This is a genomic window from Saccharopolyspora galaxeae (assembly GCF_016526145.1).
In the GTDB taxonomy this organism is placed as follows: Bacteria; Actinomycetota; Actinomycetes; order Mycobacteriales; family Pseudonocardiaceae; genus Saccharopolyspora_C; species Saccharopolyspora_C galaxeae.
The window spans coordinates 1-57,671 of sequence record NZ_JADDUE010000018.1; the positions used below are offsets into that span (position 1 = coordinate 1).

Here is a 57,671-nt window from a genome sequence, read left to right on the forward strand (position 1 = left end):
GAAACCCAACGCCGCAACGCCTTCGACCCCTGGCTACACACCTACAACCACCACCGCGCCCACACCTCCCTCAACGGCCACACACCAGCCCAACGCATTCACAACCTCACAGGGCAATACACCTAGGGCTCCCCAGGAATCCGAGTTCCTGCGTCAAGCAGCTGATGCTCCTCAGCGAACGCAGGTTCCGAGAACGCGCGGTGATGTCGGCCGAGTCCCAACCGCAGCACAACGCTCTGATCGGAAGGCTTGATCAAGGAGGATCGAGTGCGCGACCAACCCGCATGGCAGCAGCGATCGGACGCTTTCAGGGCCGCAACGACACCCGGTGGCCGGGCGCTGAACCGCCGCGGTTTCCTCGTCGGCACCGGAGCCCTGCTCGGCCTGGGCCTCACCCCGGCACCGGCTCGCGCCGCGGCGACACCGCATTGGCGACCGGCGGTGCACTTCACCCCGGCGCGCAACTGGATGAACGACCCGAACGGCCTGGTGCACCACGACGGCGAGTACCATCTCTTCTTCCAGCACAACCCGGAAAGCACGGCGCACGCGAACCTGAGCTGGGGGCACGCGGTCAGCACCGACCTGGTCCGCTGGCAGGAGCTGGACGTCGCGCTGCGGCCGGACGAGCTCGGCGAGGTCTACTCGGGCAGCGCCGTGGTCGACCACCACGACACCAGCGGGTTCTTCGACGGCGGCGCGGGACTGGTCGCCATCTACACCAGCGCGGGCGAAACCCAGCAGCAGAGCATCGCGCACAGCGCCGACCGCGGGCGCACCTGGACCAAGTACGAAGGCAACCCGGTCATCCCGAACCCGGGCGTCGAAGACTTCCGCGACCCGAAGGTCTTCTGGCACGGGCGGTCCGCGCAGTGGATCCTGCTGCTCGCGGCCGGGGACCGCATCGTGTTCTACGGCTCGCCGAACCTCCGGGAATGGCACCGGCTCAGCGAGTTCGGCGCCGCAGAAGGCGCGCACGGCGGCGTGTGGGAGTGCCCGGACCTGTTCGAGCTGCCGGTGGACGGTGACCCGGCGGACACGCGGTGGGTGCTGATCGTCAGCATCAACCCCGGCGGTCCCGCCGGCGGTTCGGCCACGCAGTACTTCCTCGGCGACTTCGACGGGACCACCTTTTCCGCGCAGGGCCCGGCCGACGGGATCCGCTGGGCCGAGCGGGGAGCCGACTTCTACGCTCCGCAGTCCTTTTCGGACGTTCCAGCCGCGGATGGCAGGCGGCTGCTGATCGGCTGGCTGAGCAACTGGGACTACGCCGAGCAGGTGCCCACGGATCCCTGGCGCGGAGCGATGACCGCGCCGCGGCAGGTCGGCCTCACCGCGACCGCTTCCGGGGTGCTGCTGACCCAGCAGCCGGTCGCCGAGCTGGAGTCCCGGCGTGCGGGGGTGCGGCGATGGCGAGGCGTCGTCGGCGAATCGGCGCCGGAGTTCACCGGAACCGCGCTCGACGTCGTCGCCGAGTTCCGGCTCGGGACGGCGAGCGCGTTCGGGTTCGACGTGTTCTCCGGCGGTGGACGGCGCACCCGAGTGGGCTACGACGCGGATGCGGGCGAGCTCTTCGTCGATCGCACGCAGTCCGGATCGGCACCGGTCGGCCCCACGTTCCCGGCACGGCACGGCACGCCGCTGGACCCGGCGGGCGAGGTGCTGCGGATCCGGTTGCTCGCGGACCGCTGCTGCGTAGAGGTGTTCGGGGACCGGGGGCAGGCGGTGCTCACCGACCTGGTGCTGCCGGATGCGGGTGCGGACCGCCTGTGCTTGTTCTCCGCTGGAGGCCGGGTCGAGGTCATCTCGCTGGAAGTGCACGAACTCGCTTGACGAGATGGTTTCGCCGCCCGGCGCCCGCCGAACCGGGAACTGCGCCGCGAACCCGGTATTGACTGAACCCGTGACAGAGTGTTGGCTCTCCGGCTGTTCGTGCCGGCCCAGGACAAAGGTGTCTCCATGCGACTGACGCGCTTCGGGGGAGTGTTCGGCGGCACCGTGCTGGCGATCGCGACCACGGTGGCCCCCACTCCGATGCAAGCCGTTCCGGCCCAGCCGCCCGCCGATTGCGCCGCCGGGCCGGGATGGGAGCTGTCCACCGGCGAGTTCGACAACACCTACACCCGGCACGCCTTCGTCGGCAACGGCTACCTCGGGCAGCGGGTGCCGCCCGCCGGGATGGGCTACATGGCCACCGGCGAGGAGACCGGGTATCCGCTGAAGACGCCGCGGCTCGACGGTGCTTTCGTCGCCGGGCTCTACGGGCTCGCGCCGACGGACCAGACGCCGAAGGACCGGCACTCGATCGCGGCGATCCCAACCTGGTCGACGCTCGGCGTCGGCGTCGGCGACCAGGAATACGGCGCATACACGCCGCCGGAGCAGATCTCGCACTACCGGCAGACCCTCAACGTCCGATGTGGACTGTTGCGCACCGAGCTGACCTGGACCGCCCCGGACGGCCGGGCCACCGACCTGGTCTACGAGGTGGTGGCCGACCGCGCGCACGAGCGCGTGGGCGCGGTGCGGGTCCGGATGACCCCGCACTGGGACGGCCAGGCGCGGGTCACCGACGCGATCGACGGCGCAGGCGCGCGCCGGATGCAGCCGACCGGTGGTGACGCGAACGGCGACACGGTCCGGGTCGGGTTCTCCACCGACGGTGTCGGCGCCAAGGGGACCGTGGCATCGACGCTGCGGCCGGGCTCGGGCGTGGACGTCACCGAGCACCGGCGCAGCGTCGACGGGCTGACCGCCGAGCACACCGTGGATTTCCCCGTCGAACAGGGCGAAACCTACGAGCTCGGCAAGTTCGTCGGCGTCGACACCTCGCCGCAGCACGCCACTTCGGCCGTGTCGGCCTCGCACGACGCCGCCCGCCGCGGCTGGCAGGACCTGTTCAGCGAGCACGTCCAGCGGTGGCTGCGGCTGTGGGACAGCGACATCCGCGTCCCGGGGCGCCCGGACCTGCAGAACTCGTTGCGCTCGACGCAGTACGCGCTGCTGTCGAGCGTGCGCGAAGGGCAGGACACCAGCATCCCGCCCGCCGGGCTCAGCAGCGACAACTACGCGGGCCTGATCTTCTGGGACACCGAGCTGTGGATGTACCCGAGCCTGCTGCTGCAACACCCGGAACTGGCCAAATCGGTGGTCGAGTACCGCGAGAAGACGCTGCCCGCCGCGCGCGCCAACGCGGCCGCTCTCGGCCAGCGCGGCGCCTTCTACCCGTGGACCAGCGCGGACACCGGTGATCTGGAGAAGGACTGCCACAGCTGGGATCCGCCGCACTGCCGGACGCAGAACCACCTGCAAAGCGACGTGGCGCTGGCGGCGTGGCAGTACTACCTGGCCACCGGTGACCGGCAGTGGCTGCGCGAGCACGGGTGGCCGGTGCTGCAGAGCATCGCGGAGTACTGGACCGGCCGGGTCACCCCGAACCCGGACGGCAGCTACTCGATCAACAACGTCGCCGGGCCCGACGAATACAGCAACGGCGTCAACGACGGGGTTTTCACCAACGCCGGAGCGGCCACCGCGCTGCGCCAGGCGGCGGAAGCCGCTCGCGTGCTGGGCGGGCAGGCACCCCCGCAGTGGACCGAGATCGCCGACAAGCTGCGCATCCCGTTCGACCCGCAGCAGCAGGTGTTCCAGCAGTACGACGGCTACCAGGGGGGCAAGATCAAGCAGGCCGACACGGTGCTGCTGCAATACCCGCTGGAATGGCCGATGTCGCCGGAGGCGGCGGCGAACACGCTGGACTACTACGCGCCGCGCACCGATCCGGACGGCCCGGCGATGACCGACGCGGTGCACGCGATCGACGCCGCCGCGGCAGGCGAACCCGGCTGCGCCACCAACACCTACCTGAACCGCTCGATCCGGCCGTTCGTGCGGGAACCGTTCGCGCAGTTCTCCGAGGCGCGCGGGGATCAGGCGGGGGAGGGCGCCGGTGCGCCCGCGCTGAACTTCCTGACCGGAGGCGGCGGGTATTCGCAGGTGTTCACCTTCGGGCTGACCGGCCTGCGCTGGCGCGCGGACGGCGTCGCGCTCGACCCGATGCTGCCGCCGCAGCTGCCGCGAGGCGTCGAGCTGACCGAATTGCATTGGCAGGGCAGGACTTTCGACGTCCGCGTCGGCCCGGAGACGAGCACCGTCGAACTCCGCGGGGGAGAGCCGTTCACGGTGCACGCGCCCGACGGTGCGCACGTCGTGAGCGAGGCGGCGCCGCTGAGCCTCAAGACCCGCCGCCCGGACCGTGCTCCGACCGACGACCTCGCGCGCTGCAAGACCGCGACCGCCACGTCCGAGGACGCGGGCAAGTACGCCGAAGCCGCGGTCGACGGCAGCCCCGCCACGACATGGGAACTGGACGCCACCGGCCCGGGATCGCTGACCGTCGATCTCGGCGCACCGCAGCGGATCTCCCGCATCACGCCACAGTGGACGGACACGAAGCCGGTGTCGTCGCGCCTGCTGACCTCTGTGGACGGTGTGCACTTCCGGGAAGCCGCGCCGGAAATGCCGGAAGGCCGCACGGCGCGGTTCGTCCGCGTCGAGCTCACCAACCCGGAAGGCGAGGGCAACGCGGGCCTGCGGGAGGTGACGGTGCAGCCGTGACCCGGAGATTCCGTCCACGAAGGACCTTCACTCCCGCGGCGGTCCCGTGGTGTCCCGCACGACCAGGCGCGTCGGCACCACCACGTCCTGCCCGGACGGTTCCTCTCCCTCGGTGGTCGCGAGTTCGACCGCGGTCCGGGCCAGCCGGGCCGCGTCCTGGCTCACCGAAGTGAGCCGGACCGTCGCCAGCGCGGCGGTCCGGGTGTCGTCGTAGCCGACAACGGAAACCTCGCCGGGCACCGCGATTCCCCGCGAACGCAGGGTCAGCAGCAGGCCGAGCGCGATCATGTCGTTGTGCGCGAGCACCGCCGTGGGCGGGCCGCCCTGCGCGAGCAGGTGATCCGCGATCCCGATCCCGGATTCCTCGGTGGGTGCACCGCCGATGACCCGGGGCTCGAGTCCGCGCGTTCGCATCGCCTCGGCGTACGCCGCGCGGCGGACCGCGCTCATGGCGCAGTCCCCGCCGTCGGCGTAGGCGATGTCGCGATGGCCCAGCGAGACGAGGTGCTCGACGGCGTCGGTGATGCCCTGCTGATCGTCGGCGCGCACCGAATCCGCCTGGCCCGCCCGCAGTTGCGAGCCGATGGTGACCACTGATGCCCGAGTGGTCAGCTCGGCCAGCTGCCGCTCGGACAACGCCGGGCTGATCAGCAGCAGCGTGCGGGCCCGGTCCCGCAACAGGCTCTCGGCGGCGTCGGTCTCCGAGCGGGTCGCGGTCGCCGCGCTGAGCACGAGGTCGTGCTCGCAGCCGTCCGCGGCGCGATAGAGGTTGTCCACCACGTCGGTGTGGAAGGGCTGGTCCAGTGCGAAGGTCACGCCCAGCACCCGCGGCTGCTGCCTGCGCAGCAGGCTGGCTTGCCGGTCGGCGCGGAAGCCGAGCCGTCGCGCGGCTTCCAGGATGCGTTCCCTGGTCGGCTCCGAGACGCCGGAAGCGCCGCGCAGCGCGACCGAGGCCGAGGAGACCGAGGTCCCGGCGGCGCGGGCGACGTCCACGATCGTCGCCCGGCCGGAGTTGGTGGGCACTTGGCTGACCTCCTGTGCGCGGGGCCCGAGACCCGCTGAGTATGTATTGACATAAGGACCATAGCTGCCTAGTGTCTGCCGTCGCAGGTTACCGAAACGTTTCGGTAGAACTCTTCCCGCTCCCGCACCTCCCCGACTCCGGTCGCCCCTCCGGGCCCGGCCTCGGGCGACGAGAGGACTCCACCCGATGTCCGAGCAACCGCTGTCGGTCGCCGTGATCGGCGCCGGCATGGCCGGGCGCAGCCACGCGGCCGGTTATCGGCAGGTCAACACGGTTTTCGGCGCGGGGCTGCCGCCGGTGCGGCTGGCCGCGATCGCCGACGCCGACCCCGATCTCGCCGCCGACGCTCCCGCCGCTACGGCTACGAGCGGGCGGTCTCCGGCTGGGAGACGATCGCCGCGGACCCGTCGATCGACGCGGTCAGCATCGTCGTCGGCAACGACCTGCACCGGCCGATCGCCGAAGAGCTGATCCGCGCGGGCAAGCACGTGCTGTGCGAGAAGCCGCTGGCCGGTTCGATCGCCGACGCGGAGGCGATGGTGGCCGCCGAACGAGCCGGCGACGTGGTGACCTCGGTCGGCTACACCTACCGCCGCTCACCGGCGCTCGCCGCGATCCGCGGGCACGTGCGCGACGGCGAACTGGGCGAGCTGAGCCTGTTCAACGGCCGCTACTGGGCCGACTACGCCGCCGACCCGCGCGGTCCGCTGAGCTGGCGGTTCAACGGCGGCCCCGGCAGCGGCGCGCTCGGCGACCTCGGGGCGCACCTCATCGACGTCGCCGAGCACATCTGCGGCCCGATCTCGTCGGTCACCGGCGGGCTGCTGTCCACGCAGATCCCGCAGCGGCCGGTTCCGCTCGGCCCGGTGGTCGGGCACGAACCGGCTCCGGTCGGTGCCGAGCTGGGAGAGGTCGGCAACGAGGACACCGCGGCGTTCACCGCGCGGTTCGGCTCCGGGATCACCGGCTCGTTCTCCGTTTCGCGCACCGCGTTCGGAATGCCCAACGGGCTGGCCGTCGATGCCTGCGGGGTGTCCGGGCGGGCGTCGTTCGACTGGCACCGCCCGGCGGAGTACACCTTCGACGACGCGCAGCCCGAAGCGCGCACCCGCGGTGCCCGGCAGGTCATCGCCGGGCCACAGCTGCCCTACTTCGCGGGCGGCTACCCGATGCAGGCGCCGGGCAACGGCGGCGGCAACGCGGAGATGTTCGTGTACCAGTGCCGCGCGTTCCTCGATCAGATCGCGGGCATCGCCGACCCGCTGCCCGCGTGCGCCACCTTCGCCGACGCCCTGCACACCATGAACGTGATCCGCGCCGTCGTGCGCTCCGCCGAGGACGGCGGCGCCGCGGTCGAGGTCGCCTGAACCGGAGGTACCGCGATGCCGCTGAAACTCGGCGCTTACACCGCCTGTCTGCACGACCGCCCGCTCGGAGACGTCCTCGACGTGCTCGCGGCCAACGGGTTGAGCTCGGTCGAGGTCAACACCGGTGGTTTCCTGCCAGCGCCGCACTGCCCGGTGGACCTGCTGCTGTCCTCGGAGGCCGCCAGGCGGGACTACCTGGCGGGCTTCGCCGCGCGAGGCATGGAGCTGACCGGGCTCAACTGCAACGGAAACCCGCTCAACCCGCTACCCGGCGTCGGCCCGAAGCACGCGAACGACCTGCGCCGCACCATCGAACTCGCCGGGCTGCTCGGGGTGCGCAACGTGGTGACCATGTCCGGCACTCCCGGCTCCGACCCGGCGGCGAAATACCCGTCGTGGGTGGTGAACCCGTGGGACGGCGTCTACCTGGACGTGCTGGACTACCAGTGGGGCGTGGCCGCCGAGTTCTGGACGGAGATCGACGGGCTGGCGCGGGCCCGCGACGTGCGGGTCGCGGTCGAGATGCACCCGCACAACCTGGTGTTCTCCCCGGTGACGCTGACCAGGCTGGTCGAGCTGACCGGTGCGACCAACGTCGGTGCCGAGATGGACCCTTCGCACCTGATGTGGCAGGGCATGGACGTCGCGGCCTGCATCCGCCACCTCGGGCCGCTGGTGTTCCACGCTGCGGCCAAGGACGCCGAGATCTGCCCGGGAGCCGATGTGCGCGGCGTGCTGGACACGTCGTTCTCCCGGGTGCCGGCCGATGCGCCCGGCAAGGTCCCGACCGGTATCGGGCACTGGGCCAACGCTTGGCCGCAGGACCCGGCCTGGAAGTTCGTCGCAGTGGGCGTCGGACACGACGTCGCGTACTGGAGCGGATTCCTGACCGCTCTGTCCGAAGTGGACTCCGACATGGCCGTCAACATCGAGCACGAGGACGCCGACTACTCCCAGCTCGACGGGCTCGGGATGGCCGCGGAGACGCTGCACGCCGCGGTGGCGAAGACGTGAGGCCCGGTCCTTGCTCGTTGCCTGAAAGCTCTGCTGGGCGGCGGCTCCGCCGCGCTGGGCTCGGCTTCCGATTTGGTCCATTGTGGATAAAGGTCGCTCGCGGCGAACATCCGATCATTCGCTGTGATGTTCGGCGAAATACGCTGGGCTGATGGACACGACCTGGGACCCTGCGGCGACCGGTGTGCTGCGCTTGCCGTCCGGGCGGCTGGTGCGCGGCCGCGGGCTGCGAGACGGGTTGCCCGCCGGACCGAAACCCGACTTCGCGCTGCACCTGCGCGGGCGCAGGCCGCCGGAGACGGAGTGGGAGAGCCGCTGGCTGCGCTGGCCGGACTTCTGGTTGCCGACCGACCGCGCCGGTTTCGAAGCGGCGCTGCGGGAGGCGCTGCAGCGTTCGGCGACCGAGCGGGTCGAGATCGCCTGCGGCGGCGGGTTCGGCCGCACCGGTACGGCGCTGGCCTGCCTGGTGGCGATGGACGGGCCGTCCGAGCACGATCCGATCTCCTACGTGCGCGAGAACTACTCGAAGCGCGCCGTGGAGACGCCTTGGCAGAAGCGGTTCGTCGGCCGCTTCTCGTGAGCCGGGGCGCGTGCGGTCAGCCTGCTTCCGGCGCGGGCCGGCTCGGCCGGCGGCTGCTGCGGTAAGCCGCGACGGCTTCGGCGGTCGCGGGCTCGCGGAAGACCTCGGCGAACACGTCGACGCTGGTGTCGACGCTGCGCTGCAAGCCGTCGTTGAGCCAGGTCTCGAACAGCGATTTCTGCGCGGCGATCACCTCGGGCGTGTGCGCGGTGACCGATGCCAGCAGTTCCAGCGCCACCGTCCGCAACCGTCCCGGTTCCACCATGCGGTTGGCGAGGTCGTGGCCCGCGAAGGTGCCCAGCGGGTAGAGCTCGCCGGTCAGAACGAGTTCTTTGGCCTTGGACAGGCCGATGTACTGGTGCAGCAGCGCGGCCTCGACCACCGACGGGATGCCGAGCTTGACCTCGGGCAACCCGACGCGCACCCCGTGGTGGGCGACCCGCAGATCGCAGGCCAGCGCCAGCTCGAACGCCGCGCCCACGCAGTGGCCGTTGAGCACCGCGACGGTCGGCACCGCGCAGTGCCGGACTTCGGCGAGGCAGTCGCGCACCCGCGAGATCACCGCTCGCCCGTCGTCCGGGCCTGCTTCGGCGAAGGTGTCCAGGTGCATCCCGCCGGAGAACACGTGCCCGCTGCCGGTGAACGCGATCGCCCGCGCCCGGCCGTGCACGCCGCGGACGGCTTCGGCGACCTGCTCCAGATCGTCCAGGTGCAGGGCGTTGCCGTTTTCCGGGCGGTCGAAGGTGATCCAGCGGACGTCGGCTTCGTCCGCAACACGGGGCTGTCCCACGGTGCCTCCACAACGTGCCGGGTGAAGCGTCCAGTTCTGCGCCTTGGTGCCCGCCGCGGTCAAGTGCCGGGGCCGTCGAGGACGCCGCAGCCCTCGACGATGCCGCAGCGCTCCACGACGCCGCAGCTCTCGACGATGCCGAGGCCACGAAGACACCGCGCCCCTCGAAGACACGGTGCGCGATCGGGTAGGAAGGTGCCGGCAAGGATCCGCGCGAAAGGTTCAGCAGTGGCAGACGCGTTCTACGTGCCCAGTGGCGACGGCTTCAGCTCGACCGACAGCACGGCCGGGCCGTGGGCGCCGGACGCGCAGCACTTCGGACCACCGGCGGCGCTGCTGACCAGGGAACTGGAAGGCTGCGGCGACGACGGTGGGGCGCTGGCGCGCATCACCGTCGAGATCCTCGGCCCGGTCCCGATCGCTGAACTGCGGACCGGCGCGCAGGTGGACCGGCCCGGCAAGTCGGTGCAACTGCTGTCCGCCGAGCTGCGCACCGCCGACCGGGCGGTGGCGAGGGCTTCGGCGTGGCGGTTGGCGAGCACCGACACCTCGGCGCAGGCCAGCGGAGCGGCACCGGCTTTGGCGCCGCCGCAGGACGGCGTGCCGTTCGGGCGTCCGGAGGGCTGGTCGCCCGGCTACATCGACGCGGTCGAATGGTGCGCCCTGTCCGGTTCGTTCCAAGAGCCCGGCCCGGCGACCGTCTGGGCCAGGCAACGGATTCCGCTCGTGTCCGGGGAAGAGCCGACGCCGCTGCAACGGCTGATGACGATCGCCGACTCCGCCAGCGGCGTGTCCACCTGGCTCGACCCCACCCGATTCCTGTTCATCAACACCGAACTCACCGTGCACGTCCAGCGCGAACCGGTCGGCGAGTGGATCGGCCTGGACGCGCGCACCGTTCTGGGGCCGAACGGCACGGGCACGGCCGTCTCGGTGATCCACGACGAGCAGGGCCAGGTGGCCAACAGCAGCCAAACCCTGCTGGTCCGGCCGCGCTAGCGCGCGTTCACGGTTCCGCTGCGAACCGCGCCTTGATGGCCGGGCGATCGGCGCCCGCCGCGAGCAGGACGGTCAGCAGCAGCCGCGCTTTGACCCCGTCGAAGGCGACGCCGCTGATCAATCCGCGGCCGAGCAGGTCCTGCTCGGAACCGGGGAATCCGTAGGTCGCCTCGTAGAGCTCACCGCCACCGGTCCGGCCGGCGAACACGACCGGGATCCGCTCGTTCAGCTCCGCGAGCGAGTCCACGGCGAAGCTCGGCACGTGCCCACCGCCGAACACTTCGAGCACCATCCCGTCGTGCCCGGCGGCGTGCTGCGGCAACAGCGGGCCGGACCCCAGCCCGAACTTGACGATCCCCACCGACGGCACCCGCTCGCCCAGGACCTGCAGCGGCGGCGGGTGGTGGCGCGGCGCCAGCGGGATCCGCACCTTGCCTTCGTGCACCCGGCCGACGGGCCCGGCGTTCGGCGAGTCGAACGCGGTGACGCTGGAGCTGTGGGATTTCCGCACGTAGCGCGCCAAGTGGATCTCGTCGGCCAACACGACCAGCGGCCCGAGCCCCTCGGCTTGCGGCGCGGCGGCCACGCGGACCGCGGCCAGCAGGTTGGCCGGGCCGTCCGCTCCCGGCAGGGAAGGGTTGCGCATCGCCCCGGTGAGCACGACCGGCGGGCCGCCCGCGCCGAGCAGCAGGTCGAGCAGGTAGGACGTCTCTTCCAGCGTGTCGGTGCCCTGCGTGATCACGAACCCGTCGGCGGGCCGGGTGCGGATCACCTCGGCGAGCTCGGTCACGTCGCGGACCGTCAGGTCGCCGGACGGGGACGTGCGCAACGACTCCGCTTCGATCCGGGCGGATTCGCCGATGCCGGGCACGGCCGCGAGGAGTTCCTCCGGGCCGAGCCGGGGGACGGCTGCGCTCCGGCCGGACTCCGGCACCGACGCGATGGTTCCACCCAGCGCCAGCACGAGAACGCGCGGTTTCGGCATCGATCGCCACCTCGTCGCTTCAGGGCAGTTCGCGGTCGAAAGGATAGCGTTGGTTCGTGTCGAACGGGAAGCGCTCGCGGAAATCCTCGGCGATGTTCGCGAACGTGTCGAATGCCACGCCTTCGTGGCCGAGGATGTGCTCGATGAGCCGTTCCAGCATGAGCAGCACTTGCGGGCGTCCGGAAACGTCCGGGTGAATCGTGATGGGGAAAATCGCGTACTCGTATTCGCGGTGCACCCAGTCGAACTGGTCCCGCCAGATCTGCTCGACATCCCGCGGGTTGACGAATCCGTGGCTGTTCGGGCTGCCCTTGATGAACAGCATGGGCGGCAGGTCGTCGACGAACCAGTTGAAATTGATCTCCACCAGGTCGATCTCCCGGCCGCGCTGCAACGGTCGCATCCAGGACGAGGCGGGCAGGTTCAGATCGATCTTGGTCCAGCTGTCCCCGGTCCGGGCGTAGAACGGCTGGAAGTCGTGCAGCGCTTGGCTGTGGTCGTAGCGGAACCCGTTCTTCAGCAGCAGGTCCGCGGTGACCGGCGAGAGCTCGCACCACGGCGCGATGTAGCCGCGCGGCTTGGCTCCGGTGAACCGCTCGATCAGCTCGATCGAGCGGTTCAGCACGTCCTCCTCCTGCTGCGGGCTCAGCTTGATCGGATTTTCGTGCGAGTAGCCGTGCGCGCCGATCTCGTGGCCTGCCGCGACGATCTGCTCGATCCGGTGCGGGAAGGTCTCGATGGAATGCCCGGGCGCGAACCAGGTGGTGGTCAGGCCGTATTCGCGGAAAAGCTGCAGCAACCGCGGGACGCCGACTTCACCGGCGAACATGCCGCGCTGGATGTCCGCGGGCGAATCCTCGCCACCGTAGGATCCGAGCCATCCGGAAACGGCGTCGATGTCGGTCCCGATGCAGACCTTGATTTCCTTCGCCATTGTTTCTCCTAGCGGTGTGCCGCTGCGGGCGAGTCGTGGCGCGGGTCGTCGAGAAATCCCGTTCGGTCGTTGCGCGTGACGAAAGTCAGGCTAAGCCGTGCGGCGGCACCGCGCATGGAGCGTTCCCGCGGCTCGCGCCGCGTCGGACCGGCCGGTTCAAGTGGGTACTGTCGGTCCGGCAGGGGCCGCTGCCCGAGCGCAGTCCGGCTTCGTCGGGGAGTGGAGAGGTGTCATGAGCAACATCGAGGCAGCGCCCGCAGAGCTCGAGTGCGGCTCGGCAGCGGACGATCGGGTGCGCGGCCAGCTGATCGAACCGCGCGAGGTGCCGCTGGGCGGCCCGCGCGGAATGCAGGTTCGGCGCACGTTGCCGCGGCGCGCGCGGTCGTTGATCGGTGCTTGGTGCTTCGTGGACCACTACGGTCCCGAAGACGTCGCGGCGACCGGTGGGATGCGCGTCGCGGGGCATCCGCACACCGGGCTGCAGACGGTGTCGTGGCTGTTCAGCGGCGAGATCGAGCATCGCGACACCACCGGTGCGCACGCGCGCGTGCGACCCGGCGAGGTCAACCTGATGACCGCCGGTGCGGGGATCGCCCACTCCGAGTACTCCACTGCGGACACGACCGTGCTGCACGGTGTTCAGCTGTGGGTGGCGTTGCCGGAGCGAAGTCGTTTCACCGCACCGGGTTTCGAGCACTTCGCACCGCCGGTGGTCGAGCACGAAGGCGCTCGTGCACTGGTGTTCATCGGTTCGCTGCTGGGGTGCACCGCACCGGTGCGCACGCACACCCCGTTGCTGGGCGCGGAGATCACGTTGCCCGCGGAGCGGGAAGTGCGGATCGAAGTGGATCCGGCGTTCGAGCACGGCGTGCTCGTGGACACCGGCGCGGTGGCCGCGTCCGGAGTCGAGGCGACCGCGGGCGGGCTCGTGTACCAGCCGCCCGGAGCGGGCGAGCTGTCGCTGCGGTCCGCGGACGGCGCGCGGGTCTTGCTGCTCGGCGGACCGCCGCTGGGCGAGCAGATCGTGATGTGGTGGAACTTCGTCGGGCGCTCGCACGAGGAGATCGTCGAGTTCCGCGAGCAGTGGCAGGCCGAACGCGACGGTGCGGGAACGGGCCGGTTCGGGCCGTTCCCGCAGCAATGGGCCCAGACGCTGCCCGCACCGGCGTTGCCGAACGCCAGGCTCCGCCGGCGCGGATAGGTCCTCGGCGGCGGAGCCCGGGCCGCGCCCGAGTCGCGGCCCGGGCGCGCCGGCTATTGGGAACTCACCGCGCCCCGGGATCGTGCAGCGGGTTCACGACGTGGCCGTGCACCGCCGCGTGCGGCCGCTCCGGGCGGTCCCGGTAGGAGTCCAGCAGCAGCCGGTTGCGGTTCAGGCACAGCCGCTCGATCTCCGGGGTCAGCAGGTCGAACATCGCGAACCGGTCGGCGAGTTCAGGGGCCTTCGCCTGGTAGTTCAGCACCTCGTCACGCACCATCTCCCAGAACCGCTGCTGGGCGAGCCCGAGGTGATCCTCCACCAGCGGGGCGAGGTAGCGGAAATGCCCGACGAACAGTCCACTTTGGATGAACTGGCACAGGAACTGCGGCTGCTCGCGCAGCAGCACTTCGGAGACCTTATCGGGAATGCCCGCCAGTTCGGGCAGCGGCGCGTCGGCGACGTTGACGTCGTCGACGAAGTCCTTCACGGCCAGCCTGCTGGGCACGTCGGCTTCGTCGAACACGACGATCACGTTCTCCCCGTGCGGGGAGAACACCAGCCCGTATCGGTACAGGAAGTGCAGCAGCGGCGGCAGCAGCGCGCTGAACAGCCGCTGCAGCCAGGTTTCCGCGTCCAATCCGGACCGGTCGACGAGCTCGCGCACGAACGCGCGGCCGTCGTCGTCGACGTGCAGCAGCGAAGCGAGCGTGCGGGCGCGTTCGGACTCGTCGAGCTTGCCGCTGATCGGTTGGCGCCAGATCGCGCCGAGCAGTTCCCGGTATTGGTAGGGGACGTCCGGGATCTCCTCCAGCACCGGGTGCCGCACGGTGACCGAGGCGACCTCGCCGAGCAGCACCACGCGGGCTTCGTCCCGCAGGTACGGGTCGTTGTCCGCGAGCCCGAGCACCCACGCGGTCAGCGCTGGCGCGGCGACGGTGCGCTCGGTCGGCAGCCCGCGCCAGACCAAAGTGTTCAGAATGGACACCGGCAGCTTCACGTGGTGGCGCTGCGGGTCGTCGACGTTGGTGAAGGTGCGGATGGACTGCTGCGGGCGGTAGTGGTCCGGTCCTTCGCCGAGCGCCACGATTCGGCCCGCCGCGATGTCCGCGGCGAAGGTGGGCAGCACGATCTCGTCCCACTGCCAGGGATGCACCGGCAGCCAGCTGTAATCGGCCGGGTCGAGGCCGCGTTCGCCGAGCTGGTCGCGGAATCGCTGCCGCGTCGGCTCGTCGAGCTCGTCCTCGATCAACCGCTCGCTGGGCAGCCAGTCGACTCCGCGGTACGCGGCCAGCGAGGTGTGCACCGCGATCCACGGCAGCCGCATCGCCGATCGCGCCTCCGGCGCGTAGCGGGACGTGTCCGAGGCGGAAAAGCCGACGCGGCCCTTGTTCGGCACGATCCACGGGTGCCCGGTCTGGTGCCCCTCCAAGTCCACATAGGACAGATCGGCGAGTTCGGCTGAACTGCGGCCCGATCCGAGCAACCGGGTGTCCGCGGCCAGCGTCGCGCTGAGCTCCCGCGCGAGATGCCCGGCGGTGTCGCCGGTGATGCCCAGCGTCGAGCGCGCGTCGAGCAGGAACCGCAGCGGGTCCGAAGCGGGCTGCTCGCCGTCCGCGGTGCGGCGCACGATCGAGTCCGGGCGCACCGTCCAGTGCCCGAACGCTCCGCGGCGGGCGGAAAAGCCGTAGGAGATGCCGTCCGGCAGGTCGAGCCGGTACCGGCCCGGTTCCACCTCCTCCGGTTGCAGCAGCAGCTCGTAGGAGAGCTCGGCCAGCGACTTGGCCAGCATGTCGCGCCCGGCGCGGTTCCAGCGGCCGGCGTCGAGTTCAGCGGGTACGGACAAGAACATCAGATACCTCCGGAGACAGCGGTCGGTCGGGCACGGCGGTGCGCAGCAGCGGGATGGCGGCCACGGCCAGCACGGCGAACAAGGCGGCACCCATCGCCAGTGGCGCTGCCAGGTTCGCGTCGGCCCCGGACGCGGCGATCATCGGCGCCACCAGCAGTCCCGCGTGCTGCGCGGCGGCCACCAGGCCGTAGCCGGTGCCGGATCCGCGGGCGGCGCCCAGCACCCGCAAGTCGAGTCCGACCTGGGCGAGCCCGAGGCCGACTCCGAACACCACCCGGCCGAGCGCGAGCAACAACGGTTCGGTCGCGACCGCCTGCACCGCCAGGCCGACCGCGGCCAGCGCCACCGGCCCGGTCAAACCGGGGGCCGTGCGCGCTCGGATCGCCGCGATCACGGCAGCAGCGTGCGCGAGCGCGAACAGCAGGGCACCGCCCACTTCGGACGCTCCCCGCGCCGCGGCGAATTCGGTGAAGAAGGGGCGCACCACCGCACCGGCCAGTGCGAACAACAACACCGCGACCGCCAGCGGTGGCAGCGCGAGCCGCGGCGCCCGGTACGCGGGTGTTGCGGTGTCCGGCGCCTGCGGAACGCCGGTTCGGCGGAACGCCGTGATGCAGGCGAGCAGCAGTGCCACTTCGGCGACCGCGAGAGCGGGCAGCGCCCGCATCGGGTCGGGAACGGTCACGATCGTCGTGCCGAGCGCGGCGGCCAGCACGATCGCGCCTTGCAGCACCGCGACGTATTGGCGCACCCCCGGCAGCAGTCCGTCCGGGTGCGTCCCCGCGGTGCTCGGGTGCGCCACGAGCACCACCGACTTCACCGCGACCAGCGCCACACCGATCGCGGTGAACGCCGCGAACGTCGGTGCGAGCGCGAGCGCGATGGTCAGCAGCACCGCCGCGGACTGTCCGAACAGGACCAGCGAGTGCAGCCGCCAGCGCCGGGTGGCCAAGCCCCACAGCGGCAGCGCCAGCACGGCGGCGACCCGGGTGAAGGTGATGAACCAACCGGTGGCGGCGAAGTCCTGCACCCCGAACGCCGCCCGGAACAACGCCGGGTAGAACGGGGCCAGTGCCGTCTCGGTCACCATGTGCATTCCGGCCGCTGCCAGCAGAACCGTGCGCGAATGCATCAGGTGACGCCGAAGGTCGTGAACGAGTTGCGCTCCGGCAGCCGGTAGACCTTCCGCCCGGATGCGGAGTTGACGATCGACGCCGCCCGGTGCGCACCCAGCCCGAGGTCCGGGGCGCCGACGCCGTGGCTGTGCATCTCGGCGTTCTGCACGTATAGCCCACCGGTGACCTCTGCGGACAGCGCCACCCGGTAGTCGTCGTCCACTTTGTACCGACCCTTGCCGTCCCAGTCCACCAAGTCGCTCATGGTGTCCAGAAAGGACGGTCGCCGTGCGGTGTAGCCGGTGGCGAGCACGACCTTGTCGGTGCGGACATCGAACTCGCGGTCCTGCTCGGTGTGATGGCAACGCAGCTCGACCCGTCCCGCGGCGCGCTGGGCGCCGGTGACGGCCACGTTCGGCATCAGCGTCGAGTCCGGCTCGCGGCCGCCCACGCAACGTTCGTAGAGCACGTCGTGGATCGCACCGAGCGTCCCGGCACTGCCCGCCTTGTAGAGCTGCCACTGCGACGGCACCACCTGGTCCCGGGTTTCCTGCGGCAGCGTGCGGAAGTAGCCGGTGTAGTCCGGGGTGAAGTGCTCCAGCCCGAGCTTCGAGTACTCCATCGGCGCGAACGCGGGGGAGCGCGTCAGCCACCGCGTCCGCCGCCCGGTCCCTTCGCGCTCGCTGAGCAGGTCCAGCGCGACCTCCGCGCCGGACTGCCCGGAACCGATCACGGTCACGTCCCCGGCCGCGCGCAACGACTCCCGGCGGTCCAGGTATTCGGCGGCGTGGAAGACGTCGTCGCCGAGCACGTCGCGGAACGCTTCGGGCACCACGGGCCCGGTCCCGACGCCCAGCACGACGTTGCGCGCCGCGAAGTCCTGGTGCTGCCCGGTTTCGACGTCCTCGGCGCGGACCAGGAACAGCTCCTGCTCGGAGTCCCACCGCACCGCGGTCACCCGGCGCCCGAACCGGCAGGAGTCCAGCGAGTCGGCGACCCACCGGCAGTAGTGCTCGTACTCGCGGCGCGAGATGTGGAACTTCTCCGCGAAGTAGAAGGGGAACAGCCGGTCGTGCTCGCGCAGGTAGGACAGGAACGACCACCGGCTGGTCGGGTCGGCCATCGTGACCAGATCCGCCAGGAACGGCACCTGCAGCGTGGTGCCTTCGATGAGCAGCCCGGGATGCCAGCTGAACTCCGGCTTCTCGTCCAGGAACGCCGCCGAAACACCGGGTACCTCCGCGGCGAGCGCGGCCAGCGACAGGTTGAACGGGCCGAGACCGACCCCGAGCAGGTCGTAGCTGCGGCTCATGCGGCTGATTCCCCTTCTGCGAACGGGTTCGCGATGTCCACGTAGACCGACTGGGTCTCCAGCGGGCCCACCAGCTCGTCCATCCCGCCGAGCCGGGTCAGCAGGTTCGCCTTGCACCGCAACGAGGACGACTCGGCGAGTCCCGCCGCGAGCGGGAGATCGGAGAACTCGCGCAGCCTCGCCCGCAGCAGCGCGAGCAACCGCCGCTCGTCGGCGAGGCCTTGCGAGCCGAACGCGCCGACCAGGCCGATCAGGTTGTTGATGCCGATGTAGTAGCCCAGCCGCTCGTCGATGACCGCGTCGTCCACCCGGTTCTCCCCGGCGATGCCGACGCCGGGCAGGAACCGCTCCAGCTCTGCCACCCGGGTTTCGGACAGGTAGTAGCCCTGGTTGTCCCGGTACCAGCCGCCGTTTGGCCAGCCGTCGCCGTCGAGTCCGATCAGGGAGTTCTGCTGGTGCGCCTCCAGCCCCACGCCGTGCTCGCGGTAGAGCCACAGCACCGGAGCCACCAGGTGGTCGAAGTAGCGCGCGCACCACTGCTCGGCGACCTGCTGACGGGACTCACCGGTGCGCTCGACCAGCCCGCCGATCACCTGCTGCAGCGCGGATCCGCCCAGTTCCGGGCGTTCCGCGAGCAGCCCGGCGACGCAGGCCGCGCGCTGCTGCGCGCCGAACGGGTTGTCCCGCAGCAGGACTTCCCAACCGCTTTCCGCGCCATCGGGCGAATCGCTGGGCACGTCCACGGTGAGCCACGCCGGATCCCGCACGATCGAGAAGTCCGGATGCGCCGCGGCGAGCTCACCGGCCAGGCCCGCGTCCAGCAGCCGGTCGATCTCCACGCCGCGGTGCAGTTCCTTGCGCAGGTTCTCCCGCTTCGAGTTGGTGATCGGCAGGCCCAGCGAGAACTTGAGCATCACCGGCGCATCGGGGTGGTAGACCGTGCGGATCGACGAGGTGGGAAACCAGCGCGGACCCTGCACGCCGAGGTCGTGCAACAGCCCCGCATCCAGCAGAGCTCGCACGCCCTTGGTCCCGAGCAGCGACCGCGCCTGCCACGGGTGCACCGGCACCGGCACCGTGCCTTCCGGAACCTCCGGCGCGAAGCCTTCGAGGCGCGCTTGCGGCCCGCCGTCGGAGGAGACCACCGACCGGTCGGCGGCGAACCAGTGCAGCGCGAAGCTCCCGCGCAGTTCCGGCGAGTAGGCGGCCGCCTCCTGCTCGCTCCAGCCGTTGCGGCTGTTCGGCGTCGGGTGCATCGGGTGCCCGAGCACCAGCGCCTGCTCGGCGGCGAGGAACGGGGTGCTCGCGCCCTCCGGCGAGTCCCGGCGTTCCCGCAGGTGCCGGGTGGTCCGCTGCTGCGAATCGGCGACCCGCGCGAGCAGCTCGGTGACCTCGGCGGCGTTCCCGGCCGAGCCTTCCAGCGACAGCAGCGCGGCGACGGTCACGGCGTTCGGGCTCGCACCCCCGGGCAAGCGCACGGAACCGAAGCGGTGGTGCCCGGTCGGGGACCGGTGCAGCACCTCGGCCACCAGCGCGGTGCCGCTGGCAGGCAGCGGGATTCGCACCTCGCCGGTGTCCGGCACCGGCACGCCCGTCTCGCGGAACCAGCACCGCAACAAGCCGCCGGTGGTCGCCGCGTCCGCAATCGCCGCGTCCGCAGTCGCTGCGTCCAGCAGGGCTGCGTCCGGCGCGGCTGTGTCCGGCGAAGCCTCGTGGTCCGCCCAGCGGCCGGTCATCGGACCTCCTTGTTGCCGGCGGCCAGCACGTCGGCCAGCAGGGCGTCGATGTCGCCACCGGTCGTGTTCGGGTTCAGCAGGGTGAGCTTCAGCCACACCGAGCCGTCCAGTTCGGTGCGGCCGACCACGGCGGTGCCCTCGTCCAGCAGCCTCCGGCGCAGCCGCGCGTTGACCGGATCCGGATCACCGGACTCCGGCAGGTACCGGAAGACGACCGTGGTCAGCACCGGATCCCGGTACAGCTGCATCCGGGGGTGCGCGCGCACCGCCGCGGCGGCGTGCCGAGCCTGGTCGTGGCAGCTGTCCACCAGCTCGCCGAGCCCGCGGCGGCCGAGAGCGCGGAAGGTCGTGAGGATCTTGACCGCGTCCGGCCGCCGAGTCGTGCGCAGCGAACGGCCGAGCAGGCTGCGGAACCCGGCGTCCTCGTCATCGGCGGTGTTCAAATAGGCCACCCGCCGCTCCACCGGCTCGAACGATGCGGCTCGCCGGGTCAGGAACACCCCCGCGGCGACCGGCTGCCAGCCCAGCTTGTGCAGGTCGATGCTCACCGAGTCGGCCAGCTCGACGCCCTCCAGCAGCGGGGCGAGGCGCTGCGAGAACAGCGCACCGCCGCCGTAGGCGGCATCCACGTGCAGCCAAGTGCCGTGTTCACCGGCGATGCGCGCGATCTCCGCGAGCGGATCGAGCACGCCCAGGTCGGTGGTACCCGCGGTGGCGATCACCGCGACCGGGACGTCGCCGCGTTCCCGCAGGTCGGTGAGGGTCGAATGCAGTGCCCGCGGATCCATCCGGTACTCGTCGTCGACCGGGACCCCCACCACGCTGTCCTCGCCGAGACCCAGCACGCCCGCGCTGCGCGCGACGGAGAAGTGCGTGGTCTCCGAGCACAGCAGCCGCAGCCGCCCGTGCGCTTGCGGGGGGAATCCGGACGCGACGGGGTGCGCGCCGAACTCGGCGGCCAACGCGTGTTCCCTGGCCAGCAACAGGCCGGTGAGGTTGGACTCGGTGCCGCCAGTGGTGACCGCGCCGCCCGCGGTGTCGGGGTCGTAGCCGGTGCACGCGGCCATCGCGCGCACCACTTCGGACTCGGCGCGGTTGCCCGAAGGCGCCTGGTCCCAGGAATCCAGCGAGGAGTTCAGCGCCGCGGCGACGACCTCGGCGGCGACCGCGACCGCCAGCGGCGGGGTGTGCAGGTGCGCGGCGCAGGCGGGATCGGCCGGGTCGGCCGCGCCCGCGGCGAAGTCCTGCAGCACACCGGCCAGCGCGGGTTCGGCGCCGATGCCGTCCTCGGGAAGCGGATCGGCCGCCAGCAGCGCGTCGACGGCGCCGGGGCCGCCCGCAGGCAGCGGCCCGGCGCGTTCGACCACGCCTTTGGCCAGGGCGTCGAGCGCGGTCGCCAGCAGCGGGCGCAGGTTCGCCGGCCCGCTGCCGCCGCCCGCGAGCTCGGTGCGGATCGTCACGTCGGGGTCTCCTCGTGCTCGGGTCGTGCGGCAACGCACCGCGCGCGGCGTCGCACCGGCGGCGGTGTGCTGTCTCGCTGTGTTGAGCCACGGCCGTGCGTCGTCGTCTGCGGCCGGACAGGAAAGGGCTGGTTAGGTTTGCCTACCCTGGTCGAGAACGCACGGTAATCATCGTCGCCGCGGTTTTCAACACCCCGGATTCCTCCGCGCCGCGCGTCGTGTCCGCGCTCAGCGCGATCACCTGGGGCGAACTCACCGAACAAGATCGACAATTTTTTCCCGCGGCGGACAAGCGGGCCGGGATTCGATTGCGCGGCGGACTCGGTTCGCCGGATGTGGAACGTTTTCGGATCGCGCGCGCTCGGCGGGAATCGCGTTCCATTTGATTCGTTCAACGAAGTTCCGCGCCTGCTCCCGGTGCGCTCGGCGATCCGTTGCTCCGATCGTGATTCGGCTCTCGATCACTATGCAAGATGAATGGTTAGGTTAGGCTCGCCGAGCTTGTTCGAGACTTAAAAGGAGCAGCATGTTCCGACCAAGACGCCTGCTGGCCGCGGTCACCGCCACACTGACCCTGACCGCTGCCGCGGCATGCGGCGCGCAGCCCGCCGATCAGGCGTCTCCCCAGCCGGGAGACCGCGTGGTCGAGCACGCCATGGGGCAAACGACGATCAAGGGCGAACCGCGGCGGGTGGTGGTGCTGGACACGGGCGAACTCGACGCGTCCCTCGCGCTCGGCGTCCGGCCGGTCGGTGTCGTGCAGCCGGACGCGGGCGGCTCGTTACCGCCGTACCTGGCGCAGCAGGCGGGCAAACCGGAGATCGTGGGCACGATCGGCTCGCCGAACCTGGAGCGGATCGCCGCGCTCAAGCCGGACCTGATCCTGTCCAGCAAGGTCCGCGACGGCGAGCGCTACGACCAGCTCAGCGCCATCGCGCCGACCGTGTTCGCCGAGACCACCGGCAAGACCTGGCAGCAGAACTTCCTGCTGGACGCCGAAGCGCTGGGCAAACCGGCCGAAGCGCAGCGCATCCTCGGCGAGTACCGGCAGCGCGCGGCCGCGATCGGCGCGCAGGCAGGGGATCCGGGGCGCACCAGGGTCAGCATGCTGCGGTTCGTCCCCGGCGACATCCGGCTCTACGGCAAGGGCTCGTTCATCGGCAGCATCCTCGCCGACGCCGGGTTCGCCCGGCCGCAGAACCAGCAGGCGGACACGACCTTCACCCGGGTCAGCCGGGAGCAGGTCGGTCAGGCCGACGGCGACCTGCTGTTCTACGCGGCCTACGGCGACAACTCCCGCGGCCAGATGAACGACGTCATCGGCTCGGCGCAGTGGCCTGCGCTGGGTGCGGTGCGTGCGGGCAACGCGGTCGAGGTTCCGGACGGCACCTGGTTCCTCGGGCTCGGGCCGATCGCGGCCAACCTCGTGCTCGACGACCTGCAACGGCAGGTCGCACGACGCTGACCTGCAACGGCAGGTCGCACGGCGCTGACCTCCGCGATTTCGTCGGGCGGATTCGCGAGCCCGTTCCGGCCGCCTTCCGGCACTGGTCGAACTCCGCCATTTCCTGCGGCGTCCGCGAAGACGTCGCAGGAGTGGCGGCGCTCGCGCATGGGGACTGGCAAACTACCGCGGACGGCGGAAAAGGCTGTTTTCTCCCGGCGATCCAACTGCGCCGGGTGAATCTGTCCGAGCCGCTGTTTCAGCCGTTTAGTGGTTGTAACGCGGAAGGTTCTCCCGCCGCCCGACTTCGCGGTAGGCCAGCGCGCTGGTGTGCACACCGCCGTCGTCCAGCTGCGAAACGGATTCGCGGTAGATCTGCTGCCACGGCGTCTGGTGCGGTCGCACCGGGTAACCACCGGCGTCGGCGAGTTCTCGTTCACGCTGCGTGATCTCGTCCTCGCCGATCAGCACGTCGACCCGCCCGGCGTTCAGGTCGACCCGGACGGCATCGCCGGTGCGCAGGATCGCCAGCCGTCCACCGGCCGCGGCCTCCGGCGCCGCGTTGAGGATTGACGGCGATCCGGAGGTGCCGGACTGCCTGCCGTCGCCCATGCACGGGAGTTCCTCGACGCCCGCGCCGAGCAGCGCGGCAGGTGGCTGCATGTTGACGACCTCCGCCGATCCGGGGTGCCCGAGCGGGCCGGACCCGCGCATCACCAGGATGCAATCCGCGTCGATCCGCAAGCCGGGATCTTCGATGCGCTCGTGGTAGTCCTCCGGCCCGTCGAAGACGATCGCGCGCGCGGTGAAGGCGTTCGGCGACTCGGGGTCGGACAGGTAGCGGGCGCGGAACTCCGCGGAGATCACGCTGGTCTTCATGATCGCCGAGTCGAACAGGTTGCCGCGCAGCACCCGGAAACCCGCGCCCGGCGAGCCCGCCACCGAAGCGAACGGGTGGATCACGTCGGGGTCCGCGGTGCCGCTGCGGGGAAGGTTCTCGGCGATGGTGGAGCCGTTGACCGTCACCGCGTCCGTGCGCAGCAGGCCGCCGTCGGCGAGTTCGGCCAGCACCGCGGGCACGCCTCCGGCGCGGTGGAAGTCCTCGCCGAGGTAGGTGCCGCCCGGCTGCATGTTCAGCAGCAGCGGGACCTCCTGCCCGATCCGCTCCCAGTCGTCGAGCGTGAGTCCGACCCCTGCGTGCTGGGCGATCGCGTTGAGGTGGATCGGTGCGTTCGACGACCCGCCCAGCGCGGAGTTGACCACGATCGCGTTGTGGAAGGCGTCCCTGGTCAGCACCTGCGACGGCTTGCGATCGGCACGGACCAGCTCGACGGCCTGCAGCCCCGTCCGGTAGGCCATCTCGGCGCGTTCCCGGTGCGGCGCGGGGATCGCGGCGTTGCCGGGCAGGCTCGTGCCGAGCGCCTCGGCCAGCGCGTTCATCGTCGAAGCCGTGCCCATGGTGTTGCAGTGCCCGGCCGAGGGAGTGCCGGCCGACACGAGGTTCCAGTAGCCGTCCTCGTCGATCTCGCCGGCGGCGAACTTCTTGCGCGCGGCCCACAGCACGGTGCCGGAACCGCAGCGCCCGCCGTCCACCCAGCCGTTGAGCATCGGACCGCCGGAGAGCACGATCGCGGGCAGGTCGGCGGTCGCGGCCGCCATCAGCGCCGCCGGTGTCGTCTTGTCGCAGCCGGTGGTGAGCACCACCCCGTCGAGCGGGTAGCCGTGCAGCACCTCGACCAGCCCCAGGTAGGCCAGGTTGCGGTCCAGCGCCGCGGTCGGGCGCCGCGCCGTCTCCTGGATCGGGTGCACCGGGAACTCCATCGCGACACCGCCCGCTTCCCGGATGCCCTCCCGCAGCCGCTGCGCCAGCTCCAGGTGGTGGCGGTTGCAGGGGGACAGGTCGGAACCGGTCTGCGCGATCCCGATCACCGGCTTGCCCGCCTGCAGCTCGGCCCGCGACAGGCCGTAGTTGAGGAACCGTTCGAGCATCAGCACGCTCGTGCCCGGATCGCCCGGGATGTCGAACCAGTCCTGCGAGCGCAGCCGGCGGCCGTCGTTGCCCGTCATGTTCCTCCTCGCTGCCGCGCCCGGTGCCGGGCCGCGGACTGCGGTGTCCTTGGCCGATCAAGTATGCGCATCGGCGGTGGCGAACAACAGGCTCCGCCGGGGACGTCCGGAGCCGCGCGACGCGGCGTCGACGCCTTCACCTGGACCTATCGCGCATCGGCTGGCAGCAGCGGCTGACCGAACGGCACTGATCGAGCGGCGCGCGGGCGTGTCGGCGCGGCCGATCAGCCGTAGCGCAGGCCGTGCCCGAACCGGTACGCGGGTTCGGCGGTGTCGAACGCGACGTCGGGCCTGCTCGCCGCGACCGCCTCGGCCGACGAAGGGATGTCGAAGGGCAGTCGGCCGCGCGGTTCGGCCTCCCCGAACAGCACCCGCGCGACCGCTTCGTCGCAGGCGCCGAACTCCACCACCAGCGCGGACACGGCCTCGGCGAGGGGGCCGAGCAGCGCGGGCCGGTCGAGGTGCACGACGGCCGCGGTCGGCACCGCGGCGGCGATCCGGCCGATGCGGTCGAGCTCTTCGGCGGACCACGCGAGGGAACCGGCGCGGAAGAAGCTCTCCAGGTCACCCGGCGTGCCGCGCTGCTCCCACGGCGCGGTCAGCCGCAAGATCGCGACGTCGGCCTCCTCCGGGCTTCCGACCGCCTGGGCGCGGCCGCGCAACGCGGCCGGATCGACGTTCTCGGCGTAGACCTTGATCCCGGAACGCAGCGGTAGACCGGCGGCCGAGCCTGCGGTGTTCTGCACCAACGCGTGCGCGGCGGCCTGCGCTTCCAGCCCCTGCTCGCGGGCGTCGGCGGCACCGACGACCGCCGCGGCGCGTCCGGCGTCGACGAACGGGTCGTCGAACAAGCCGAGGCGGAACTTCTCGCGCAGCACCCGGCGCGCCGAGGAGTCCAAGCGACGCTCGCTGACCGCGCCGGACTCGACCAGGGAGATCAGTACGTCCGTGCTCGACTCCCCGCCGAACTGGTCGATCCCGGCCTCCAGGGCCTTGCGCATCCGCTCGGCGTGCGAGAGGTGCTCGACGCCCCAGCACATGTCGCTGAGGATTCCCCAGTCGGAACACACGATTCCGTCGAAGCCGAGATCCTCGCGCAGCAGGCCGGTCAGCACCTGCCTGCTGAAACCGAACCCGACTTCCTCGAGCTCGGTGCCGACCGGCATCCCGTAGTACGGCATGACCTGCGCGGCACCCGCGTCGATGACCGCGCGGAACGGCTCCAGGTGCTGATCGAAGCACCCGCCGGGATAGACCTGCTCACGGCCGTAGGGGAAGTGCGGATCCTCGCCGTCCCGCTGCGGTCCGCCGCCGGGGAAGTGCTTGACCATGGCCGACACACCGGCGCCGGCCGGCCCTTGCAGACCCCGCACGTAGGCGGCGCCCAAGCGGGCGACCGTGTCGGCGTCCTCGCCGAAGGTGCCGTTCTGGCGCGCCCACCGCGGTTCGGTGGCGAGGTCGAGCTGCGGGTGCAGCGCGGTGCGGATGCCGACCGCCAGGTATTCCCGGCGGGTGACCTCCGCGAAGCGCTCGACGAGCTCGGCGGACCCGAGCGCGGCGAACCCCAGCGGCTCCGGCCACTGCGAGAACGGGCCCGCCAGGAACGCCGCGGCCGGGTTGTCGGTGAACGAGTGCCGCGGGTCGCTGGAGATCGTCACCGGGATGCCGAGCGGGTGCTCGCGGGCGGCGCGCTGCAAGGCGTTGTGCCACTCGGCCGTCTCGCGCGCCGAGGACACCTCGAGCACGTTCATCTGCGTGATGCGCCGCTGCAGCAGGGTGCGCACGGAAGGCGTGCCGAAAGTTCCGGGCCGGTCGAAGTCGCCCACGTCGGCCATGGGCTGGAACAGCAGCCCGGCCTTGTCCGCCAGGTCCATCCGGGACAGCAGATCGGCCACCCGCTGATCCACGTCGAGCGCGGCGTCCTGGTAGGGGTGCTGAGGCGTCATGCGCGCAACCTCTCGGTCGGTGCCGGACTGAGCTGCGTCAGCTGAACGCGGCGACGGCGCCGCCGTCCACCAGCAGGTCGGTTCCGGAGATGAAGCTCGCCGCGGGGCCGAGCAGGAACGCCGCCGCCTCGGCGATCTCCGTGGCGGTTCCGGGGCGTCCCGCGTTCGACGCGGCGATCATGGCGCGCATGTCCGGGCCGCTTCGCCCGGCCAGCTCGGCCCGTCCCATCGGGGTCTCGATGATGCCGGGGCTGATCGAGTTGATCCGGGCTCCGTTCGCGCCCCACGTGCGGCTGGCGGCCTGCACGCGCAGCAGGTTGGCCCGCTTGGCGAAGGAATAGGCGTGCCCGGGGTCGGCGAAGCCCGCGGGGTCGGTGACCGGCAGCGACAGCAACTCGGCTGCGGGTGCGGTGGCCAGCTGCCCGGCGAGCTCGGGCGCGAACCCGGGATGGCCGTGCGCGGCCATGCCGGCGATCACCACGCCCGCACCACCGGGCGCGATGACCTCGGCGAACTCCTCGATCACGAGCGCGACGCCGAGCAGGTCCACGGTCAGCACCGCGGACACATCGGCCTGCACCGGCGAGAGCCCGGCGGTGTGCACCACGGAGCCGACCTCGCCGAGCGAAGCCGCCTGCCTGGCGAGCGCGGTGACCGATTCCGGCGAGCCGACGTCGACGTGCGCGGTGGTCGTGGTGCATCCCGCGCCGTCCAGTTCGGTCGCCGCCGAGTGCAGGGTTTGCCGGTCGTGGTCGGCGATCAGCAGGTGCGCTGCGGGGCCCAGGCGCCGGGCGATGGCCGATCCAATCCCGCCGCTACCGATGATCACCGCGACCTGCTGCGCCATGCGCTCCACCTTCGCCGGATCGGGCCGGGTGCGGGCCGGTTCACCGGCTGGTCCTGCATCCGGGCAATTTCCAACGAGTGCAGGACTATCACAGGGCGGTCCGGCGGCCGGAACATCGGCGCTGCGAGCGCGATGGCCGGACGGCCCTGCCGTGCCACATACCACTCGTGGCGGGCAGGAACCCAGCCTCGCTGGGAGGACTGTCACTCTCGCAGGCAGCGACGTCGGCGCGGGAATGCGCGGGGAGTCCGGGTGCGTTGTCCGCGCGGTGGGCGCCGTTCCCCAGCCGGCCGTGCGCCGAACCACCAAGTGCTCCGGCGCTTCCGTTCCGGTCATTGAGACACCACGGCCCCGAGGTTCCGGAGCCCTGGCCTCCCGGCGCGCGGACCCGATGACCCGGCCTGACCTGCCGCTCTGCGGCGGTGCGGCCGCTGCCGGAGCGGCAGGCGAGCCGCGAGCGGCCGCCCGGGGCCTGTTCGCCAGGGACGAACACGCCCCCGTAGATCGCTTCATCTGGAATGGTCGGACGGGCCCGTCCGTTAACCAGGGGAGTCGACGACAAGAAAGCCCGACCGCACCAGCGGTCCCGAGTTAGACCAGCAAGACCGGCCGCGCGAGCGGTCACCAGTTGCACTGGCCGGCCAGCGGCCGGAGTCACGTCGACCGCCACGGCGGTCAGGGGAGTGCGAATGTTCGAGAGGTTCACCGACCGCGCTAGGCGGGTGGTCGTCCTGGCCCAGGAAGAGGCCCGGGAGCTCGGCCACAGCTACATCGGCACCGAGCACGTCCTGCTGGGCTTGATCCAGGAGGGCGGGGGTGTCGCCGCCAAGGCGCTCGAGTCGTCGGGGCTGGACCGCGCAGATGTGCGCCGGGAAGTCGAGGAGACGATCGGCCGGGGCGAGCGCTCACCGGCCGAGAACCTGCCGTTCACCCCCGGTGCCAAGAAGGTGCTGGAGCTGTCGCTGCGCGAGGCGCTGCAACTCGGCCACGAGCACATCGGCACCGAGCACATCCTGCTCGGCCTGCTCCGCGAGGGCGAGGGCATCGCGGCCCAGGTCCTGATCAAGCTCGGCGCCGACCTCGACCGGCTGCGCGAGGAGGTGCTGCAGCTGCTGTCGGATTCGACCGGCGGTGGCGCGGAGCCCTCCGGCGCCGGCGCGCGGGGCGGCGGCCAGCCGTCCTCCGCCACGACGCTCGACCAGTTCGGCTCGAATCTGACCAAGCGCGCCACCGACAACGACCTGGACCCGGTGATCGGCCGGGAGCAGGAGACCGAGCGCATCATGCAGGTGCTCGCCCGGCGCACCAAGAACAACCCGGTGCTGCTCGGCGAGGCCGGTGTCGGCAAGACCGCCGTCGCCGAGGGCCTGGCGCAGCGGATCGCGGCGGGCGACGTCCCGGAGACGCTGCGGGACAAGCAGCTCTACACGCTGGACATGAGCTCGCTGGTCGCCGGTGCGCGCTACCGCGGTGACTTCGAGGAGCGCCTGAAGAAGGTGCTCAAGGAGATCGACAGCCGCGGCGACATCATCCTGTTCATCGACGAGATCCACACGCTCGTCGGCGCCGGGGCCACCGAGGGCGCGATCGACGCGGCCAACCTGTTCAAGCCGGTGCTGGCCCGCGGCGAGCTGCAGGTCATCGGCGCGACCACGCTGGACGAGTACCGCAAGCACATCGAGAAGGACCCGGCGCTGGAACGCCGCTTCCAGCCGGTCCAGGTGGGCGAGCCGTCGCTGGACACCTCGGTGCAGATCCTGCGGGGCCTGCGCGACCGGTACGAGGCGCACCACCGCGTGACGTTCACCGACTCCGCGCTGACCACCGCGGCCAGCCTGGCGGACCGCTACATCAGCGACCGCTACCTGCCGGACAAGGCGATCGACCTGATCGACGAGGCCGGTGCGCGCACCCGGATCAACCGGGTGATCGCCGGTGAGGACGACGCGGAGACCGAAGCGCAGGTCGGTGACGAGCAGATCGCCGAGGTGCTGGCGAACTGGACGGGTATCCCGGTGTTCAAGCTGACCGAGGAGGAGACGACTCGGCTGCTGAGCATGGAGGACGAGCTGCACAAGCGCGTGATCGGCCAGGAGGACGCGGTCAAGGCCGTGTCGCAGGCGATCCGCCGCACTCGTGCCGGGTTGAAGGACCCGAAGCGTCCGGCCGGTTCGTTCATCTTCGCCGGCCCGTCCGGTGTGGGTAAGACCGAGCTGTCCAAGGCACTGGCGGAGTTCCTGTTCGGCGACGACGACGCGCTCGTGCAGATCGACATGGGCGAGTACCACGACCGCGCTACCGCGTCGCGGCTGACCGGTGCTCCTCCCGGCTACGTGGGCCACGAGGAAGGCGGGCAGCTGACCGAGAAGGTGCGGCGCAAGCCGTTCTCGGTGGTGCTGTTCGACGAGATCGAGAAGGCGGATCAGGAGATCTACAACACGCTGCTGCAGGTGTTGGAGGACGGTCGCCTGACCGACGGTCAGGGCCGCACGGTGGACTTCAAGAACACCGTGCTGATCTTCACCTCGAACTTGGGCACGGGCGACATCTCCAAGGCCGTGGGCCTGGGCTTCTCCGCGGGGAACTCGGCGGAGTCCAACTACGAGCGGATGAAGTCCAAGGTCAACGAGGAGATGAAGAAGCACTTCCGGCCGGAGTTCCTGAACCGCATCGACGACGTGATCGTGTTCCACCAGCTGACCGAGAACGAGATCGTGCAGATGGTGGACCTGCTCACCGGCCGGGTGGAGAAGGCGCTCAAGGGCAAGGACATGTCCTTGGAGCTGACCTCGACCGCGAAGAAGCTGCTGGCCAAGCGCGGGTTCGACCCGGTGCTGGGTGCGCGGCCGCTGCGCCGCACGATCCAGCGCGAGGTGGAGGACCGGCTGTCCGAGAAGATCCTGTTCGGCGAGGTCGAGGCCGGCCAGATCGTGATCGTGGACGTCGAAGGCTGGGACGGCGAAGGCTCCGACGACCAGGCGCAGTTCACCTTCCGCGGCGAGACCAAGCCGTCGCCGGCGCCGGACGTCGCACCGGCCGACTTGGCCGGCTCCGCCGGCTGACGCCGCAGAACCGATGACCGCCGCCGCACCGGAACCTTCCGGTGCGGCGGCTTCTGCTATCCGGCCCGGATGAGATGGACGCCGGTCCGGTGGCGGAAACTCAGCCGTCGCTGACCGGAGGAGTCGTGGCGGGATGACCGGTGCCCGCACCGGTGCATCGCCTACCTGGCCGCGCGCCGGTTGCGCAGGAAACGCAGGAATGACCGGGTCAAGTTCACCAGGACCAACGTCATTCCTGCCCACGGCAGCAGCAGCATGAAGATCCGGACGAGGCCGACCGCGGTTCCGGCGATGCCCCCGGCTCGCGCGAACTCGCCGACGCCGCGGGCCTGGTCGAGCAATGCTTGCCACAGCCCGGGCAGCACGTAGGGCGCGAGCGCCAGGAATCCGATGATCCAGTAAGCCAGGCACGGGATCACCAGCACGACCCACACCGCGATCACCCGCCGAGTCCACGGCTTGAGCTCGCGCACCCGCGGATGCGGCTCCCGGCCGGGCACCATGCTGCGCAGCGTCGGCCCCATCCGGTCGAACAGGTCGGGCACGCCGACGAGATCGCTCAGGATGTAGTACCCGTCGAGCCGGATCGACGGCAGGAACTGCCAGACCGTCGTCGCTTGCCAGGCCACCAGCGCGGCCAGCAGCCACGCCGAGTCCGTGCGGGCGTAACAGGCGATCATGATCAGGATGGCGAGCGCGTTGAAGTAGATCCCGCCGAGGTCGGTGCGCAGCCTGCCACCGCGGCTGAGCCGGTAGGAGTCGGTCACGGTGCTGTACATCGCCGGCCAGACCAGGTAGATGCCCACACCCATGGTGCCGGGCCGGGCGCCGCCGTAGCGGCAGGCCGCGACATGGCCGAACTCGTGGAACAACCCGGCGCCGGTCAGCAGCCCCAGCACCAGCAGGATCTGCTCCGGCCGCTCGATCAGTGATTGCGCGCCTGCGACGAGCCGTCCCGCCGCACCATTGGTGGCCAGCCAGATGTCGGCGGCCGCGAACCCCGCCACGACGAGCACCACGACGGGTGGCCAGAACAGGGGCATGAACACGCCGGCGATGGCCGACACGACGCGCTCGGGCAGCAGCGCGACCCGGAACCGGAGTGCCAGCAGCCGGTCCCGCCCCTTCGGCAGCGGCTGCTCAGGACGGTCCGCGCCCGCCGCGACCATCCCGGCCTTGTGCAGCCTGTTGTCGATGAGGAAGGAGACCTGCTCGGCGGTGATCTCGCGGCCCACCGTGTCGCCGAGGTCGGTAGCGACCTGCGAGAAGCTGCGGTGCCCGTCGAGCTGCGCCGCGAGCAGGTACAGCAGCCGGGACACCTGCAGGACCTGGCCGTCGGGGCGGCGGACGAGGTACGGCGGTTCGCGGTGCCCGGATCCCTGGTACTCGCCGATCAACTCGGTGCCGGGCATGAGCGCGGGTACCGCGTGATCCGCGACGTCCGATTCGGCGGCGGGATCACCCGGCGCTGGCGTGGTGTCCAATTCGCCCCCAGGCGTTGGAAAAGTTCCGCGTGGCCCCGGCGGCTCCGGAGACCGGCCGGTTCGGTGCTGCCGCGTCGAATATTGAACGACCGCGGCGGGCCGGCAACCTGGTCGCCGGCCCGCCGCGGGGTTCAGGGCGCGCGATCAGCCGACGTTGCCGCCGCCGTCACCGCCGACACCGTCGCCACCGATTCCGTCGCCGCCGACGCCGTCGCCGCCGTCGCCGCCGTCGCCGCCATCGCCACCGGCACCGCCGTCACCACCGGCGCCGCCGTTGCCGCCACCCTGGCCACCGCCGTTGCCGCCGCCCTGGCCGCCGTCGCCGCCGGTGACATCACCCGTCGTGGGGTCGCCGGAGTGCTCCTGCGAGACGTCCGCGTCCACCCCTTCGGTGCCGTGCGGCGGGGTGTGCACCACGGTCACGTCGCTGCCTCCGGGCGTGGGGAAGGCGAGCGTCGTCATGACCGAGCGGGCGGGCAGCAACTCCACGCGCTGATCTTCCAATTCCACGGAGCTCAGCAGCGGAAAGGTTTCAGACATCAGAAAACTCCTTTCGCGTGAAACACAACGAACTCCGGGAATTGCGGACCGAGGATGCCCCTGATTCCTCGCCGGCGGTCCGTTCTGGTGAATCGGGCCGAACGTTAGAAGCGCCGGAACGGCCGCGCAGGCCGACTCACTCCCCCGGCGGGCGGCCGCCGACGCCCGTTCGCGGAGCGGGTCCGCGCGTGGTACTCACCCGCCGATCAACCTTGGCAAGTTTGCCAATGCTCGAGTGGGACGGCTGGTACGCCGCAACTCGCGCAAAACCGGCCGTGGCGGATGCGCGCAATCCTCGGAGATCGGTTCCGCTGTGTCGTGGCCGCCGGGAAGCGCTCGTCCCGGCGGCCACGGCCTCACCGTGCTCAGTGATTCCGCTGCGCGATGTCGGCGAGCCCGGCGACACCGCCCGCACCGCCTTGGCCACCGGCGCCGCCGAAGTCCTGGACGCCGTCCAGCCCGCGCAGGCCCTGCAGCCCTCCGGTGCTGCCGATCCCTTCGCCGTCACCACCGGTTCCGCCGTCGCCGCCGTTGCCGCCGGCGCCGTTGGTCACCTTGATCGTGCTGCCGCCCTGATGCGAGAGGGTGCCCGCGTTCGGCAGGCCGCCGTGTCCGCCGGTGCCTCCGGTTCCGCCGTCGCCTTCCCGCTCGTAACCGCGGGGCAGGTCCTGCGCGCGGGCGTTCTCGGTACCGGCGTCGCCGCCCACGCCACCGATGCCACCCGCGCCGCCCGCGCCGCCGCGGAGGTCGACGACGTCCGGCCCGGTGCTGATGATGGTGCCGCTCGGACCGTTGCCGGGTCCGGCGCGACCATTGTCGGCGTCCGTGCCGCCTCCGCCGTTGCCGCCGTTGCCGCTGCGGGTGGAGGCGGTTCCGTCGCCGCCCGTGCCGCCGACACCGCCGGTTCCGCTGTCGCCGCCGGTGACGGTGATCTCGTCGGTTCCGTCGCCGCTGTAGATCCGGCCCAGGTTGCCCGCGCCGCCGCTACCCGCGTTGCCGCCGTCACCGCCGCGCGAGTCGGCGGGATCGGTGCTGCCCGGGCCGCCCTTGCCGCCTTGGCCGCCGTTGCCGCCCGGACCGCCGGTCACGTCGACCGTGTCGTCGCCGGTGCCCGCGTCGATGACGCCGGACTCGGTGACTCCGGCGCCGCCGTTGCCGCCGCTGCCGCCCGCGCCCGCGCTGCCGCCGTCGCGCGGGGTGGCGCGCGTGGCTGCGGGGGTTCCGTCGGCGTTCTTGCCGTTCTTGCCGTTGCGGGCCTTGCCGTAGTCGCCGTCGGGGCCGAGGAAGCCGTTGCCGCCGTCGCCGCCGTTGCCGCCGCTGCGGCCGGTGACGATGATCTCGTCGTCGCCGTCACCGGCTTCGACCGTGCCCGCGACGGCTCCGCGCAGCACGATCCGGTCGTTGCCGGGGGTGCCTCGGAGGGTCTCGCCTTCGGGTACCCCGCGGTCGCAGACGATGTCGTCGCCGGAGCCGTTGGAGGTGCGGGTGCACGATGCCGGGTCGGCGTGCGCGGCAGGCACGGAGGCGAGGCCGAAGGCCACGGCGAGCACGCTCGCGCCGGGCAGCGCCCACAGGTTCCGGAGGGAAGTTCCGGTGCCCGGGTGCGCGGCAGGCGGGGCCGGGTCTTGGGGCGAGAGTTCCGGATGCCGTCGATGGGTCATCGACACAACTCCTCACTCAACGTGATCTTTTTGGGCCGAACAGTCGAAGATCTTAGGCTGAACGGGCCTGGGCCCGCCGGAATCGAAAGAGTGGTGTCGGATCACTCCCGGCCGCTTTCACCTGATCGGTGGGGTGCCTCGGCGGCGCGGTGGATTGTCGCCGCACGACGATTGGAGAACGCGTCCGAAGTGTGGAAACGGCACTTTCAAAGAAATTCAGGCACGCATTATCAATATCTCAGAAGGGATCCGAGGCGCGCTTTCCTGGTCGATCACGTTAGTTCGCCGGAGCGGCGCTCCGGATTGGCCTGCAAGGTCATTTCCGAAGGTGATCATGGCTGCTAGCAGCATTATTGCCATGTTCCGTCACAGCAGCGTCACAGCGGACCGGTTCCGGTGGGAGTCGGTCGATTGTTCCGTGGAACGCTCGGCCGCAGCCGCATTCCGCAGTGCGCGGGAGTGGCCGAACCCCTACCTTCGAGCTGCTACCAACGAACTGGGGCGTTGGGATGGGGGATCCGGGCCGGGCATCGATCTCCGGGGAATTCCGCCAACCCCTTCGACGAAGGAGGACCAAGTGTTCTATGCGACTGAACCGCTCAGCTACGCCGAGCTGGAAGACGAGCGCGTGGAGTTCCTGCCCGCACGCACGGTCATGACGACCTTGCCGCTCGCGCGGGGAGGCGGACCGGGGGTCGTCAACGGCGGCGACGGCGGCGACGGCAGCAGTGGCGGCGGCGGCAACGGCGGCGGTGACGGTGGCGATGGTGGCGACGGCAACGGCGGCGTCAGCGGCGGGCCGGGCGGATTCGGCGGCAATGGCATCGGCGGCAACGGCATCGGCGCCCCTGGTGTGGGCGGCCCGGGCGGTGGCAACGTCTGGTGACCGGCGCCGGGAGCTGCGAGGTGGGCCGGTCGCGCGACCGGCCCACCTCCGCATCAGCCCGAATTCAACGCACCCGCATCAATGCACCGAGACCAGCCCGAGCGCGAAGCCGGCCGCGATGACCACCGCGGAGACCAGCAGCGCCCACTTGATCGCGAACCGGTGCTGGTCACCGAGATCCACCCTGGACAGCCCGATCAGCACGTACATCGCGGGCACCAGCGGGCTGAGCATGTGGATCGGCTGGCCCAGCAGCGACGCGCGGGCGATCTCCATCGCGGGGATGCCGTGCTGCGCGGCGGTCTCGGCCAGGATCGGCACGACGCCGAAGTAGAACGCGTCGTTGCTCATGAAGAAGGTGAACGGCACGCTCAGCACCGCGACCACGATGCTGAAGTACGGGAACAGCGCATCCGGCATCCCGTGCAGCAGGTACTGCGCCATCTGCTCGATCATCCCGGTGCCGGAGAGCACACCGGTGAACACCGCGGCGGCGAAGACCATCGAAACCACCGCGACGACGCTGTCGGCGTGCGCAGCGAGCCGCTCGCGCTGCTGCTTAACCGTCGGGTAGTTCACGATCAGCGCCACGCCGGTACCGATCATGAACAGCACCGCGATCGGCAGCACACCGGTGATCAGCGCGACCAGCAGTGCGGCGGTCAGCGCCGCGTTGAACCAGATCAGCTTCGGGCGCAGGCTGTCGCGTTCCGGCGCCAGCACGTCGAATTCGCCCGAGTCCGCCGGAGTGCCCGAATCTGCCGAAGCGCCGGTGTCCGCCGAAGATCCGGCGCCGGCCGCTGGGCCGGTGGCGACACCGCCGCCACCGGCGGTGACCAGCTCCGCCGACCGGGTCCGCGACTTCGCCCGCTCCCGCACGCCGAGCACGTAGGCGATGCCGAACACCGCCACCAGTCCGGCGCCCAGCGCCGGGATCATCGGCACGAACATCTCCTGCGGATCCAGCTGCAGCACGCTCGCCGCCCGCGCGGCCGGGCCGCCCCAGGGCACGATGTTCAGGATCGCGTTGGTCATGCAGGCCAGGCCGGTCATCAGCACCGGGCTCACACCGAGCTTGCGGTAGATCGGCAGCAGCGCCGAAACGGTGATCATGAACGTGGTGGTGCCGTCACCGTCCAGCGAGACCACCGCGACCAGCGCGACCGTGCCCATGATCAGCTTCAGGGGGTCGTCGCCGGTCAGCTTGACCACCACGCGGGCGATCGGGTCGAACAGCCCGGCGTCGATCATGATGCCGAAGTAGAGGATGGCGAACATCAGCATCGCCGCCGTGGGGGCCAGCGAGGTGATCCCCTCGGTGACCATGTCGCCGAGGTCGGGCGCGAACCCGGCGAGCACCGCGAACGCGGCCGGGACCACGATCAGCGCGACCATCGGCGCGAGCCGCTTGCTCATCACCAGGTAGAGGAAGATCCCCACCATCGCCAAGCCGAGCAATGCGATCAACGCACTACCCCCTTTCCGTGACCTCGGCGTGGCCGGGGGCAACCACGACGTGGCCCGGGCAACACCGTTGTTCCAACCGGCGGAACCGTAGGGGCTCGATGCCGGGGCGGGGGAGTGTTGCCGACGTTGTCCGCCTATTCCGCGTTCAAGGCGTTCTGCGCGTTTTGCTCCCTCGGTAGGGTCGGGTGCCATGTCCCGCCGCCGACCCATGCGGTTCGCCCGGCAGGTGCTCGCGCTGCAGATCGGGCTGATCGTGCTCGTCGCAGGCGTCGGTTTCGCACTCGCCGGCTCGTTGCTCGAGCGCAGCCTGGTGCACCAGTACGGGCAGCGCGCGCTGGGCGTGGCTCGCGCGGTCGCCGCCGACGCCGAGCTGGCGGCGAACGTCGCCGACCCCGCTTCGCGGCCGCTGGTCGCCGAGCGGGCCGAGCGCGCCCGGCGAGCGACCGGCGCGCTGTTCATCGTGGTCACCGACGAACGCGGCATCCGGCTCTCGCACCCGGATCCGGCCCGGATCGGCCGGCCGGTGAGCACCGACCCGTCTCGGGTGCTCGCCGGCGGGGAAGTCGTCAACGTGCGGCGCGGCACGCTCGGCCCCTCGGCGCGCGGGAAGGTGCCGCTGCGGGCCCCGTCGGGGCGGGTGCTCGGCCAGGTCAGCGTCGGCTTCGACGCCCAGGAGATCGACAGCACGTTCCTGCGGCTGATGAGCACCTCGGCGCTGCTGACCGGTGGGGCGCTGGTCGTCGGCGTGGCCGGTTCGACGTTGCTGACGCGGCTGCTCAAGCGGCGCACGCTGGGATTGGAGCCGCACGAGCTGACCGGCTTGCTGCGCCAGCGCGAAGCGGTGCTCTACGGCATCGGGGAGGGCGTGCTCGCGGTCGACGCCGCCGGCCGGGTTTCGGTGGTCAACGCCGAGGCCCAGCGCCTGCTGCGGATCAGCGTCGAGCCGGGCACCCCGGTCCGGGCGCTCGACCTGCCGCCGCGGCTGCGCGCGGCGCTGCTGGAGCAGCGGGCCGAGGACCTGCTCACCGTCACCGAGGATCGCGTGCTGCTCGCCCGGTACCGGCCGGTGCGCCGCGGCGGCACCGACCTCGGCGGTGTGGTGACGCTGCGCGACCGCACGGATCTGGAGAAGCTGACCCGGGAGCTGGAGGCGGTGCGCGGCACGGCCGACGTGCTGCGCGCGCAACGCCACGAGTTCACCAACCGGCTGCACGCGCTGTCGGGGCTGCTGCAGACCGGGCATCACGAGGACGCGGTGGAGTACCTGCAAGTGCTGTCCGCGGGCTCGGTCGCCGGACTCGGCCCGGCCGCCGCCGCGGTGCGCGACTCCTACCTGGTCTCGCTGCTGTCGGCGAAGAAGGCCGCGCTGGGGGAGAAGGGCGTGTCGTTGGAACTCGGGGAGACCAGCTGGGTCGCGACCGGTGTCGCCGCGCCGGTCGAGGTCACCACGGTCGTCGGCAACCTGGTCGACAACGCGGGCGAGGCCGCGCGCGCCGGAGCGCGGCGGCCCGCGCGCGTGGAGGTGGACCTGCTCTCCGACGGCACGACCTTGCACGTGTCGGTCGCCGACACCGGCGACGGGATTCCCGCCGACGCGCGCGACGGCGTCTTCGCCGAAGGTGTGTCCACCAAGGAGGGTCAGGGGCGCGGGCTCGGCCTCGCGCTCACCCGGCAGGCGGCAGGCAGCCTCGGCGGCGAAGTGCGGCTGACCGATCCCGGCGGAGCCGAGCACGGGGCGGTGTTCGTCGCACGGCTGCCGGGCGTGTTGGAGCCGCGGCGGGCCGGTGCAGCCCCCGAGGACTCGGAGTCCACAATGGACAGCAATGCCACGAGGGACGAAGGCGGCGCGGCCGACGCCGAACCTCCCGAGGAACAGGAGGCGAACCGATGATCCGGGTCCTCGTCGTCGAGGACGACTTCCGCGTCGCCCGGGTGCACGCCGAGTTCACCGACCAGGTGGCTGGCTTTCGCACCGTCGGCATCGCGCATTCCGCCGCGCAGGCCCGCGAGCTCGTCGACGAGCGGTACCCGGACCTGCTGCTGCTGGACAACTACCTGCCGGACCGCTCCGGGATAGCGCTGCTCGGCGAGCTGGACGTGGACGCGATCATGCTCACCGCGGCGGCCGACCCGGCGTCGGTGCGCGCGGCGCTGGCCGCCGGGGCGTTGAACTACCTGGTCAAACCGTTCACCGCGGACCAGTTGCAGCAGCGCTTGACCGCCTACGCGCACTACCACGCGCGGCTGCCCGCCGAAGGCGGCAAGGTCGACCAGGCCGAGATCGACCGCGCGATGCGGCTGCTGCACGAGGGCGACCAGCCCGGCACGCCGAAGGGCCGCTCGACGATCACCACCCGGCTGATCGTGGATGCGTTGCGCGGCGCCGAAGGCCCGCGTTCGGCCGCCGAGGTGGCCGAGCAGCTCGGCGTGGCGCGCGCGACGGCGCAGCGCTACCTCGCGGGGCTCGCCCAGGACGGCAAGGTGGACATGACCTTGCGCTACGGCGCCAGCGGTCGTCCGGAGCACCAGTACGCGCTCATCGAGTGAGCCGATCTCCCGCGGGATTTCCGTTGCGGCGCCCGGCGTTTACCTATTCGGCCAGGAAGTCCCGCACCAGATCGGTCGCCGAGGGGCGGCGCTCCAGGAAGTAGGCGTGGCGCGCGTCCGGCAGCAGGTGCAGCCGGGCATCCGGGATGCGTTCGGTCAGCAGCGGGGCGTTGCCCGGCGGGGTGAGCCGGTCCTGTTCGCCGTGCAGGACCAGCGTCGGCGCGGCGATCCGCGGCAGCAACTCCCAGGCGTCGTGCTCGTTGCTGGCCACCAGGTGCCTGCGCTTGGCGTGCGCGGGCATGTCCGGGTCGCCGAGAACCTGGTCCGTGCGGGGATCTTCGGCGGGCCAGGACGGCGTGAACATCAACTCCACCAAGGCCTGCCGCGCGGCACCGGGATCCGGCTGGGCCAGCGCGCGCCGCACGTCCGCGTCCCGCTCCGTCGCGTGTGGACCGCCGGGCGAGGTGCAGCCCAGCACCAGCCGCCGCACCCGCCCGGGATGCAGCGCGGCGAGCCATTGCGCGACGCGCCCGCCCATCGACGTGCCGTAGACGTCGGCGCGTTCGACGCCGAGCTCGTCGAGCACCGCGACCACGTCCGCGGCGAAGCCCCGCGTGGAATAAGGCTCGTCCGGTTTCCCGCTGCCGCCGGTTCCGCGGTAGTCGACCGTGATCGTGCTGTGCGCGGGGTGGAAGTCCTCGCGGACGCCGTCCCACCAGTGGTGGTCGTTCGCCTGGCCGGCCAGCAGGACCAGTGGGTGTCCGGTGCCCTGGCATTGGTGGGCAAGTGCGGTTCCGTCGTGCGCGCGGGCGTGCGCGCGCACCTGGTCTGCGGCTGGCATCGGATCCTCTCCGGCGGACGTCTCGTCGTGGCGCCCGTCAGCTTTTCAAAAGACCCGGACAGCTTTTTCAGAGGCCCGGACAGCTTTTCAGGGGCCCGGAGCGATCAACGCAGTCGCCCAGCGTCAGCGGGTTTCGAGCCGGGCGCTGGTGAGCACGCCGGTGAACGCGGCCGAGAGCTCCACCTCGCCGGAGGTCTCGTGGTGGTGCAGCCACTCCGTGATCTCCGGCCGGTCCGCTGCGTGGGTGCGCAACGTGTCCCCGACGATGCGCTGCCACACCTGCTGGTTGACCCCGAAGCTGAACGGCTCGGAGGTGACCGCGAGACCGCGCTCGGCCAGCAGCGCGGGCAACCGGCGGCCCGCCCACGCCTGGGGCAGCGAGTCCCGCATGATCTCGACGATCTCGTCCACCAGGCTCGGGCGGAACGGTCCCGTCGGGAGCAGCATGGCGCCGTAGTCGAGCTCGAAGCTGACCAAGCGCCCGCCCGGGCGCAGCAGCCGCAGCAGCTTCTCGGCCGCCGCCCCGAGATCGTCCTGGTAGATCAGCACCCGCTCGGTGCGCACCACGTCCGCGGAGCCTGCGAGCTCGCCGGGTTCGGTGAGGTCGTGCACGTGCCAGCTCAGGTTCCGCGTCGACAACCGCTCCTGCGCCTGCGTCAGCAGCTTCTCGTTGCGGTCCGTGCCGCGCACCGCGACGTCCGGGTGGTCGGTGGCCAGCCTGCCGGTCTCGATGCCCAGCCCGCAGCCGGAGTCGACCAGGACCTCGCCGTCACGCAGGTCCATCGCCTCGCGCATCGCCCGGTGGATCCGCTGGATCCCGGGCAGCCGGTCGACGGTGTGCAGGAACTGCGCGAGCGTGTCGGCGCTGCCCCGCTCGGGCGCGCGGAATCCGGTGTGCAGGTCGAATCCGGCGGTCATGCGGCTATCACCATGGGTCCGATGTCGAGGGGTGCTTGCAGGTTGCCGAACAGCTCCATCAGCGTCGCCACGCGCTGCAGGCTCGTGACGTCGGTGCTGAGGGGGTATCGGCTGGGGGAGAGCACGGCGGAGATCCGCTCGTCGATCTTCAGGTCCCGTTGCAGCACGGTGCGCAGCGTCGACGGGTTCTGGCAGCGGCGTTGCGCCTCGCGCAGGGCGGAGCGGAACGCGCGCAGCGTGTTCGGGCACTTCTCGATCAGCGGCGCCAGCGCGCCGTATCCGTCGATCGGGATCTGCGCAGCGGCGCCCGCGGTGGGGTCGACCAGGCGTTTCACGCCGTGCTGCACTTCGGCCGCGGACAGGAACGGTTCGGGCAGGAACGCCGCGTCGACGTCGCCGGACAGCAGGGCGTCGGTCATCTTCGGGAACCCGCGCTGCACGTAGCGGACCTGATCCGGGCGGATTCCCGCGGTTTGCAGCTGGGCATTCGTGGTCAGCGTGGCGACGTTGTCGAATGCGTTGACGCCCACGGTCTTGCCCGCAAGATCCGCCGCCTCGTTCAGCCCGGAATCGGATTCGGCCACCACCGCGAAGTTGTCCGGCGCGGCCCGGCTGCCTTCGGCGATGATCCGGGCGGGGCCGCCGCCCGCGAAATTCTGGATCAACGACGGGTAGTTGCTGAACGTGATATCGAGTTTCCCGGACAGCAGCTCGGGGACCGCGAATGCGCCGCTGGCGACTTGTTGCAGCCGGACGTTCAGTCCGGCTTGCTGGAATAGGCCTTCCTGGGCGGCGAGGTGCAGCGGCGCTGCGCCCACGATCGGCAGCGCCCCCACCAGCAGTTCCGGTTGCTCGATGCCCTCGGTGCGCGGAACCGTGCCGCTTCGGGTGCTGCCCAGCGAGGTGGCACAGCCAGTCATGGCGAATGCGCCGAGAGTGCCGGCCAACAACGTTCGGCGGCTGGGTCGGTTCGCGCTCATCGGGTGCCGAGAATGCCACGTTACGGCGGCGCTGGGAAACATGACAGATTTCACGTCGGCGGCCTTGCCCGAACTTGCCGCATTCGCGGGCCGCGGCCGGCCCGCTTGCCGTTTCTTGCGCCGGTGGAATTCAGGCGCGAACGGCGGAAATGTTCTCCCGCCGTTCGCGGAAGTTTCGCCGCGGCCGGCTGCCGCCGGCAATTTATCGCATTGCGTGCACGAATCGACACGTTTCGAAATATTAAATCAGTCGGTTGACTTAAAACCTGGTGTCCGGTAGGTCTGGAATGGGCGGCGAGCACCAGCGGACGCGTCCTGCGCCATCCAGCGCGGCCCGGCCGGTGTGGCGGATCGAGGAGAGAAGAGGCAGTCGCATGACCGACCAGCCGGACGCCTGCACCGGGCTCGGCTTCGACCCGGAGGAGCTGCGCGCGCGGTACCGCGCCGAACGCGACCGGCGGCTGCGCCCGGACGGCTCGGCGCAGTACATCGAGCCGACCGGCGACTTCGGCTACTACGTCGACGATCCGCACGCGGTGGAGTTCACCAGGCAGCCCTGCGTCGACGACGTGGACGCGGTGGTGGTCGGCGGCGGATTCGGCGGCCTGATCGCGGGCGCGCGGCTGCGCCAGGCCGGGCTCGGCTCGATCCGGATCGTGGAGCGCGGCAGCGACGTGGGCGGCACCTGGTACTGGAACCGCTACCCGGGCGTTCGCTGCGACATCGAGTCCTACATCTACCTGCCGCTGCTGGAGGAGGTCGGCTATGTGCCGACCGAGAAGTACACCTGCGGCGCGGAGATCCACCGGCACGCCCAAGCCATCGCGGAGACCTTCGACCTCTACCGCGAAGCCTGCTTGCAGACCGAGGTCACCGGTGCGGAGTGGGACTCCGAACGGGGTCGCTGGACGGTCACCACCGACCGCGGCGACCGCATGACGGCCCGCTACGTCGTGTTCGCCTGCGGAGTCTTCGGCCGCCCGAAGCTGCCCGGGATTCCCGGCATCGACGGCTTCCGCGGGCACACCTTCCACACCAGCCGCTGGGACTACGCCTACACCGGCGGCGACCAGACCGGCGGGATGCACCGGCTCGCGGACAAGCGGGTCGCGGTCATCGGCACCGGTGCCACGGCCATCCAGTGCGTGCCCCACCTGGCGGCCGACGCCGAGCGGCTGTACGTCTTCCAACGCACACCGTCCGTTGTGGACGAACGCGGCAACCGTCCCACCGATCCGGAGTGGGCCGGCGCGCTGCGCCCGGGATGGCACCGGCGGCGCCGGGACAACTTCCTCGCCGTCGTCGCGGGCCGGGCGGACGCGGACGTGGTGGGCGACCGGTGGGGCGATCTCACCCGGCACTTCCAGGCCGAGCTGGCCAAGCTGGACGACCGGGAGATCGACGATCCGCAGCGGCGCGAGCTCGCCAGGGAGATCGCCGATTTCCGCAAGATGAACGACATCCGCGCCCGAGTGGAGTCCATCGTGGACGACGATGCGACCGCGCGGGCGCTGCAGCCGTGGTACCGGCACGACTGCAAACGGCCTACCTACAGCGACGAGTACCTGCCCGCGTTCAACCGGCCCAATGTGACCCTCGTGGACACCGAGGGGCGTGGTGTCGAACGCATCACCGCGAACGGCGCGGTCAGCGGCGGTGTCGAGTACGAGCTGGACTGCTTGATCTTCGCGACGGGTTTCGAGATCGGCCGCGCGCACCCGGCGTTCTCCGGTCCGCCGATCCGCGGGCGGGGCGGGCGCACGCTCGCCGAGCACTTCCGCGGTGGGATTCGCACGCTGCACGGCTTCACCAGCCACGGCTTCCCGAACCTGTTCTGCATGGGGCTCTCGCACAACGCGGTGGCGGTGAACTTCGCGCACGTCCTGGACGACCAGGCCGCGCACATCGGCGCGGTGATCGCGGAGGCGGAAAAGCGCCAGGCACCCTACGTCGAGCCCAGCGTGGCGGCGGAGCGCGAGTGGACCGAGTCGATCCGGCGGTCCGCGCGCCCGAACAAGGTGCAGGCCGAGTGCACCCCGGGCTACTACAACAACGAAGGCAAACCGCCGCCGGTGCGCGAGTCGTACACCGGCGACGCCCTCGAGTTCGCCGAGTTGATGCGGAGTTGGCGCGCGGGGTCCGGCCTGGCGGAGGTGCTGCCGGAATGACGAGCGAGTTCACCCCGGCGACCGATTCCGGTGCCGCCGCAGGATTCGGCGCCACTTCCCGCTCCGGCCCCGCTGCCCGCTTCGGCACAGTTTCCCGCTTCGGCACTGCCGGAAGTTCGACACCGCGCAGTACCCGCTGGGACGTGGCCAGGCTGACCGAGCCGAACCGGCTCTGGGGCGCCAACGGCATCGCATTCGGCCCCGACGGGCGGTTGCACGTGGCGCAGGTCCTAGGTGGACAGATCAGCGCGGTGGACACGACTTCGGGCGATGTGGAGGTCGTGGTCGGGCAGGACGGCCCGGTTCGCACGCCCGACGACGTCGCGTTCGGCGCGGGCGGCGAGATGTACATCGCCGACATCGCGCCGGGCCGGGTGTGGCGGCGCGACGCGGCGGGCGAGCTGGATCTCGTGGCGAGTTCGGTCCGGTTGCCCAACGGCATCACCTGCCTCGGCGACCGGCTGTTCGTCAACGAGATGCGCCCGGACGGAGAGCTGGTCGAGCTGTTCGGATCCGGTGCCGAACCCGCGCTGCTGACCGGCGGCCTGGCGATGGGCAACGCGATGCAGATCGGCCCGGACGGGAAGCTGTACTACCCGCACATGCGCACCGGCCAGGTCTGGCGGATCGCTCCGGACGGCGGCGTTCCCGAACTGGCCGCGGAGGTCGGTTCACCGGTCGCGGTGCGGTTCGACCGCGCGGGCACGCTGGTGGTGCTCTCCACCGGACCGGCCGGGCTGATCACCCGCATCGACCTGGCTTCCGGGAACCGGACCGAGGTCGTGACCGGGATCGGCGGGCTGGACAACGCCGCGTTCGACGACGAGAACCGGATGTTCGTGTCCAGCTTCGCGCACGGCGGAGTCATGCAGGTGCAGCAGGACGGGCGCAGCCGGGAGATCGTCCGGCGCGGCCTGAACGGCCCGTACGGGATCGCCGCGGGCTGCGGCGGCACCGTTTACGCGGTCGACCACTTCAGCTTGGCGCGCACGACCGATTCCGGCGCCGTCGCTTCGGTGGACGTCGTCGGCGGCGGAATGCCCACGTTCGCGCGTTGTGCCGCCGCGGACGGCGACGGGCTCGCGCTGAGCACGGTGACGGGCGAGGTGCACGCCTACGACCCGCAGCGCAGATCCACGCGGCGGAGGGCCTCGGGTCTGGGCGAGCTCACGGGGATCGCGGTCGGGCCGGGCGGCGAGGTCGTCGTGGCCGCATCGGGCTCCGGCCGGGTCCTGCGCCTCGACGAGTCGGACGAGGTGCAGGTGCTCGCCGACGGGCTCGATCATCCCGTGGGCGTGGCCGTCGACGATGCCGGTGCCTGCTACGTCAGCGACGACCGCCGCGGGCAGGTGCTGCGCCTCGACGACGAGCCGGTCGTCGTGGCCGACGGGCTTGGCGAGCCGCAGGGGATCGCCGTGCTCGGCGACGAACTGCTGGTGATCGAGGTCGAGCATCGGTGGTTGCGCCGGATCTGCCTGCGCACGGGCGCGAGCACGATCGAGGCCGAGGACTTGGCGGTGGGCCTGCCACCCGGCGGGGCCGAACCGTCCGACGGCGGCGGGATGACCTACCGGCCGCCCGCGTTCGCCGATCTCGCGGTCGCGCCGGACGGCTCGGTGCTCGTCGCGGCCAACGGCGAAGGAAGCGTGCTGAGGCTGCGGCCGCCGCCAACGGCCTGAGCCCCGTCACCTGTGGTCATCGGCTGCGCCTCCCGTGGTCGGGTTCTGATCGTGGCACGCGTGCGCATGCGGGCTGTTCGGCAGGGCCGCGGTCTTCTGCCGACAGCCGGTGTCTGATGGGGTTGCCCGGTGTTTGATTGGGGTTGCGCGGTGTCTGATTGGGGTTGCGCAGCTCCGCGTGTCCCGACCCACCTCTCGAGCAAGGAGCAGAACGTGTCGCAGAAAGCGCTGCTGAACGAGTCCGGCCGATGAACGTGCGCACCGAAACCCGCGGCCGGGTCGCGGTGATCCGCATCGACCGGCCCGAGAAGCGCAACGCCATCGACGCCGTGACCACCCGCGAACTCGACGAAGCGCTGAACCGGTTCGAGGACGACGACGAGATCTGGGCGGGCGTGCTGACCGGCACGCCGGAGTTGTTCTGCGCGGGCACGGACATCGTTTCCGGCTCAGGTGGGCCCACCGAACGCGGCGGGAAGTACGGCCTCGTCCGCCGCAGCCGGACGAAGCCGCTGATCGCGGCGGTCGAGGGGCTCGCGCTCGGGGGCGGTTTCGAGGTCGCGATGGCGTGCGATCTGGTGGTCGCCTCGGATGCGGCGTCCTTCGGGCTGCCGGAGACGATGCGCGGCTTGGTCGCCACCTCCGGCGCGCTGCTGCGCTCGATGCGTTGCCTGCCGCTGAACGTCGCGCGGGAACTGCTGATCACCGGTGCGCGACTGGATGCCCGCCGTGCCTACGACATCGGGTTCGTCAACCGGCTCGCCGACCAGGGCGCGGCGGTGGAGTCCGCGCTCGCGATGGCCGAGGAGATCTGCGCGGCCTCACCGGCCGCCGTCCGCGCGACCCTGCAAGCGCTCGAGGAGCAGTGGGCCGAGGCGGACGACACCGGCTGGGCGGCGACCGCGCGGGCGCAGGAGCGCATCGAGTCCGGGCCGGACTACCAGGAAGGCCTGGCGGCGTTCGCGGAGAAGCGCGCGCCGCGGTGGAGCGGTCCCGGGCCGGTGACCTGAGTCCTCAGTGGACACCGGTTCGCGGCTGGCAGGACGCGGAGCGCGGCGGCTGCTACCGCGAATCGGTGCCGGAGCCGGGATCGGCGCGGTAGATCGCCCGGTAGCGCTCGGCGGCCTGCTCGTCCATCCGGCCGCGGACCGCCGAGCCGTGCCCGGGCGGAAAGCCGTGCCTGTTCAACCGCGCGTCCACGCTCTCCACCGAACTCGTCAGCACGATGCGCAGCACCACGAGCAATCCCAGCAGCACCGGACCCAGCGCCAGCGCCCAGGACCCGCTCATCCAGTACAGCGCGATCAGCAGGACCGCGGCCAGGGGAGCGATGAACAACATCCCGCGCACGCACACCCGCAGCACCCACGTGCGGCAGGTGGCGTCGTGCAGGACCCAGTCGCGGTAGCGCTCCGGCAGCGTGCCGCCGTACTGGTAGTACAGCCACAGCAGCGGATTCGGACGGTCGATCGCCACCACGACATGTTAAGCGAGCTCAGTCCGGCACCGGCCGCCCGTCCGCCAGTCCGGCCAGGCCCCACAGGTCGCGCCAGGTGTGATCGGCGGGTTCACCGGCCGGCTGCGGCTCGTCGTGCCGGTTGATCCAGGCGGTGCGCATCCCGAACCGCTTGGCGGGCGCGTTGTCGTACTTGAAGCCGAACGCCACGTGCCGGATCCGCTCCGGGGTCACCCCGATGCGTTCGAGCGCTTGCCGGAAGAACTCGGGGTCGGGCTTGTAGCTGCGGTAGCTGCGGCCGAGGATGTCGAACTGGATCCGTTCCCACTGGTCGCGCAGCTCGATGCCGGGCACCGACTCGCGGTCGCCGTTGCGCAGCGACGCCGTGTCACTGTTGCGCAGCGCCAGCCCGTAGCGGAACTGCGCGACACCGCCTTCCCAGTCGGTCAACGTCCCGAAGTTTGTCGAAGGTCGCCACCTCGAACGGTGCTGCCATGTCCACCTCCCGTGTCCGGCGCACAGCTTGGTCGATCGGCTGCCCGGTCGACGATCCGGGACGCGGCACCCTCGCACTGCCGCCACGAGGCGATTCGGCTTACGGGGTGTGCCGGCTGCTAGCCGGAACCGCGCAGTCGCAGCCGGAGGCCGATCGGCGCGGGCTCGCTGTTGCGTCGGAACTCGCCGATTTCACCGCCGGAGAAACGGGCCTGAGCTCGCCGGTCCCCGGTGTCAGGGCCCCGAGTTGCCCGTGCAGGACGCGAACGTGAAGGGCCCGGTGCTGGTGTTCTCCGCGACGACCTCGCCGTCGATGGTGAGCCTGCACTTGATGTCCCCGCCGTCGCTGCCGTTCTGCACGGTCAACATGTAGACGTCGAAGCCGTCCGACGCGGCCTGCTCCTTGAACCACGGCAACTCGGGCGAACTCTCCTGGGACTGCCCGCTGCCGGTGCCGTACGAGAGGCTCATCGCGTCGCCGCTCCCGGTGACTTCGTATCGAACCGTCCCCGAAGCGCCTTGTGTCGCGGGTTCGGTGTCGATCGGGTTCGGTGCGCCGGTCCCGGCTCCGTTGATCGTCTTGTCCAGCTGCTGGACCAGCACCGCTTGCACGACCACGGTCAGCACGATGGCCAGCACGCACAGCGCTGCGCCGATCGCGGCAACGACCTTCTTGGTCCCGAAAACGGCGATGACGGCCAGGATCAAGCCGACGAACGCGGCCACGGCCGTCAGGTTGTTGAAGATCGGCAGGATCGAGCCGCAGACCCCGACGATGCCGAGGATCAGTCCCGCCCAGGCCAAGCCTCGGAACCTCTCCTGCGCCGGTGCCTGCGCGGGCGGGTACTGCTGCGGTGCTTGCGGATAGGTCAAACCGTCCCCCTCTGTCAGGTTTCCTCGGTTGATCACTCTATACACATGGTCAAATCCGTTTCGTAGTCGCGGTGCTCACCCCCGGCTGCGGGTGAGCAGGAAGTCGACGAGGTGGCCGGTGAGACCGTCGAGGCAGGATGTCGTGGTCACGTGGCAGCGTGCAGCGGCCGGAGCGGGCACCGAATTCGCCTGCGGAACAAGGAGAATCCATGAGGGAACTCGATCCACGCACTCCGGTGCTCGTCGGCGCAGGGCAAGCTTCGGAACGCGTCGACGATCCCGGTTACCGGGGCATGTCGCCGGTAGAGCTTGCTGCGGAGGCTGCCCGTGCGGCGCTGGGCGACGCGCAAGCGGACGGCCTGGCCGCGGCGGTGGACACGGTCGCCGGGGTGCGCCAGTTCGAGATCTCCACACCGGGCGCACCCGTGCCGCTGGGCAAGTCCGACAACTATCCGCGCTCGGTGGCGGGCCGCATCGGTGCCGCCCCGCGCCGCGCGATCCTCGAAGTGGTGGGCGGGCAGTCGCCGCAGCACCTGGTCACGGAGCTGGCCGGGACGATCGCGGCAGGGGAGTCCGAGGTCGCGCTCGCGTTCGGCTCGGAGGCGATCTCCACGAGCCGCCACCTGGCCCGGGCCGAGGACAAGCCCGATTTCACCGAGCACGTCGACGGTGACCTCGAAGACCGCGGCTACGGCCTGAAAGGGCTGATGACCCGGCACCTGGCCGCCCACGGGCTCACCGACGCACCGAGCCAGTACGCGTTGTTCGACAACGCCCGCCGCGCGCGGCTGAAGGAATCTCGCGACGAGTACGCCCGCGCGATGGGCGAACTGTTCGCCCCGTTCACGAAGGTCGCCGCCGCGAACCCGCACGCGGCCGCCCCGGTCGAACGCGACGCGGCCGAGCTGGCCACGCCCACCGACCGCAACCGCGTGATCGCGGATCCGTACCCGAGGTTCCTGGTCGCGCGCGACCAGGTGAACCAAGGCGCTGCCGTGCTGCTGATGTCGATCGCCGCCGCCCGGCGGCTCGGCGTACCGGAAGACAAGTGGGTGTTCTTGCACGGCACCGCGGATCTGCGCGAGCGGGAGCTCATGGAGCGGGCCGATCTGTCGAGCAGCCCCGCTTCGGTGCTCGCGGTGCGGCACGCGCTGGATGTCGCGGGGATCGACATCGCTGACGTGTCCACTTTGGACCTCTACAGCTGCTTCCCGATCGCGGTGTTCAACATCTGCGACGGGCTGGGGCTGGACCCGGCGGACGCGCGCGGGCTCACGCTCACCGGCGGGCTGCCGTTCTTCGGCGGTGCGGGCAACAACTACTCGATGCACGCGATAGCCGAAGCCGTCGCCCGCCTGCGCGCCGACCCCGGCACGTACGCGCTCGTCGGGGCGAACGGCGGGTCGCTGAGCAAGTACTCGGCCGGGGTGTACTCGACCACGCCCACCGGCTGGCGCGGCGACCGCAGCGCGCAGTTGCAGGCCGAGATCGACGCCTGGCCCGCGCCGGAGGAGGCGCTGCAGGCCGACGGGTGGGCCACCGTCGAGACCTGCACCGTCAAGCACGGCAAGGACGGCCACCGCACCGGCATCGTGATCGGACGGCTGGAAGGCGACGACCGGCGGTTCATCGCCACGACCGAAGACGCCGAAACCCTCGACCTGCTCTCGACCGGTGAGCCCATCGGCGCCCGCGTCTACGCGCGCTCGTTCGGTTTCGGCAACCGCGTCACCACCACCGAGCAGCGGATGGACGCGCTGTTCCCGCCGCGCCCGAAGGTGCTGCGCGAGGACTACGAACACGTGCTGGTGCGCCGCGACGGGCACCTGCTCGAGGTCACGATCAACCGCCCGGAGGCGCGCAACAGCCTGCACCCGCAGGCCAACGAGGAACTGGACGAGGTCTTCGACGCCTTCTTCGCCGACCCCGAGCTGTGGGTGGCGATCCTGACCGGTGCCGGGGACAAGGCGTTCTCCGCGGGCAACGACCTGCACTACTCCGCATCCGGCAAGCCGATGTGGGTGCCCAAGAACGGATTCGCGGGGCTGACCGGCCGCCGGGACATGACCAAACCGGTGATCGCCGCGGTCAACGGATACGCGATGGGCGGCGGCTGCGAGATCGCGCTGGCCTGCCAGCTGGTGGTGGCCGACGAGACCGCGCACTTCGCGCTGTCCGAGGTCAAGGTCGGACTCGTCGCGGGATCCGGCGGTCTCATCAGGCTGCCGCGCGCGGTGCCGCCGAAGCTGGCCAACGAGATGATCCTGACCGGCAAGCGGCTCACCGCGGCCGAAGCTCAGCAGCACGGCTTGGTCAATCGCGTCGTCGGCCCGGGCGCCGCGCTGGAGGGCGCTCGCGCGCTGGCCGCCGAGATCCTGGACGGCTCACCCACCTCGGTCCGCGTCTCGTTGCAGATCATGAACGAGACCGCGGGCATCGCCGACACCGTCGACGCGGTCGCGCACCCGTCACCCGCGTGGGACGAGCTGATGGTCAGCGAGGACAGCGTCGAAGGCGTCACCGCGTTCGCCGAGAAGCGCCGTCCTCGCTGGCGCAACCGCTGATCGCTCGTGCTCCGGCACCGAACCCGGCCCAGCAACGGAGGGAACCATGCGGCGAGGTCGTCGGTTCGTTCGCCGAGCTGCGCGGAGCGGGTGCGCTCATCCGCGAACTCGCCGCCGCTCACTCCTTGCGATGCAGTCGGCTTTCGCCGCCGATGTGTTCGCTGCGCGCAGTTGTGCGGATTTTCGGCTGGGAATAGTTGTTTTGGAATATGCCGAGCAGTTGGTGGATGGTTTCGGTGTGCGAGAAGGTGCTGCTGACGCCGTCCGGTAGTGCAAGGTGCCATTGACGTGCAGTCCGGATGCTCGCGAAGATGAACGCGGGAAATGGACGGTCGTGTTCGTCGGCGCTGAGGAGAATGTATGTCCGGTGCCCAAACTCCGGAATTCCAGCTGCTCGAGCAGAGCGTCGGCTACTTCTACTCGGCCGCGCTGCGCGCCGCCGCGCTGCTGAACATCGCGGACCACCTCGCCGGATCGGCCAAAAAGCCGGACGAACTGGCCGAATCGGCGGGGGTGCACGGGCCGTACCTGCATCGGCTCCTTCGCTTCCTGGCCACCCGGGACGTGTTCGCCGAAGACGACGCGGGCAGGTTCCACTTGACTCCATCGGCGGAGTTGCTGCGCACCGATGCGCCGCGTTCGATGCGCTCGGCCGTGCTGATGCTGACCGACCAGGTTTTCTGGAAGCCCGCAGAACTGCTCGACGAGACGGTGCGCGCGGGCGCCACGCGGTTCGAGGAGGTCTTTCCCGCGCCGTTCTTCGACTGGCTGGCCCAGGACGAGCAAGCGGGCGATGCTTTCCACTTCGGCATGGCTGCGATGTCCGATTCGGAGAACCGGCGGATCGCGGCGGACTATGATTTCTCCGGCTGCTCGAAGCTGGTCGACGTCGGTGGTGGCCAGGGCGGCTTCCTGGTGGAAGTCCTCCGGAAGTCGCCGGACCTGCACGGCGTGCTCTTCGATGAGGAGCACGTCCTCGCGCAACATCGACTCGGCGAAGTCCGGCATTCCGGCGGCTGCGAAGCGGTTATCGGTGACTTCTTCAGCGCGGTGCCGCCCGGTGCCGATGCCTACGTCCTCAAGCGGATCCTGCACGACTGGGACGACGAGGAAAGCACGCGCATTCTGGCGCGGTGCCGCGAGGCGATGGACCCGGACGCCCGCGTCCTCGTGATCGATGCGGTCATCCCGGCGGGAAATGAGCCGCATCCGGGAAAAGCGCTGGACATGCTGCTCATGACGTCGCTGTCGGGCAAGGAGCGGACCAAGGCGGAGTTCGAAGCGGTGTTCGCAGGTGCCGGGCTGTCCGTGACGCGCGTGATCCCCACATCCACACCGCTGTCGATCGTGGAAGGCGAGCGGGAGTCGGGATAGCCGCCGCGGCAGGAGTGGATGCGCCGTCGCCCTACCGGCTCAGCCGCGCTCGACCGTCCCCGGCGCGGAGATCTCTTGTGGTCGACTTCGTGCACCGTCTACGGTCGCCGAAACGCGTCGCCAGTGCGGGCGGTCGTGGGTGCGCTGAACGCCGCGTTCTTCCAGCCGCGGCTGGCGGCCGCTGGAAGCCGCCGGTTCGATCGGACTCGCCGAGTCGGCACCCGAGCCGCGGGGTTCGCCGGCCGCGGCCGCACGCCGACGAAATCGGCCCGGAAGGAACGAGATGACCGCGCCCATCGTGCTGACCGCCGCACCCGTCGGCTTCGCCCCGGACGGCTCCGTCGACCTGGCGGCCTCGCGCCGCATCCTCGAGTTCATCGCGGATTCCGGCACCGACGGGGCGTTCGTGCTCGGCACCACCGGCGAGTTCCCGAGCCTGAGCAGGCAGGAGCGGCACGAACTCGCGAAGGTCAGCCTCCAGGTGCTGCGCGGCAAGCGGGTAGTGGTGCACGTCGGCGCGCCAAGCGCTTTCCAGGTCCGCTCGCTGATCGCGGACGTGCGCGAGCTGGGCGCGAGCGCGGTCGCGGTGATCACCCCGTACTACCTGCTCGCCGGGGACGACGCGATCGTGGAGTTCTACCGGTCGGTGACCGCCGCGGCCGACGACCTCGAGGTCTACGCCTACCTGTTCACCGCACGCACCGGGAACACCGTCGGACCCGAGCTGCTCACCCGGATCGCGGCGTTGCCGAACGTCGTCGGCGCCAAGATCAGCGGCGAGACGATCGAGGCGGTCGCCGCGTACCGGGAGGCGGTTCCGCCCGGCTTCCAGCTGTTCACCGGTGGCGACCGGGACGTCGCCAGGGCGGCAGCGCACGGTGTCGACGGTGTCGTGTCCGGGGTGGCCTCGGTGTTCCCCAAGCCGTTCGTCGAGGCCGCCGCGGGCGCGCACGACGACGAGGCGGCATCCCGGTTGCAGACGGCGGTGGACATCGCCGTCGATGCCGTGCGCGGTGATCCGGAGCGGATGAAGGCCGGCTTGGCGTTGCAGGGCGTCGCCGCCGGAACGAGCCGGATGGCGCTCGACTCGGTCGACGCCGAGGGACGTGCCGAGCTGGAGCGCGCGATCGCCGCGCTGAGGTGACTCCCGCGAGGGGCGTGCCGGTAGCTTCGAAGTGCTGGTCGTGCCTCGCAGTCCGGGCGTTCTCCCCGCGGCGCCGGGAGGTCCGCTGTGGTCGGCGCAGCGAAGCCGGCGGCACGGATGCCGCCGGCACGCTCGTCATTTCGGGTCGAGCACGAACACCGGGATGTGCCGGTCGGTCTTTTCCTGGTAGTCGGCGTAGGACGGGTAGGCCGCGACGGCCCGGTCCCACCACTCGGCTCGTTCCGCGCCTTCGACCTCGCGTGCCACGTAGTCCTTGGTCACGGTGCCGTCCTGCAGCGGGAACTCGGGGTATGCCTTGATGTTGTAGTACCAGCTGGGGTGCTCGGGAGCGCCGCCCTTGGACGCGATCACCGCGTAGCTGCCGTTGTGCTCGACCCGCATCACGGGGGTGTAGCGCAGCTTGCCGCTCTTCGCGCCGCGCAGGGTGAGCAGCACGATCGGTGACCCTTGGACGTCGAGGCCCTCGGTGGTCCCGGTTTCGACGATCTTCTTCGTCTGTTCTCGCACCCAGTCGGTGGGGTTGAACTCCACGGTCTCGTTCGACATGTGGGAGATCAACAACCTCGGAGCCGCCGTTATTCCGCGGATCCGCGGTCGGGAATCGGGCGGGCGCAGGCAGCGGTCGGTGCAGTCCGCCCCCGCGGTGCCGCTGCTGCTGTCCAGCCGTCACCGGTGACCAGCCGGACGCTTCGCGCGAAACCGGTGCGGGACCGAGATCGTCATGACTACCCTGACGCGAAGCAGCCGTCGCCCCATCACCAGCACGACCGGCTGCAGGCCGTGTGCAGCACCTTTCGGGAGACCAGCGGGAAACCTGGGTATGAGCCTGACTTCGTTGTTCGCATTCGTCCTCGTGCCCGCCTGGTTCATCTACCGGCTGGTGCGCGACCCGGGCAGTGCGGCGCTGCGAGCGGTGGTGGCCTGCCTGATCCTGCGGGCCGCGGACAGCCCCGCGGTCATGGCCGCCCTCCGCGACGCCTTCCACCTCGCTCCCGCGGTCGAGAAGCTGATCAAGAATTACGCGCTGGCCGGCAGCTGGTGTTGCTTGCTGCTGTTCTTCCTGTTCGCCGCCGGTGCCGGTGCGCGCAGGGCAGCGCGGGAGGCGGCGATCCTCGCGGCCGTACTGGGCGTGCTGACGCTGGCGGTGGTGCTCACTCCGAACCCGGATGCGGTTTACCCGACCGGCCCTGCGCTGGCCTCCGCCCGCTATCCGACGGTGCTGGTCTTCTACGTGCTCGGCAACGCCTACTTCGCCTATGCCACCGGCGCGGCGGCGATGTGGGCGGTGCGTTATGCCCGCGAATCCACCCGCAGGACCCGTTTCGGATTGCGACTGGCTTCGGCAGGTCTGGCCGCTTTCGCAGCGCTGTCCGGGTTGCGGGCCGTGCTGATCGTGTTCCCGCACGCGCCTGCGTCGTCCGGTGTCGTGAACAAGCTGATCGGCCCGTCGCTGTGGCTGTTCGTGCTCGGGGTGTGCGTGGCCGGTGCGGTGGCCCGGCTCGCCGCCGCCTGGGTGTGGTGGCGGCACCGCCGGGTCTACAACGATCTGCAGCCGTTGTGGCAGGTCTTGCACGAGGCGTTTCCGGCGGACGCGCTCGACACGCACCGGCGCCCGGCGCCGTGGTTCGACCGGATCTCGCCCGCCGGCTTGCATCGTCGTTACTGGCGGCGGCTGATCGAATGCCGGGACGGGCTGGTGCAGCTCTCCCCGCACCTGGTCGATGTCGGGTTGGATCCGCAGCAGCCGGGCCGCATCACGTCCGAGCAGCTGCTGGAGGCTCTCCAACTGCGCAAGGACGGTGTGGTGCCGAGCTCGACGAGCGCGGTCCTCGTCGCCGCGCCGGCGGAAGGCGAGGACGCCGAAGCCGACGCCGAACAACTGCGCCGACTGTCGCTGTCCCTCGCCCGCTGACGTCCCCGACTCCGAGGTTCCCTTCCTTGCAACGCCTGCTCACCGCCCGAACCCTGCTGCGCGGACCAGTCGAGGACCGCATCGACGAAGGTGCCGTGCTGATCGACGGGGACACCGTGGTCGCCGCCGGGCCGACGGACGAGGTGGCCCGGCGAGCCGGGCCCGGAATCGACCGCGAGGACTTCCCGGACGGCACGATCCTGCCGGGCCTCATCGACGCGCACGTCCACCTCGCCTTCGACGGGACGGCCGAGGTCGTCGAGTCGTTGCAGCAGGTCGGTGACGAGCAGCTGCTGGCCGAGATGGCCGATCGCGCGCGCCGCATCGCAGCGACCGGTACGACCACCGTGCGCGACCTCGGGGACCGGTCGGGGTTGGCGCTGCGGCTGCGCTCGGCCATCGCCGGCGGCGACCGGTTCGGTCCGCGCATCCTGTCCGCCGGTGCCCCGTTGACGACTCCGGGAGGGCATTGCTGGTTCCTCGGGGGCGCGGTCGCGGGGCGCGCGGAGATCCGCGAGCACATTCGCCGCCAGGCCGAGCAGGGCGTCGACCTGATCAAGGTGATGGCTTCCGGCGGGCACGTCACGCCCGATTCACCCAAGCCGTGGGAGGCCCAGTTCAGCGACGAGGACCTGCGGTTCATCGTCGACGAGGCCCACCGGCGCGGGCTTCCGGTCGCCGCGCACGCGCACGGCACCGCGATCATCCGCTCGGCGGTGGACGCCGGGGTCGACACGGTCGAGCACTGCACTTGGATGCGCCTGGACGGCCAAGGCGGTCTCGACGAGCACCCGGACATCGCCGAGCGCATGGCCGCTCGCGGCATCCGCGCCTGCCCGGCCTGGCCCTCGGACTGGCCCGCGCTGGTGCAGGCGCTCGGCCCGGACATCGCGGCCCGCTCCACGGGCAACATCGCGCGTACCGCGGAGTTCGGGGTTGAACTCATCGCCGGGACCGACACCGGGGTGATCCGTTCACCCGCCGGGGCCGAACCCGCCGACGCGCTTGAGCTCTACACCCACCGGATCGGCATGTCACCGGCTCATGTGCTGAACATGGCCACGGTCCGCAGCGCCGCCGCCATCGGACTCGGCGAGGTCACCGGCGCGCTCGTTCCCGGCCTGGCCGCCGACCTGCTCATCGTCGACGGCGACCCGACGGAGTCCCTGGACGCACTCCGGCACCGCCGGCTGGTGCTCGCACGAGGGCGGACACCGCAGTGACACCACTGATGTTTTCTGATCACGCGGTGGGGTATCCGATCAACGTCGTGACGTTGCCGTGAACTACCAGGGCGCGGGCACGTCGTTTCGTCGCCGACTGCTGGATTCCGGCCCGGGACGGAACGGGAATACGGGGCACCGCCGCCGCGGGTGCTCGGTGCCCTGTCGCTCAGCACCTCTTTGCAGGCGCAGGAAAGGAACACCAGTTGTCTTCGTACGTGACGCTGAACCCGACCACCGGCAAGACCGAGCAGGAGTTCGCCCAGCTCGATGATGCGGCTGTCACCAGGGTTCTGAGCCGATCGGACGCGGAGTTCGCCCGTTGGCGCGCGACACCGGCGAGCGAGCGTGCGCGGCTGCTGATTCGGGTTGCCGATGCCTACGACGCTCGTCGGGAGGAGCTGGCCAAGCTCATCTCGACCGAGATGGGCAAGCCGATGCAGGAGGCGGTCGGTGAAGTCGAGCTCGCCGCGGCGATCTACCGCTGGTATGGCGAGCATGGACCGGACCTGCTGGAACGCGAGGTACTCGATCCGCAGGGATCCGAGGAGTCACTGGTCCAAACCGGGCCCATCGGTTCGCTGATCGGGGTGATGCCGTGGAACTACCCCTACTACCAGGTGGCCCGGTTCGTCGCCCCCAACCTCATGGTGGGCAACACCATCATCCTCAAGCACGCCGCCATCTGTGCCGCGTCGTCGGAAGTCATGGCCGAGATCGTGCACACCGCCGGTGTGCGCGAGGACGCCTACATCAACGTGTTCGCCAGCAACGACCAGGTCGCCGACATGATCGCCGACCATCGCGTTCGTGGCGTCTCGCTGACCGGCAGTGAGCGCGCAGGCGCGTCGGTGGCCGAAACCGCAGGCAGGCACTTGAAGAAGGCCGTCCTGGAGCTGGGCGGCTCCGACCCGCTGATCGTGCTCGACGATGGTGACATCGAGCGGACCGCCACGATCGCCGCGCAGGCACGGCTGTCCAACACCGGTCAGGCCTGCAACTCGCCCAAGAGGATGATCGTGGACAACGGCAAGATCGACGACTTCGTGTCGATCATTACCGATGCCTTCGAGTCCGCGAAGGTGGGAG

Annotated in this window: 46 protein-coding genes and 1 pseudogene (1 of these 47 running past the window's edge); 24 read left to right on the top strand and 23 right to left on the bottom strand. The window is 70.9% G+C overall.

Annotated elements, in window-relative coordinates:
- The 3 genes and pseudogenes from INP57_RS27825 to INP57_RS27835 all read left to right on the top strand — a co-directional run.
- Window positions 1-126, top strand: a pseudogene (locus tag INP57_RS27825) (IS481 family transposase); the annotation flags it as partial.
- Between the two features lie 141 nt (window positions 127-267).
- Window positions 268-1,833: a glycoside hydrolase family 32 protein gene (locus tag INP57_RS27830; RefSeq protein ID WP_307850320.1), complete on the top strand. Its 1,566-nt coding sequence runs from the start codon at window positions 268-270 to the stop codon at window positions 1,831-1,833.
- Window positions 1,834-1,959: 126 nt separating this feature from the next.
- Window positions 1,960-4,617 carry a glycosyl hydrolase family 65 domain-containing protein gene (locus INP57_RS27835; RefSeq protein WP_200073345.1) on the top strand — a complete coding sequence of 886 codons (2,658 nt, stop codon included), beginning with the start codon at window positions 1,960-1,962 and terminating at the stop codon, window positions 4,615-4,617.
- Between the two features lie 27 nt (window positions 4,618-4,644).
- Here the strand turns inward: INP57_RS27835 and INP57_RS27840 are convergent, their stop codons facing one another.
- Window positions 4,645-5,640: a LacI family DNA-binding transcriptional regulator gene (locus tag INP57_RS27840; RefSeq protein WP_307850321.1), complete on the bottom strand. Its 996-nt coding sequence runs from the start codon at window positions 5,638-5,640 to the stop codon at window positions 4,645-4,647.
- A 187-nt stretch (window positions 5,641-5,827) separates the two neighbouring features.
- Here INP57_RS27840 and INP57_RS30610 point away from each other — a divergent pair, with 187 nt between their 5' ends.
- The 4 genes from INP57_RS30610 (at window position 5,828) to INP57_RS27855 (ending at window position 8,602) form a co-directional block, all read left to right on the top strand.
- Window positions 5,828-6,112, top strand: coding sequence for a hypothetical protein (locus INP57_RS30610; RefSeq protein WP_374220984.1), 285 nt, complete (start codon window positions 5,828-5,830; stop codon window positions 6,110-6,112).
- Window positions 6,034-7,008 (top strand): Gfo/Idh/MocA family protein, encoded by a 975-nt coding sequence (locus INP57_RS27845; RefSeq protein ID WP_374220985.1) that lies wholly within the window; start codon window positions 6,034-6,036, stop codon window positions 7,006-7,008. Before INP57_RS30610 ends, INP57_RS27845 begins: the two co-directional genes overlap by 79 nt.
- A gap of 15 nt (window positions 7,009-7,023) precedes the next feature.
- Window positions 7,024-8,022: a sugar phosphate isomerase/epimerase family protein gene (locus tag INP57_RS27850; protein ID WP_200073347.1), complete on the top strand. Its 999-nt coding sequence runs from the start codon at window positions 7,024-7,026 to the stop codon at window positions 8,020-8,022.
- A 151-nt stretch (window positions 8,023-8,173) separates the two neighbouring features.
- Window positions 8,174-8,602 (top strand): protein-tyrosine phosphatase family protein, encoded by a 429-nt coding sequence (locus INP57_RS27855; protein ID WP_200073348.1) that lies wholly within the window; start codon window positions 8,174-8,176, stop codon window positions 8,600-8,602.
- Window positions 8,603-8,618: 16 nt separating this feature from the next.
- Here INP57_RS27855 and INP57_RS27860 read toward each other — a convergent pair whose 3' ends face one another.
- Window positions 8,619-9,392, bottom strand: coding sequence for an enoyl-CoA hydratase/isomerase family protein (locus INP57_RS27860; RefSeq protein WP_200073349.1), 774 nt, complete (start codon window positions 9,390-9,392; stop codon window positions 8,619-8,621).
- A gap of 228 nt (window positions 9,393-9,620) precedes the next feature.
- On the opposite strand from INP57_RS27860, the gene INP57_RS27865 reads away from it, so the two are divergent.
- On the top strand, window positions 9,621-10,391 hold the full coding sequence (locus INP57_RS27865) for a thioesterase family protein (RefSeq protein ID WP_200073350.1): 771 nt from the start codon (window positions 9,621-9,623) through the stop codon (window positions 10,389-10,391).
- Window positions 10,392-10,398: 7 nt separating this feature from the next.
- On the opposite strand, the gene INP57_RS27870 is transcribed toward INP57_RS27865, so the two are convergent.
- Window positions 10,399-11,376 (bottom strand): asparaginase, encoded by a 978-nt coding sequence (locus INP57_RS27870; protein ID WP_233628485.1) that lies wholly within the window; start codon window positions 11,374-11,376, stop codon window positions 10,399-10,401.
- A 19-nt stretch (window positions 11,377-11,395) separates the two neighbouring features.
- Window positions 11,396-12,310, bottom strand: a complete 915-nt coding sequence (locus INP57_RS27875) for a polysaccharide deacetylase family protein (protein WP_200073351.1) — start codon at window positions 12,308-12,310, stop codon at window positions 11,396-11,398.
- Window positions 12,311-12,542: 232 nt separating this feature from the next.
- Here INP57_RS27875 and INP57_RS27880 point away from each other — a divergent pair, with 232 nt between their 5' ends.
- Window positions 12,543-13,511, top strand: a complete 969-nt coding sequence (locus INP57_RS27880) for a pirin family protein (protein ID WP_200073352.1) — start codon at window positions 12,543-12,545, stop codon at window positions 13,509-13,511.
- Window positions 13,512-13,575: 64 nt separating this feature from the next.
- Here the strand turns inward: INP57_RS27880 and INP57_RS27885 are convergent, their stop codons facing one another.
- The 5 genes from INP57_RS27885 to INP57_RS27905 are packed head-to-tail and all read right to left on the bottom strand — an operon-like array spanning window position 13,576 to window position 20,983.
- A complete protein-coding gene (locus INP57_RS27885) occupies window positions 13,576-15,360 on the bottom strand; it encodes an IucA/IucC family protein (RefSeq protein WP_200073353.1) in 1,785 nt (594 codons plus the stop codon).
- Window positions 15,338-16,492: a hypothetical protein gene (locus INP57_RS27890; protein ID WP_200073354.1), complete on the bottom strand. Its 1,155-nt coding sequence runs from the start codon at window positions 16,490-16,492 to the stop codon at window positions 15,338-15,340. The genes INP57_RS27885 and INP57_RS27890 overlap by 23 nt, the downstream gene beginning before the upstream one ends.
- On the bottom strand, window positions 16,492-17,787 hold the full coding sequence (locus tag INP57_RS27895; RefSeq protein ID WP_200073355.1) for a lysine N(6)-hydroxylase/L-ornithine N(5)-oxygenase family protein: 1,296 nt from the start codon (window positions 17,785-17,787) through the stop codon (window positions 16,492-16,494). The genes INP57_RS27890 and INP57_RS27895 overlap by 1 nt, the downstream gene beginning before the upstream one ends.
- Window positions 17,784-19,523 (bottom strand): IucA/IucC family protein, encoded by a 1,740-nt coding sequence (locus INP57_RS27900; RefSeq protein WP_200073356.1) that lies wholly within the window; start codon window positions 19,521-19,523, stop codon window positions 17,784-17,786. The genes INP57_RS27895 and INP57_RS27900 overlap by 4 nt, the downstream gene beginning before the upstream one ends.
- Window positions 19,520-20,983, bottom strand: coding sequence for a pyridoxal phosphate-dependent decarboxylase family protein (locus tag INP57_RS27905; RefSeq protein ID WP_200073357.1), 1,464 nt, complete (start codon window positions 20,981-20,983; stop codon window positions 19,520-19,522). The genes INP57_RS27900 and INP57_RS27905 overlap by 4 nt, the downstream gene beginning before the upstream one ends.
- Before the next feature lie 95 nt (window positions 20,984-21,078).
- Between INP57_RS27905 and INP57_RS27910 the strand changes: the two genes are divergently transcribed.
- Entirely contained in the window at window positions 21,079-21,369 is a 291-nt protein-coding gene (locus INP57_RS27910; RefSeq protein WP_200073358.1) for a hypothetical protein, read from the top strand.
- A gap of 140 nt (window positions 21,370-21,509) precedes the next feature.
- Window positions 21,510-22,448, top strand: a complete 939-nt coding sequence (locus tag INP57_RS27915; protein WP_200073359.1) for an ABC transporter substrate-binding protein — start codon at window positions 21,510-21,512, stop codon at window positions 22,446-22,448.
- Between the two features lie 246 nt (window positions 22,449-22,694).
- Here INP57_RS27915 and INP57_RS27920 read toward each other — a convergent pair whose 3' ends face one another.
- From INP57_RS27920 to INP57_RS27930, 3 genes are all read right to left on the bottom strand, one after another.
- The gene (locus tag INP57_RS27920) at window positions 22,695-24,494 is read right to left on the bottom strand and encodes an IlvD/Edd family dehydratase (RefSeq protein ID WP_200073360.1); all 1,800 of its coding nucleotides are present in this window, start codon (window positions 24,492-24,494) and stop codon (window positions 22,695-22,697) included.
- Between the two features lie 224 nt (window positions 24,495-24,718).
- Window positions 24,719-26,440: a glycoside hydrolase family 3 protein gene (locus tag INP57_RS27925; RefSeq protein ID WP_200073361.1), complete on the bottom strand. Its 1,722-nt coding sequence runs from the start codon at window positions 26,438-26,440 to the stop codon at window positions 24,719-24,721.
- A gap of 37 nt (window positions 26,441-26,477) precedes the next feature.
- Window positions 26,478-27,287, bottom strand: coding sequence for an SDR family oxidoreductase (locus INP57_RS27930; RefSeq protein WP_200073362.1), 810 nt, complete (start codon window positions 27,285-27,287; stop codon window positions 26,478-26,480).
- Between the two features lie 689 nt (window positions 27,288-27,976).
- Between INP57_RS27930 and INP57_RS27935 the strand changes: the two genes are divergently transcribed.
- On the top strand, window positions 27,977-30,349 hold the full coding sequence (locus tag INP57_RS27935; protein WP_200073363.1) for an ATP-dependent Clp protease ATP-binding subunit: 2,373 nt from the start codon (window positions 27,977-27,979) through the stop codon (window positions 30,347-30,349).
- Window positions 30,350-30,510: 161 nt separating this feature from the next.
- Here the strand turns inward: INP57_RS27935 and INP57_RS27940 are convergent, their stop codons facing one another.
- The 3 genes from INP57_RS27940 to INP57_RS27950 all read right to left on the bottom strand — a co-directional run bounded on the left by INP57_RS27940 (window position 30,511) and on the right by INP57_RS27950 (window position 34,034).
- On the bottom strand, window positions 30,511-31,833 hold the full coding sequence (locus tag INP57_RS27940; protein ID WP_233628487.1) for a hypothetical protein: 1,323 nt from the start codon (window positions 31,831-31,833) through the stop codon (window positions 30,511-30,513).
- 144 nt (window positions 31,834-31,977) lie between these two features.
- Window positions 31,978-32,373 (bottom strand): hypothetical protein, encoded by a 396-nt coding sequence (locus INP57_RS27945; RefSeq protein WP_200073364.1) that lies wholly within the window; start codon window positions 32,371-32,373, stop codon window positions 31,978-31,980.
- Between the two features lie 365 nt (window positions 32,374-32,738).
- A complete protein-coding gene (locus tag INP57_RS27950) occupies window positions 32,739-34,034 on the bottom strand; it encodes a hypothetical protein (RefSeq protein ID WP_200073365.1) in 1,296 nt (431 codons plus the stop codon).
- Window positions 34,035-34,611: 577 nt separating this feature from the next.
- Between INP57_RS27950 and INP57_RS27955 the strand changes: the two genes are divergently transcribed.
- On the top strand, window positions 34,612-34,920 hold the full coding sequence (locus tag INP57_RS27955) for a hypothetical protein (RefSeq protein WP_200073366.1): 309 nt from the start codon (window positions 34,612-34,614) through the stop codon (window positions 34,918-34,920).
- A 78-nt stretch (window positions 34,921-34,998) separates the two neighbouring features.
- On the opposite strand, the gene INP57_RS27960 is transcribed toward INP57_RS27955, so the two are convergent.
- Window positions 34,999-36,387: a CitMHS family transporter gene (locus tag INP57_RS27960; RefSeq protein ID WP_200073367.1), complete on the bottom strand. Its 1,389-nt coding sequence runs from the start codon at window positions 36,385-36,387 to the stop codon at window positions 34,999-35,001.
- A 190-nt stretch (window positions 36,388-36,577) separates the two neighbouring features.
- Here INP57_RS27960 and INP57_RS27965 point away from each other — a divergent pair, with 190 nt between their 5' ends.
- Both INP57_RS27965 and INP57_RS27970 read left to right on the top strand, forming a co-directional pair.
- Complete coding sequence (locus INP57_RS27965; protein WP_233628489.1) at window positions 36,578-38,278, top strand: sensor histidine kinase; 1,701 nt, start codon at window positions 36,578-36,580, stop codon at window positions 38,276-38,278.
- Window positions 38,275-38,934, top strand: a complete 660-nt coding sequence (locus INP57_RS27970; RefSeq protein ID WP_200073368.1) for a response regulator — start codon at window positions 38,275-38,277, stop codon at window positions 38,932-38,934. The genes INP57_RS27965 and INP57_RS27970 overlap by 4 nt, the downstream gene beginning before the upstream one ends.
- 43 nt (window positions 38,935-38,977) lie before the next feature.
- Here the strand turns inward: INP57_RS27970 and INP57_RS27975 are convergent, their stop codons facing one another.
- The 3 genes from INP57_RS27975 to INP57_RS27985 all read right to left on the bottom strand — a co-directional run bounded on the left by INP57_RS27975 (window position 38,978) and on the right by INP57_RS27985 (window position 41,874).
- Window positions 38,978-39,775, bottom strand: a complete 798-nt coding sequence (locus INP57_RS27975) for an alpha/beta fold hydrolase (RefSeq protein ID WP_200073369.1) — start codon at window positions 39,773-39,775, stop codon at window positions 38,978-38,980.
- A 123-nt stretch (window positions 39,776-39,898) separates the two neighbouring features.
- A complete protein-coding gene (locus INP57_RS27980) occupies window positions 39,899-40,693 on the bottom strand; it encodes a methyltransferase domain-containing protein (protein ID WP_200073370.1) in 795 nt (264 codons plus the stop codon).
- Entirely contained in the window at window positions 40,690-41,874 is a 1,185-nt protein-coding gene (locus tag INP57_RS27985) for an ABC transporter substrate-binding protein (protein WP_233628497.1), read from the bottom strand. The genes INP57_RS27980 and INP57_RS27985 overlap by 4 nt, the downstream gene beginning before the upstream one ends.
- Window positions 41,875-42,047: 173 nt before the next feature.
- Between INP57_RS27985 and INP57_RS27990 the strand changes: the two genes are divergently transcribed.
- The 3 genes from INP57_RS27990 to INP57_RS28000 all read left to right on the top strand — a co-directional run bounded on the left by INP57_RS27990 (window position 42,048) and on the right by INP57_RS28000 (window position 46,530).
- Complete coding sequence (locus tag INP57_RS27990) at window positions 42,048-43,841, top strand: flavin-containing monooxygenase (RefSeq protein ID WP_200073372.1); 1,794 nt, start codon at window positions 42,048-42,050, stop codon at window positions 43,839-43,841.
- On the top strand, window positions 43,838-45,520 hold the full coding sequence (locus INP57_RS27995) for an NHL repeat-containing protein (RefSeq protein ID WP_233628499.1): 1,683 nt from the start codon (window positions 43,838-43,840) through the stop codon (window positions 45,518-45,520). Before INP57_RS27990 ends, INP57_RS27995 begins: the two co-directional genes overlap by 4 nt.
- Window positions 45,521-45,768: 248 nt before the next feature.
- Complete coding sequence (locus INP57_RS28000; RefSeq protein WP_200073373.1) at window positions 45,769-46,530, top strand: enoyl-CoA hydratase-related protein; 762 nt, start codon at window positions 45,769-45,771, stop codon at window positions 46,528-46,530.
- Window positions 46,531-46,582: 52 nt separating this feature from the next.
- Here the strand turns inward: INP57_RS28000 and INP57_RS28005 are convergent, their stop codons facing one another.
- The 3 genes from INP57_RS28005 to INP57_RS28015 all read right to left on the bottom strand — a co-directional run bounded on the left by INP57_RS28005 (window position 46,583) and on the right by INP57_RS28015 (window position 48,344).
- Window positions 46,583-46,996, bottom strand: a complete 414-nt coding sequence (locus INP57_RS28005; RefSeq protein WP_200073374.1) for a DUF5313 family protein — start codon at window positions 46,994-46,996, stop codon at window positions 46,583-46,585.
- Between the two features lie 19 nt (window positions 46,997-47,015).
- Window positions 47,016-47,426: an HAD family hydrolase gene (locus tag INP57_RS28010; RefSeq protein WP_200073375.1), complete on the bottom strand. Its 411-nt coding sequence runs from the start codon at window positions 47,424-47,426 to the stop codon at window positions 47,016-47,018.
- 279 nt (window positions 47,427-47,705) lie between these two features.
- Window positions 47,706-48,344, bottom strand: coding sequence for an MmpS family transport accessory protein (locus tag INP57_RS28015; RefSeq protein ID WP_200073376.1), 639 nt, complete (start codon window positions 48,342-48,344; stop codon window positions 47,706-47,708).
- Window positions 48,345-48,553: 209 nt separating this feature from the next.
- On the opposite strand from INP57_RS28015, the gene INP57_RS28020 reads away from it, so the two are divergent.
- From INP57_RS28020 to INP57_RS28030, 3 genes are all read left to right on the top strand, one after another.
- Window positions 48,554-50,908, top strand: coding sequence for an acetyl-CoA acetyltransferase (locus tag INP57_RS28020; RefSeq protein ID WP_200073377.1), 2,355 nt, complete (start codon window positions 48,554-48,556; stop codon window positions 50,906-50,908).
- A 360-nt stretch (window positions 50,909-51,268) separates the two neighbouring features.
- A complete protein-coding gene (locus INP57_RS28025; RefSeq protein ID WP_200073378.1) occupies window positions 51,269-52,282 on the top strand; it encodes a methyltransferase in 1,014 nt (337 codons plus the stop codon).
- 283 nt (window positions 52,283-52,565) lie between these two features.
- Window positions 52,566-53,426, top strand: a complete 861-nt coding sequence (locus tag INP57_RS28030) for a dihydrodipicolinate synthase family protein (protein WP_200073379.1) — start codon at window positions 52,566-52,568, stop codon at window positions 53,424-53,426.
- A gap of 135 nt (window positions 53,427-53,561) precedes the next feature.
- Here the strand turns inward: INP57_RS28030 and INP57_RS28035 are convergent, their stop codons facing one another.
- Complete coding sequence (locus tag INP57_RS28035; RefSeq protein WP_200073380.1) at window positions 53,562-53,993, bottom strand: nitroreductase family deazaflavin-dependent oxidoreductase; 432 nt, start codon at window positions 53,991-53,993, stop codon at window positions 53,562-53,564.
- 274 nt (window positions 53,994-54,267) lie between these two features.
- On the opposite strand from INP57_RS28035, the gene INP57_RS29900 reads away from it, so the two are divergent.
- The 3 genes from INP57_RS29900 to INP57_RS28045 form a co-directional block, all read left to right on the top strand.
- Window positions 54,268-55,359, top strand: a complete 1,092-nt coding sequence (locus INP57_RS29900) for an MAB_1171c family putative transporter (protein ID WP_233628501.1) — start codon at window positions 54,268-54,270, stop codon at window positions 55,357-55,359.
- Window positions 55,360-55,385: 26 nt separating this feature from the next.
- Window positions 55,386-56,582, top strand: a complete 1,197-nt coding sequence (locus INP57_RS28040) for an amidohydrolase family protein (protein WP_233628509.1) — start codon at window positions 55,386-55,388, stop codon at window positions 56,580-56,582.
- A gap of 206 nt (window positions 56,583-56,788) precedes the next feature.
- Window positions 56,789-57,671 carry the 5' portion of an NAD-dependent succinate-semialdehyde dehydrogenase gene (locus tag INP57_RS28045; protein WP_233628511.1) on the top strand. The gene runs 500 nt beyond the window's last position, so 883 of the gene's 1,383 nt are visible here — the first part of the coding sequence; it begins with the start codon at window positions 56,789-56,791; its stop codon lies beyond the right edge, outside the window.

Excerpts from the sequence above, each read along its gene's own strand:
- INP57_RS29900 (WP_233628501.1), top strand. The coding sequence starts at position 54,268 with ATGAGCCTGACTTCGTTGTTCGCATTCGTCCTCGTGCCCGCCTGGTTC.
- INP57_RS27990 (WP_200073372.1), top strand. The coding sequence starts at position 42,048 with ATGACCGACCAGCCGGACGCCTGCACCGGGCTCGGCTTCGACCCGGAG.
- INP57_RS28000 (WP_200073373.1), top strand. The coding sequence starts at position 45,769 with ATGAACGTGCGCACCGAAACCCGCGGCCGGGTCGCGGTGATCCGCATC.
- INP57_RS28025 (WP_200073378.1), top strand. The coding sequence starts at position 51,269 with ATGTCCGGTGCCCAAACTCCGGAATTCCAGCTGCTCGAGCAGAGCGTC.
- INP57_RS27885 (WP_200073353.1), bottom strand. The coding sequence starts at position 15,360 with ATGTTCTTGTCCGTACCCGCTGAACTCGACGCCGGCCGCTGGAACCGC.
- INP57_RS27870 (WP_233628485.1), bottom strand. The coding sequence starts at position 11,376 with ATGCCGAAACCGCGCGTTCTCGTGCTGGCGCTGGGTGGAACCATCGCG.
- INP57_RS27850 (WP_200073347.1), top strand. The coding sequence starts at position 7,024 with ATGCCGCTGAAACTCGGCGCTTACACCGCCTGTCTGCACGACCGCCCG.
- INP57_RS27895 (WP_200073355.1), bottom strand. The coding sequence starts at position 17,787 with ATGAGCCGCAGCTACGACCTGCTCGGGGTCGGTCTCGGCCCGTTCAAC.
- INP57_RS28035 (WP_200073380.1), bottom strand. The coding sequence starts at position 53,993 with ATGTCGAACGAGACCGTGGAGTTCAACCCCACCGACTGGGTGCGAGAA.
- INP57_RS27855 (WP_200073348.1), top strand. The coding sequence starts at position 8,174 with ATGGACACGACCTGGGACCCTGCGGCGACCGGTGTGCTGCGCTTGCCG.
- INP57_RS30610 (WP_374220984.1), top strand. The coding sequence starts at position 5,828 with ATGTCCGAGCAACCGCTGTCGGTCGCCGTGATCGGCGCCGGCATGGCC.
- INP57_RS27925 (WP_200073361.1), bottom strand. The coding sequence starts at position 26,440 with ATGACGCCTCAGCACCCCTACCAGGACGCCGCGCTCGACGTGGATCAG.
- INP57_RS27900 (WP_200073356.1), bottom strand. The coding sequence starts at position 19,523 with ATGACCGGCCGCTGGGCGGACCACGAGGCTTCGCCGGACACAGCCGCG.
- INP57_RS27970 (WP_200073368.1), top strand. The coding sequence starts at position 38,275 with ATGATCCGGGTCCTCGTCGTCGAGGACGACTTCCGCGTCGCCCGGGTG.
- INP57_RS27890 (WP_200073354.1), bottom strand. The coding sequence starts at position 16,492 with ATGCATTCGCGCACGGTTCTGCTGGCAGCGGCCGGAATGCACATGGTG.
- INP57_RS27945 (WP_200073364.1), bottom strand. The coding sequence starts at position 32,373 with ATGTCTGAAACCTTTCCGCTGCTGAGCTCCGTGGAATTGGAAGATCAG.
- INP57_RS27995 (WP_233628499.1), top strand. The coding sequence starts at position 43,838 with ATGACGAGCGAGTTCACCCCGGCGACCGATTCCGGTGCCGCCGCAGGA.
- INP57_RS27965 (WP_233628489.1), top strand. The coding sequence starts at position 36,578 with ATGTCCCGCCGCCGACCCATGCGGTTCGCCCGGCAGGTGCTCGCGCTG.
- INP57_RS27935 (WP_200073363.1), top strand. The coding sequence starts at position 27,977 with ATGTTCGAGAGGTTCACCGACCGCGCTAGGCGGGTGGTCGTCCTGGCC.
- INP57_RS28020 (WP_200073377.1), top strand. The coding sequence starts at position 48,554 with ATGAGGGAACTCGATCCACGCACTCCGGTGCTCGTCGGCGCAGGGCAA.
- INP57_RS27875 (WP_200073351.1), bottom strand. The coding sequence starts at position 12,310 with ATGGCGAAGGAAATCAAGGTCTGCATCGGGACCGACATCGACGCCGTT.
- INP57_RS27915 (WP_200073359.1), top strand. The coding sequence starts at position 21,510 with ATGTTCCGACCAAGACGCCTGCTGGCCGCGGTCACCGCCACACTGACC.
- INP57_RS27980 (WP_200073370.1), bottom strand. The coding sequence starts at position 40,693 with ATGACCGCCGGATTCGACCTGCACACCGGATTCCGCGCGCCCGAGCGG.
- INP57_RS27920 (WP_200073360.1), bottom strand. The coding sequence starts at position 24,494 with ATGACGGGCAACGACGGCCGCCGGCTGCGCTCGCAGGACTGGTTCGAC.
- INP57_RS27975 (WP_200073369.1), bottom strand. The coding sequence starts at position 39,775 with ATGCCAGCCGCAGACCAGGTGCGCGCGCACGCCCGCGCGCACGACGGA.
- INP57_RS28030 (WP_200073379.1), top strand. The coding sequence starts at position 52,566 with ATGACCGCGCCCATCGTGCTGACCGCCGCACCCGTCGGCTTCGCCCCG.
- INP57_RS27930 (WP_200073362.1), bottom strand. The coding sequence starts at position 27,287 with ATGGCGCAGCAGGTCGCGGTGATCATCGGTAGCGGCGGGATTGGATCG.
- INP57_RS27835 (WP_200073345.1), top strand. The coding sequence starts at position 1,960 with ATGCGACTGACGCGCTTCGGGGGAGTGTTCGGCGGCACCGTGCTGGCG.
- INP57_RS27880 (WP_200073352.1), top strand. The coding sequence starts at position 12,543 with ATGAGCAACATCGAGGCAGCGCCCGCAGAGCTCGAGTGCGGCTCGGCA.
- INP57_RS27950 (WP_200073365.1), bottom strand. The coding sequence starts at position 34,034 with ATGACCCATCGACGGCATCCGGAACTCTCGCCCCAAGACCCGGCCCCG.